50 protein-coding genes and 1 pseudogene (1 of these 51 cut by a window edge) are annotated in these 55495 nt (G+C 65.2%); 21 read left to right on the top strand and 30 right to left on the bottom strand.

Annotation, left to right across the window (positions count from 1 at the left end; all coding sequences use genetic code 11):
- Nucleotides 1–584: the 5' portion of a methylenetetrahydrofolate reductase [NAD(P)H] gene (metF, locus tag MNBBLIKP_RS01995; RefSeq protein WP_088306943.1), read on the bottom strand. 334 nt of this gene lie to the left of the window's left edge; 584 of the gene's 918 nt are visible here — the first part of the coding sequence; its start codon is at nt 582–584; its stop codon lies beyond the left edge, outside the window.
- Entirely contained in the window at nt 581–1567 is a 987-nt protein-coding gene (locus MNBBLIKP_RS01990; protein WP_088306941.1) for an ArsR/SmtB family transcription factor, read from the bottom strand. Before MNBBLIKP_RS01990 ends, metF begins: the two co-directional genes overlap by 4 nt.
- 151 nt (nt 1568–1718) lie before the next feature.
- Here MNBBLIKP_RS01990 and MNBBLIKP_RS01985 point away from each other — a divergent pair, with 151 nt between their 5' ends.
- Nucleotides 1719–1946: a hypothetical protein gene (locus MNBBLIKP_RS01985; RefSeq protein WP_088306939.1), complete on the top strand. Its 228-nt coding sequence runs from the start codon at nt 1719–1721 to the stop codon at nt 1944–1946.
- Nucleotides 1947–2018: 72 nt separating this feature from the next.
- Nucleotides 2019–2243 carry a hypothetical protein gene (locus MNBBLIKP_RS01980; protein WP_254912887.1) on the top strand — a complete coding sequence of 75 codons (225 nt, stop codon included), beginning with the start codon at nt 2019–2021 and terminating at the stop codon, nt 2241–2243.
- Between the two features lie 122 nt (nt 2244–2365).
- Here MNBBLIKP_RS01980 and arfB read toward each other — a convergent pair whose 3' ends face one another.
- From arfB to pabB, 4 genes are read right to left on the bottom strand one after another with little or no spacing between them, the layout of a single operon-like run.
- Entirely contained in the window at nt 2366–2773 is a 408-nt protein-coding gene (arfB, locus tag MNBBLIKP_RS01975) for an alternative ribosome rescue aminoacyl-tRNA hydrolase ArfB (protein WP_088306937.1), read from the bottom strand.
- Nucleotides 2766–3422: an RluA family pseudouridine synthase gene (locus MNBBLIKP_RS01970; protein WP_088306935.1), complete on the bottom strand. Its 657-nt coding sequence runs from the start codon at nt 3420–3422 to the stop codon at nt 2766–2768. Before MNBBLIKP_RS01970 ends, arfB begins: the two co-directional genes overlap by 8 nt.
- 59 nt (nt 3423–3481) lie before the next feature.
- On the bottom strand, nt 3482–4645 hold the full coding sequence (locus MNBBLIKP_RS01965; RefSeq protein ID WP_254912886.1) for a pyridoxal phosphate-dependent aminotransferase: 1164 nt from the start codon (nt 4643–4645) through the stop codon (nt 3482–3484).
- Entirely contained in the window at nt 4642–6432 is a 1791-nt protein-coding gene (gene pabB, locus MNBBLIKP_RS01960) for an aminodeoxychorismate synthase component I (protein ID WP_088306933.1), read from the bottom strand. Before pabB ends, MNBBLIKP_RS01965 begins: the two co-directional genes overlap by 4 nt.
- 101 nt (nt 6433–6533) lie before the next feature.
- Here pabB and MNBBLIKP_RS01955 point away from each other — a divergent pair, with 101 nt between their 5' ends.
- Together MNBBLIKP_RS01955 and MNBBLIKP_RS01950 are read left to right on the top strand one after the other, a co-directional pair.
- Entirely contained in the window at nt 6534–8108 is a 1575-nt protein-coding gene (locus MNBBLIKP_RS01955) for a helicase HerA-like domain-containing protein (protein WP_088306931.1), read from the top strand.
- An 81-nt stretch (nt 8109–8189) separates the two neighbouring features.
- Nucleotides 8190–10883: a M1 family metallopeptidase gene (locus tag MNBBLIKP_RS01950; RefSeq protein WP_088306929.1), complete on the top strand. Its 2694-nt coding sequence runs from the start codon at nt 8190–8192 to the stop codon at nt 10881–10883.
- 290 nt (nt 10884–11173) lie between these two features.
- On the opposite strand, the gene MNBBLIKP_RS01945 is transcribed toward MNBBLIKP_RS01950, so the two are convergent.
- The 5 genes from MNBBLIKP_RS01945 to MNBBLIKP_RS01925 form a co-directional block, all read right to left on the bottom strand.
- A complete protein-coding gene (locus tag MNBBLIKP_RS01945; RefSeq protein ID WP_088306927.1) occupies nt 11174–12631 on the bottom strand; it encodes a sensor histidine kinase in 1458 nt (485 codons plus the stop codon).
- Entirely contained in the window at nt 12631–13362 is a 732-nt protein-coding gene (locus MNBBLIKP_RS01940; RefSeq protein WP_088306925.1) for a response regulator, read from the bottom strand. Before MNBBLIKP_RS01940 ends, MNBBLIKP_RS01945 begins: the two co-directional genes overlap by 1 nt.
- Before the next feature lie 26 nt (nt 13363–13388).
- Entirely contained in the window at nt 13389–14012 is a 624-nt protein-coding gene (locus MNBBLIKP_RS01935; RefSeq protein WP_254912885.1) for an EF-hand domain-containing protein, read from the bottom strand.
- A 219-nt stretch (nt 14013–14231) separates the two neighbouring features.
- On the bottom strand, nt 14232–14600 hold the full coding sequence (locus MNBBLIKP_RS01930; RefSeq protein ID WP_088306923.1) for a VOC family protein: 369 nt from the start codon (nt 14598–14600) through the stop codon (nt 14232–14234).
- A gap of 52 nt (nt 14601–14652) precedes the next feature.
- Nucleotides 14653–16488, bottom strand: coding sequence for an aminopeptidase P family protein (locus MNBBLIKP_RS01925; RefSeq protein WP_088306921.1), 1836 nt, complete (start codon nt 16486–16488; stop codon nt 14653–14655).
- Between the two features lie 52 nt (nt 16489–16540).
- Here MNBBLIKP_RS01925 and MNBBLIKP_RS01920 point away from each other — a divergent pair, with 52 nt between their 5' ends.
- On the top strand, nt 16541–18595 hold the full coding sequence (locus MNBBLIKP_RS01920) for a S9 family peptidase (protein WP_088306919.1): 2055 nt from the start codon (nt 16541–16543) through the stop codon (nt 18593–18595).
- Here MNBBLIKP_RS01920 and MNBBLIKP_RS01915 read toward each other — a convergent pair.
- A complete protein-coding gene (locus MNBBLIKP_RS01915) occupies nt 18564–19226 on the bottom strand; it encodes a hypothetical protein (RefSeq protein ID WP_088306917.1) in 663 nt (220 codons plus the stop codon). The genes MNBBLIKP_RS01920 and MNBBLIKP_RS01915 overlap by 32 nt on opposite strands.
- 93 nt (nt 19227–19319) lie before the next feature.
- Between MNBBLIKP_RS01915 and MNBBLIKP_RS01910 the strand changes: the two genes are divergently transcribed.
- Nucleotides 19320–19739, top strand: a complete 420-nt coding sequence (locus MNBBLIKP_RS01910; RefSeq protein ID WP_088306915.1) for an acyl-CoA thioesterase — start codon at nt 19320–19322, stop codon at nt 19737–19739.
- Entirely contained in the window at nt 19736–20200 is a 465-nt protein-coding gene (locus tag MNBBLIKP_RS01905; RefSeq protein ID WP_088306913.1) for an SAM-dependent methyltransferase, read from the top strand. Before MNBBLIKP_RS01910 ends, MNBBLIKP_RS01905 begins: the two co-directional genes overlap by 4 nt.
- 241 nt (nt 20201–20441) lie before the next feature.
- On the opposite strand, the gene MNBBLIKP_RS01900 is transcribed toward MNBBLIKP_RS01905, so the two are convergent.
- Nucleotides 20442–22955 (bottom strand): TonB-dependent receptor, encoded by a 2514-nt coding sequence (locus MNBBLIKP_RS01900; protein WP_088306971.1) that lies wholly within the window; start codon nt 22953–22955, stop codon nt 20442–20444.
- A 112-nt stretch (nt 22956–23067) separates the two neighbouring features.
- Nucleotides 23068–24675: a tetratricopeptide repeat-containing sulfotransferase family protein gene (locus tag MNBBLIKP_RS01895; protein ID WP_254912884.1), complete on the bottom strand. Its 1608-nt coding sequence runs from the start codon at nt 24673–24675 to the stop codon at nt 23068–23070.
- A gap of 77 nt (nt 24676–24752) precedes the next feature.
- Between MNBBLIKP_RS01895 and MNBBLIKP_RS01890 the strand changes: the two genes are divergently transcribed.
- On the top strand, nt 24753–26039 hold the full coding sequence (locus MNBBLIKP_RS01890; RefSeq protein ID WP_088306909.1) for an amino acid permease: 1287 nt from the start codon (nt 24753–24755) through the stop codon (nt 26037–26039).
- Here MNBBLIKP_RS01890 and MNBBLIKP_RS01885 read toward each other — a convergent pair.
- Both MNBBLIKP_RS01885 and MNBBLIKP_RS01880 read right to left on the bottom strand, forming a co-directional pair.
- The gene (locus MNBBLIKP_RS01885) at nt 26014–27612 is read right to left on the bottom strand and encodes a phytoene desaturase family protein (RefSeq protein WP_088306907.1); all 1599 of its coding nucleotides are present in this window, start codon (nt 27610–27612) and stop codon (nt 26014–26016) included. The two genes, MNBBLIKP_RS01890 and MNBBLIKP_RS01885, sit on opposite strands and share 26 nt — an antisense overlap.
- 65 nt (nt 27613–27677) lie before the next feature.
- Nucleotides 27678–28859 (bottom strand): aromatic ring-hydroxylating oxygenase subunit alpha, encoded by a 1182-nt coding sequence (locus MNBBLIKP_RS01880; protein ID WP_088306905.1) that lies wholly within the window; start codon nt 28857–28859, stop codon nt 27678–27680.
- Nucleotides 28860–28909: 50 nt separating this feature from the next.
- On the opposite strand from MNBBLIKP_RS01880, the gene MNBBLIKP_RS01875 reads away from it, so the two are divergent.
- Complete coding sequence (locus MNBBLIKP_RS01875) at nt 28910–29545, top strand: TetR family transcriptional regulator C-terminal domain-containing protein (protein ID WP_088306903.1); 636 nt, start codon at nt 28910–28912, stop codon at nt 29543–29545.
- Here MNBBLIKP_RS01875 and MNBBLIKP_RS01870 read toward each other — a convergent pair.
- Entirely contained in the window at nt 29526–30932 is a 1407-nt protein-coding gene (locus MNBBLIKP_RS01870; protein ID WP_088306901.1) for a M20/M25/M40 family metallo-hydrolase, read from the bottom strand. The genes MNBBLIKP_RS01875 and MNBBLIKP_RS01870 overlap by 20 nt on opposite strands.
- Nucleotides 30933–31080: 148 nt before the next feature.
- Between MNBBLIKP_RS01870 and MNBBLIKP_RS01865 the strand changes: the two genes are divergently transcribed.
- The 5 genes from MNBBLIKP_RS01865 to MNBBLIKP_RS01845 all read left to right on the top strand — a co-directional run bounded on the left by MNBBLIKP_RS01865 (nt 31081) and on the right by MNBBLIKP_RS01845 (nt 36417).
- Complete coding sequence (locus MNBBLIKP_RS01865; protein ID WP_176399615.1) at nt 31081–33453, top strand: putative bifunctional diguanylate cyclase/phosphodiesterase; 2373 nt, start codon at nt 31081–31083, stop codon at nt 33451–33453.
- 104 nt (nt 33454–33557) lie between these two features.
- The gene (locus MNBBLIKP_RS01860; protein WP_088306897.1) at nt 33558–34235 is read left to right on the top strand and encodes a L,D-transpeptidase family protein; all 678 of its coding nucleotides are present in this window, start codon (nt 33558–33560) and stop codon (nt 34233–34235) included.
- An 85-nt stretch (nt 34236–34320) separates the two neighbouring features.
- Nucleotides 34321–35364 carry an NAD(P)-dependent alcohol dehydrogenase gene (locus MNBBLIKP_RS01855; RefSeq protein ID WP_088306895.1) on the top strand — a complete coding sequence of 348 codons (1044 nt, stop codon included), beginning with the start codon at nt 34321–34323 and terminating at the stop codon, nt 35362–35364.
- Nucleotides 35365–35375: 11 nt separating this feature from the next.
- The gene (locus MNBBLIKP_RS01850) at nt 35376–36026 is read left to right on the top strand and encodes a 2-hydroxychromene-2-carboxylate isomerase (RefSeq protein ID WP_088306893.1); all 651 of its coding nucleotides are present in this window, start codon (nt 35376–35378) and stop codon (nt 36024–36026) included.
- Between the two features lie 31 nt (nt 36027–36057).
- Nucleotides 36058–36417, top strand: a complete 360-nt coding sequence (locus tag MNBBLIKP_RS01845) for a hypothetical protein (RefSeq protein ID WP_088306891.1) — start codon at nt 36058–36060, stop codon at nt 36415–36417.
- Nucleotide 36418: 1 nt separating this feature from the next.
- Here MNBBLIKP_RS01845 and tilS read toward each other — a convergent pair whose 3' ends face one another.
- From tilS to MNBBLIKP_RS01820, 5 genes are all read right to left on the bottom strand, one after another.
- On the bottom strand, nt 36419–37405 hold the full coding sequence (tilS, locus tag MNBBLIKP_RS01840; protein WP_088306889.1) for a tRNA lysidine(34) synthetase TilS: 987 nt from the start codon (nt 37403–37405) through the stop codon (nt 36419–36421).
- Entirely contained in the window at nt 37374–38354 is a 981-nt protein-coding gene (locus tag MNBBLIKP_RS01835) for a tetratricopeptide repeat protein (RefSeq protein WP_369678904.1), read from the bottom strand. The genes tilS and MNBBLIKP_RS01835 overlap by 32 nt, the downstream gene beginning before the upstream one ends.
- A 135-nt stretch (nt 38355–38489) precedes the next feature.
- Nucleotides 38490–39449, bottom strand: a complete 960-nt coding sequence (locus MNBBLIKP_RS01830; protein ID WP_088306887.1) for a helix-turn-helix domain-containing protein — start codon at nt 39447–39449, stop codon at nt 38490–38492.
- Nucleotides 39450–39599: 150 nt separating this feature from the next.
- Complete coding sequence (ptsP, locus tag MNBBLIKP_RS01825) at nt 39600–41879, bottom strand: phosphoenolpyruvate--protein phosphotransferase (protein ID WP_088306885.1); 2280 nt, start codon at nt 41877–41879, stop codon at nt 39600–39602.
- 118 nt (nt 41880–41997) lie between these two features.
- A complete protein-coding gene (locus tag MNBBLIKP_RS01820) occupies nt 41998–42153 on the bottom strand; it encodes a YdcH family protein (RefSeq protein WP_088306883.1) in 156 nt (51 codons plus the stop codon).
- A 217-nt stretch (nt 42154–42370) separates the two neighbouring features.
- On the opposite strand from MNBBLIKP_RS01820, the gene MNBBLIKP_RS01815 reads away from it, so the two are divergent.
- Nucleotides 42371–42568, top strand: coding sequence for a YdcH family protein (locus MNBBLIKP_RS01815; protein ID WP_088306881.1), 198 nt, complete (start codon nt 42371–42373; stop codon nt 42566–42568).
- A gap of 251 nt (nt 42569–42819) precedes the next feature.
- Nucleotides 42820–43281, top strand: a complete 462-nt coding sequence (locus MNBBLIKP_RS01810) for a DUF1465 family protein (protein ID WP_088306879.1) — start codon at nt 42820–42822, stop codon at nt 43279–43281.
- An 81-nt stretch (nt 43282–43362) separates the two neighbouring features.
- On the opposite strand, the gene MNBBLIKP_RS01805 is transcribed toward MNBBLIKP_RS01810, so the two are convergent.
- Entirely contained in the window at nt 43363–43803 is a 441-nt protein-coding gene (locus MNBBLIKP_RS01805; RefSeq protein ID WP_088306877.1) for a hypothetical protein, read from the bottom strand.
- Between the two features lie 160 nt (nt 43804–43963).
- On the opposite strand from MNBBLIKP_RS01805, the gene glpX reads away from it, so the two are divergent.
- Complete coding sequence (glpX, locus tag MNBBLIKP_RS01800; RefSeq protein WP_088306875.1) at nt 43964–44965, top strand: class II fructose-bisphosphatase; 1002 nt, start codon at nt 43964–43966, stop codon at nt 44963–44965.
- Nucleotides 44966–44971: 6 nt separating this feature from the next.
- On the opposite strand, the gene MNBBLIKP_RS01795 is transcribed toward glpX, so the two are convergent.
- The gene (locus MNBBLIKP_RS01795; protein WP_088306873.1) at nt 44972–45748 is read right to left on the bottom strand and encodes a hypothetical protein; all 777 of its coding nucleotides are present in this window, start codon (nt 45746–45748) and stop codon (nt 44972–44974) included.
- A 137-nt stretch (nt 45749–45885) separates the two neighbouring features.
- On the opposite strand from MNBBLIKP_RS01795, the gene MNBBLIKP_RS01790 reads away from it, so the two are divergent.
- The 3 genes from MNBBLIKP_RS01790 to MNBBLIKP_RS01780 all read left to right on the top strand — a co-directional run bounded on the left by MNBBLIKP_RS01790 (nt 45886) and on the right by MNBBLIKP_RS01780 (nt 50197).
- Nucleotides 45886–46821 carry a ribose-phosphate pyrophosphokinase gene (locus tag MNBBLIKP_RS01790; protein ID WP_088306871.1) on the top strand — a complete coding sequence of 312 codons (936 nt, stop codon included), beginning with the start codon at nt 45886–45888 and terminating at the stop codon, nt 46819–46821.
- Nucleotides 46821–47603 (top strand): histidinol-phosphatase, encoded by a 783-nt coding sequence (gene hisN / locus MNBBLIKP_RS01785; protein ID WP_088306869.1) that lies wholly within the window; start codon nt 46821–46823, stop codon nt 47601–47603. The genes MNBBLIKP_RS01790 and hisN overlap by 1 nt, the downstream gene beginning before the upstream one ends.
- Nucleotides 47604–47812: 209 nt before the next feature.
- Nucleotides 47813–50197 (top strand): TonB-dependent receptor, encoded by a 2385-nt coding sequence (locus MNBBLIKP_RS01780; protein WP_088306867.1) that lies wholly within the window; start codon nt 47813–47815, stop codon nt 50195–50197.
- A gap of 210 nt (nt 50198–50407) precedes the next feature.
- Here the strand turns inward: MNBBLIKP_RS01780 and MNBBLIKP_RS01775 are convergent, their stop codons facing one another.
- The 6 genes from MNBBLIKP_RS01775 to MNBBLIKP_RS01750 form a co-directional block, all read right to left on the bottom strand.
- The gene (locus MNBBLIKP_RS01775; RefSeq protein WP_088306967.1) at nt 50408–51997 is read right to left on the bottom strand and encodes a GMC family oxidoreductase; all 1590 of its coding nucleotides are present in this window, start codon (nt 51995–51997) and stop codon (nt 50408–50410) included.
- Nucleotides 51998–52070: 73 nt separating this feature from the next.
- Complete coding sequence (locus MNBBLIKP_RS01770) at nt 52071–52472, bottom strand: energy transducer TonB (RefSeq protein ID WP_176399614.1); 402 nt, start codon at nt 52470–52472, stop codon at nt 52071–52073.
- Complete coding sequence (locus MNBBLIKP_RS01765) at nt 52469–53371, bottom strand: sterol desaturase family protein (protein ID WP_088306863.1); 903 nt, start codon at nt 53369–53371, stop codon at nt 52469–52471. Before MNBBLIKP_RS01765 ends, MNBBLIKP_RS01770 begins: the two co-directional genes overlap by 4 nt.
- 4 nt (nt 53372–53375) lie before the next feature.
- Nucleotides 53376–53789: a hypothetical protein gene (locus tag MNBBLIKP_RS01760; RefSeq protein WP_088306861.1), complete on the bottom strand. Its 414-nt coding sequence runs from the start codon at nt 53787–53789 to the stop codon at nt 53376–53378.
- A gap of 11 nt (nt 53790–53800) precedes the next feature.
- Entirely contained in the window at nt 53801–54229 is a 429-nt protein-coding gene (locus MNBBLIKP_RS01755; RefSeq protein WP_088306965.1) for a TIGR01244 family sulfur transferase, read from the bottom strand.
- Nucleotides 54230–54234: 5 nt separating this feature from the next.
- On the bottom strand, nt 54235–55029 hold the full coding sequence (locus MNBBLIKP_RS01750) for a TerC family protein (protein ID WP_088306859.1): 795 nt from the start codon (nt 55027–55029) through the stop codon (nt 54235–54237).
- 207 nt (nt 55030–55236) lie between these two features.
- Here MNBBLIKP_RS01750 and MNBBLIKP_RS01745 point away from each other — a divergent pair.
- Nucleotides 55237–55495, top strand: a pseudogene (locus MNBBLIKP_RS01745) (hypothetical protein); the annotation flags it as partial.

The raw sequence follows: 55495 nt of genomic DNA, 5'->3' as shown, positions 1-55495 counted from the left end.
GTCGAATAGAAGAACTGCGTGATCGCCCGGCTCGCCCCGGCATCAAGCTTGCGCTTGAGGTTGTCGAGGTCGGCCGATGCACTGACCGCTTCGGGATGCACTTCGGGATAGGCGGCGACGGAAATGTCGAAGGCATGGCGCGCTTTCAGTCCGGCGACCAGATCGGCGGCGCTGGCATAGCCTTGCGGGTGCGGTTCGAACCGTCCGCCGATCCCTTCGGGCGGATCGCCGCGCAATGCGACGATGTGGCGAATGCCCGCTTCCCAATAGCGGTCGGCAACTTCGGAAATTTCGTCCTTGCTTGCCGCAACGCAGGTCAGGTGCGCGGCGGCGGTCAGGCCGGTTTCCTGGACGATCCGGGCAACCGTGGCGTGGGTCCGCTCACGGGTGGAGCCGCCCGCGCCATAGGTGACCGAAACGAAGCTGGGGCTGAGCGGGGCAAGTTCCACCACGGCGTCCCACAACTGCGCTTCCATCGCCTCGGTCCTGGGCGGGAAGAATTCGAAGCTGACCCGGAAATCGCCCGGAATGGTGACGAACAGCGGCCGGTCTTCAACCCCGCGCAGGGTGCTGGCGGGGCTCATGCCAGGGCGGCCTGACGGGCGTTTGAATTGTGCGGCATGGCGCTGCGCGTGCCGATCCAGATCTTCACCGTCAGCGGCTTGCCCGGCAGCGCCAGCGGCGGCGCGGCGGCGAACCCGGCATCGCTCAGCAGGGCGAGCATCTGCTCGTCCGAAAAGCCCAGACGGGCGTGGGCGTGCTGGCTGCGCAGCTCCTCGCGGTCGTGCGCGGCGAAGTCGATCACCGCGACGCGCCCGCCGGGGCGGGTCACCCGTGCGGCTTCGGCCAGCACCAGTTCGGGGGCCTGGGCATAGTGCAGCACCTGATGGAACAGCAGCGTATCGAACTGCCCGGTGCCAAATGGCAGCGCGGTGAAATCGCCCTGAACCAGCTCCAGCTGCTCGGGCGCCAGCCCTTGCAGCCGGGCGCGGGCAAGGCGGAGCATTTCCGGGCTCTTGTCAAACCCGGTAACGTGCCGCGCCTGCGGGGCAAACAACTGCGCGATACGGCCCGTGCCTGTGCCGACATCCAGCAGCGCGCCCAGATCGTCGGCCAAAGCCTGGCCCAGCGCGGCTTCAACCAGTTCGTCGGACAGGTGCAGGCTGCGCAGTGTGTCCCATTCCGCGGCGTGGCGGGCGAAATAGGCCTGTGCGCTGGCTTCGCGCGCTGATCGGATCGCGGCGAGATGGCGGCGGTCCTCTCCGCAGCGCGCGGCAAAGCTGGCGTCATCGCGCTCCGCCACCGACAGCAGCGTCGCGGCGGCGGCGCCCAGCGGCGGGGCGCGGTGTTCCCCCACCGCGCTGCGCAGGAATACCCAGCTGCCTTCCTTGCGGCGTTCGGCCAGCCCCGCATCGCACAGGATCCGCACGTGGCGCGAAACGCGCGGCTGGCTTTGCCCCAGCACTTGCGCCAGTTCGCCCACCGCCAGCTCCATATGCGCCAGCAGCCGCATTATCCTCAACCGGGTCGGATCGGCCAGGGCGCGCAAGGTGGTGTCGATCTTCATTGCAGTGCGATATAAAGAAATCTTTATATGATGCAAGCGCGGCGCGACAGACTGTGGGCAAGGCGCGCCAAAGTGGTTGGAAATTGCGCGGAAAAGCACTAGATTCGCGTTCAAGTCGCTATCTGTTCCCACCATGCCAAGGGGCCTTCGCATGAACAAGCTTGCCATTGCCGCGCTTTCCGCCACACTCGTCCTCTCGCTGTCCGCCTGCGGCAAGTCTGACAGCGCCAAGGAAGAAGCTGCGGCCCAGAACGTTGAAATGCCTGCGGAAGAAGCCGTGACCGACGTTAACGCCGCACCCGTGGCCGATGCTTCGGCCGGGGCTGACGCCGCCGCCGCGCCCAGCGATGCGGCTCCGGCAGGCGAAGCCAAACAGTAAGTTTTCACCAGTCACCGAGGGCGGGCGGCGCAGGGGGCAACCCCCGCGCCGCCCGTTTCCGTTTTGCCTGCGATGCGCTATACCGGCGCGATGCGGTACCTGATCCTCCCCCTCGCCCTCATCGCGCTGGCCGCCTGTTCCAAACAGGACAATGCCCCCGGTCCCGGCGGGGTCAGCGTGGGCGAAGCCAAGGCGCTCGATGAAGCGGCCGAGATGGTCGAGGGCCAGCGCCTCCCGGCGGATCAGACCGGGGCGGCACCGGCGGTGACTGCGGCACCTTCAGAGAAGAAGCAGTAAATCCTCTCCCTTTGGGAGAGGTGGCCCGCCGCAGGCGGGTCGGAGAGGGCATGGGCGGTGCAAGACCCCCCTCCGTCTCGCTGCGCGAGCCACCTCCCCCAAGGGGGGGAGGATTGGCCAGATCAATCCAGCTGCACTTTGCCGCGCCCGGCTTTCACTGCGCCGCGCAGCTTCTTGCCCGCCAGCCGTTGCTGCTTGCCAACCCGGTTGAGGCGGCTCTTGGCCCGGGGCTGAGGCAGGTTGTGGGCTTCGGTCAGCAGCTCGGTCAGCCGTTCGCGGGCGTCCTGGCGGTTGGCGTCCTGGGTGCGGAACCGCCGAGCGGTCAGCACGATCTCGCCGCTGGCGGTCAGCTTGCTGCCCGCGATCGCCTTCAGCCGCTGAAACACCGGCACCGGCAGCCGCAGGGCATAGATGTTGACGCGCAGCTGCACCGCGGTCGCCACTTTGTTGACATTCTGCCCGCCGGGTCCGGCCGAAGTGATGAAGCTTTCGGAAACCAGCGCCTGGGCGCGGGCGATCACCTCATCCATCGCTGAACCCCAGCGCGATGAAATCGGCGGGCATCGGCGCCATGGCGGCAATCGGAGCCTTGCCTTCGCGCGGCACGGTCAGCCCGGCGGCGTGGAGCATGGTCCGGCTGGCCCCCCGATCATCGCCATAGACCGGATCGCCCAGCAGGGCGTGGCCCAGCGCATGGGCCGCATGCACGCGGATCTGGTGGGTGCGCCCGGTTTCGGGGCGGAATTCGATCAGGGTCAATCCGTTCAGCCGCTGCAACACCCGCCAATGGGTGATCGATGGCTTGCCCTTTTTCGCGGCGATCATCCGCCACCCGGCCTCGGCGCTGCTGATCTTGGTCAGCGCAAGGTCGATCGTCCCTTCATCGCCCGGCGGATCGCCCGCCAGCACGCCGAGATAGCGCTTTTCCACCTGCCGCGCCTCGAACGCGGCGGAAAAGCGCCTCAAGGCCTTGGGATTGCGCGCCAGCAACAGGCAGCCCGAAGTATCGGTATCGATCCGGTGGACCGGCACAGGCGGGCGCTGGAACCCCAGCTTGAGCGCCTCCAGATGGTCCTCCAGGCTCCGCCCCCCGGCGCGCGGACGCTCGATCGGCAGGCCGCCGGGCTTGTCGATCACCAGCGCTTCGCCGTCTTCGAACAGGATGGGGATGTCATTCACAGCAATTTCCAATCCCGGCCCCCATACCCGCTTGGCCCGGGCTTGTCGAAGGCATGGGTTCAAGCCAGCGCCGCTGCAATCCGCCGCAGCGCTTCGGCCAGCTTGGCATCGTCGGCGGCAAAGCTGATCCGGAACCCCGCCGCGCCGCCGAACGCCGATGCCGCGACCACCGCGACGCCGTGTTCCAGCAAGTGCAGGCACAGCGCTTCATCATCGCCGAACCGGTCCATCAGCGGCGCGGCATCGACCATGCAATAGAATGCGCCATCGGGCACCGGGCAGGACAGGCCGGGTACTGCATTGATCGCGGCGACCACGCTGTCGCGCCGCACGCGAAAGCGTTCGCGCCAGTCCTCCAGAAAGTCCTGCGGGCCTGAGAAAGCGGCAACGGCGGCGGCCTGGCTGATCGATGCGGCATTGCCCGAACTGTGCGATTGCAGCCGCCCCATTGCGGAAATGAGCCACTGCGGCCCCGCTGCTACCCCGATCCGGAAGCCCGTCATCGCGTGGCTTTTCGATACACCCGAAACGGTCAGGATCCGGTCGGCCAGATCGGGGCATTCCACTGCCAGCGTGGCGTGCGCGCCGGGGGTATAGCGCAGCGGGGCATAGATATCGTCGGACAGCACCATGACCTGCGGTTGTCGGCGCAGCACTTCGCCCAGCGCGCGCAGTTCGGCGGCCGGATAGGTCGCCCCGGTGGGATTGCCCGGAGAGTTGAGCAGCAGCCAGCGGCAGTGCGGGGTGATCGCGGCGTCCAGTTGCTCCGGGGTGATGCGAAAGCCGCTTGTCGCGGTGGTCGGCAGATCGACCACTTCGGCCCCGGCAAACCGCACGATCTCGGGATAGGATACCCACCACGGGCTGGGCACCAGCACAGCATCGCCCGGGTTCAGCGTAGCCAGCAGCGCGTGGAAGATCGCCTGCTTGCCGCCCGCGCTGACAATCACCTGGCCGGGCGGCACAGCAATCCCAAGGTCGCGGGAAAAATGCAGCGCGGCCGCTTCGCGCAGCGCCAGAGTGCCGGGGACCTGCGTGTATCGGGTCTCGCCCGCATCAAGCGCGGCCTTGGCGGCTTCGATTACATGGGCAGGCGTGGCAAAGTCCGGTTCGCCCACGGAAAGCGAGATGATGTCACGCCCGGCGGCGCGCAGTTCGATTGCGCGGTCGGTCATCGCCGTGGTGCGCGACGGCGCGATGCGTTGCAGTGCGGCGGAAATCATGCCGGCAGATAGGCCGGGATCAGTCCGCGCAGGGCATTGCCGATCAGGAAGCCGTCGCCCAGATCGCGCAAGGTCAGCTCGGCCTCCACCGCGCGTCCGCTGTCCAGCAAGGAACGGCGCAGCACGCCCGGCAGCAAGCCCAGCCGCGCGGGCGGGGTCAGCAGCTTGCCCTCGCGCTCGACAAACAGGTTGGTAAAGCAGCCTTCGGTCAGCAGGCCATCATCGCGCAGGAACAGCACTTCGCTGGCTCCGGCGGCCTGGGCGGCTTTCAGCCCGGCGTCATAAAAGCCGCGGTCGGTGCTCTTGTGGCGCAGCCGCCAGTCACCGCTGTCGACCGGCAGGCGCATGACCGCGCAAGGGGCGGGATCGGGCAGGGCGGCGGGCAGCTCGGCCACTTCCAGCGAATAGGCCCCGCTGCGCGCGGCAAGCAGGCGGACCTTGCTCGGCCGGTCGATTTCAAAACACAGCGCCTGGATCGCGTTGCGCACCGCGTGGCGATCAAACGCAAAGCCCAGCTCCGCCGCGCTGGCCTTGATCCGTTCGAGGTGGAGTTCAAGCAGCGCGATTCCCGCCTCGGGCGTGAACCGCATCGTTTCGATCAGATCGCAAGCCGCCGCGTTAAGCCGCACGAACCCCCCTTTGACCAGGCCTTCCCGCCATTCATCCAGTGCTTCGCTGTCCGCGACGATGGCCGAACCCACGCCCAGCACCGCCTTGCCGCGTCCACCCTCGCCGGGCGTCAGCCGCAAGGTGCGGATTGCCACATTGAAGGCCGCATCGCCAGAGGGATCGATCCGCCCGATCGCCCCGCAATAGGGCCCGCGCGCATCGCGTTCTACCGCCTGGATCAGTTCCATCGCGCGGATCTTGGGCGCGCCGGTGATCGAACCGCAGGGAAACAGCGCCCGCAACATGTCAATCGCGCCTTTGCCCGGTTGCAGCCGTGCGCGCACCGTGGTGACCATCTGGTGGACCGTGGGATAGCTTTCAACCGCGAAGGGCCGGTCCACCTTGACGCTGCCCGCCTCGGCCACGCGGCTGAGGTCGTTGCGCATCAGGTCAACGATCATCAGGTTTTCGGCGCGGTCCTTGACCGATGCCGACAGCTCGTCCTTCAGCCGCGCGTCTTCCGCCGCATCGCGGCCGCGCGGGCGCGTGCCTTTCATCGGCTTGACCATCGCGGTCCCGCCCTTTTCGGCGAAGAACAGTTCGGGCGACAGGCTCAGCAGCCAGTGCGACCCGTCGAACAGCACCCCGCCATAGCCCGCCCCCGCCGCCGGGCGCAGCGCGGCATAGAGCGCCAGCGGATCGCCGCGATAGGACCCGGCCAGCGGAAAAGTCAGGTTGGCCTGATAGATGTCGCCCGCCGCGATCGCTTCCTGCAAGGCGGCAAAGGCGGCGGCGTAGTGCCCGGGGGACACTTGCGGTTCGACCGGGCCGATCTGCGCCAGCCCCGCCCCGCCTTCGCGCGCCAGCCAGGCGGGCACATCGGCGCTGTCGATCGTTTCGTGCCCGGCAAAAGCGGCGAACCACAGCAGCGGCCCGGCGGCGCCGGTGCGGGCATCGGCCATCGGGGCCAGCCGGGGTTCCAGCGCCAGTCCCGCTTCATAGGCCATATAGCCCGCTAGCTCGCGGCCTTCGGCGCGCAGCGCGTCCAGCCGGGCCAGCGCCGGGGCGACCTCTTCAGCGCGGCGCGCGACCACCACTTCGAGCGGGCCGCGATAGAGCCGCGCGGCGCTTGCCCCATGGGGGCGGGCATCGTCCAGCAGGATGAAGGGCGTGGTCATGCTGGCGGCTTCTAGCCGCGTTGCGCGCGCCTTGCAAAAAGCTGCTCGCACAGCGGGCTTTCCCGCACTATTCAAGCCGCCAGAGTCGCTTGGAGTATTACATGGAAGAGATCTACATCGGCCTTGGCGCCAACGGTGAGCGTCAGGTGCTGAAGCTGAGCCGCGCCAACCGCCACGGGCTGGTGGCAGGGGCAACCGGCACCGGCAAGACCGTGACCCTGCAGACCATGGCCGAACAGTTTTCGCAGGCCGGCGTCCCGGTGTTCCTGGCGGACGTGAAGGGCGATCTTTCGGGCATCTCGATGTCGGGCAGCCATGAATTCAAGCATGCCGACGTGATCGAGGGCCGGGCGAAGGAACTGGGGATCGATCCGTTCGAATATCACGATAACCCGGCGGTGTTCTGGGACCTCTACGGCGAACAGGGCCACCCGATCCGCACGACCATCTCGGAAATGGGCCCTTTGCTGCTCAGCCGCCTGATGGGGCTCAACGAAACCCAGGAAGGGGTGCTGCAGATCGCCTTCAAATGGGCCGATGACCAGGGCCTGCTGCTGCTCGACATGGATGACCTGCAACAGGTGCTGATGACCTGCGCCGAACAGGCGAGCGAACTGGCGACCACCTATGGCAACATTTCCAAGGCCAGCGTCGGCACGATCCAGCGCCAGCTGCTCGCTTTCGAAAGCCAGGGCGCGGACCGGTTCTTTGGTGAACCTGCGTTCGAAATCAACGATTTCCTGCGCTGCGATGAAAACGGCAAGGGCATGATCAACGTGCTCGCCGCCGACAAATTGATGCAGAGCCCCAAGCTTTACGCCACCTTCCTGCTGTGGCTGCTGTCCGAACTGTTCGAAGCGCTGCCCGAAGTGGGCGATCCCGAAAAGCCCAACCTGGTGTTCTTCTTTGACGAAGCCCACCTGCTGTTCGACGAAGCACCGGCCGCGCTGTTTGACAAAGTCGAACAGGTTGTGCGCCTGATCCGGTCCAAGGGCGTGGGCGTGTTCTTTGTCACCCAGAACCCGATCGACATCCCCGAAAAGATCGCCGGGCAGCTTGGCAACCGGGTCCAGCACGCGCTGCGCGCCTTTACCCCGCGTGACCAGAAGGCGATTCGCGCTGCGGCGGAAACCTTCCGGATCAACAAGGATCTCGATGTCGAAACCGTCATCACCGAACTCAAGGTAGGGGAAGCGCTGGTTTCGACGCTGGACGATGAAGGCGCGCCCACCGTGGTCCAGCGCACCAAAGTGGCTCCGCCGCGCAGCCGGCTGGGCCCGGTCACGCCAAAGGAGCGCGCGATCATCCAGTCGATCAGCCCCTATGACGGCAAATATGATGAAGCGGTGAACCGCGAAAGCGCCGCCGAAGTGCTCAGCCAGAAGACCCAGGACGCCGTGCAGGCCGCGCAAGTGGTGGACGAACAGGGCGAAGAAGCCCAGCGCGCCCAGCCGCGCGCAACCCCCAGCATGTGGGAAAAGGCCGGCAAGGCCGCGTTCGGGGCCGCTGCGGCTTCGGCCGGCACGATGATCGCCCGCAAGATGAGCGGGCGCAAGACGGGCGGCTCGCCGGTCGCTTCGGCGGCCAGCGCGGCGGCGGGTGCGATCGGCACGGCGCTGGGCGGCCAGCTGCTCGGCCGGTTCGCGCGCGGGTTGCTGGGCGGATTGTTGCGCTAGCGGACCATTCATCGGACAGCGTGGGTCCTTGGTCGAGCGGGGAGGTTGCATTTGCTCCCCGGCTCCGGCCATGCTTGCGGCATGATCAAGCCCTTGCTGCTCGCCGCTTCGGCGCTGGCGTTTGTCGCCAGCCCAGCCCTCGCCCAGAACGCTGCTGCCCAGAACGCCGCTGCCCAGACCGCGCCCACCAACAGCGCGCCTGCGCCAGCCGTGGCCGTGCCCACGGGCCAGCTGACCCAGGCCGCGCGGCCCACGGCCTACCGGCTTGACCTGACGGTCGATCCCGCCGCCGAACGCTTTTCCGGCCATGTCGAAATCGATGCCGTGCTCAAGGCCGCTGGCAGCACACTTGATCTGCACGCGCGCGATCTGGTCATGCGCCGGATCACGGCGACCGCCGGGGGCAAGACTGTTGCCGCCACCTGGCAGGATATGGACCCCAGCGGGGTTGGCCGCCTGACCTTTGTCGAACCGGTTCCGGCGGGGCCGGTCACGCTGGCTTTCGATTACGATGCCCGGTTCAATTCCGGCCCGGCGGGCATGTTCCGGGTCAAAGTGGGGGATGATTGGTACAGCTGGACCCAGTTCCAGTCGATCGATGCCCGCGCCGCTTTCCCGGGGTTTGATGAACCCGGGTTCAAGGTGCCCTTCACTGTCACCCTGCGCACCCCGCCAGGACAAGTGGCGGTCAGCAATGCCCCGCAAGTGTCGAGCAGCATCGAAAACGGGCTCGAAGTCCACCGCTTTGCCCCCACCCTGCCGCTGCCCAGCTATCTCATCGCGATGATGGTTGGGCCGTTTGCCGTGGCCGAAGGCGCGGTTCCGCCCAGCCCGCAGCGCGCCGCGCCGCTGCCCTTGCGGATCGTTTCGACCCGCCAGAACAAGGACAAGCTGGCTTTCGCGCTGGAAGGGTCAAAGGGGATCGTTACCCTGCTGGAGAAGTATTTCGACCAGCCGTTCCCCTATCCCAAGCTTGATCAGATCACCACGCCGATCCTGCCCGGCGCGATGGAGAATGCCGGGGCAGACCTTTATGCCGATCCGATCCTGGTGATGGATGAACAGGCCACCACCGGACAAAAGCGCAATTTTGGCATGATCGTGGCGCACGAACTGGCGCACCAGTGGTTCGGCGATCTCGTCACCCCGGCCTGGTGGGATGACATCTGGCTCAATGAAAGTTTCGCCAACTGGATGGGCTACCGGATCGGGGACGAATGGCGGCCCGATCTCAACATCCGGGCCGGGGCCCTGGCCGAAGGCTTCAACGCAATGAACACCGATGCCCTGGTGGCGGGCCGCGCGATCCATACCCCGATCCCCACCAATGCCCAGATCGACGAAGCCTTTGACACGATCACTTATGGCAAGGGCGGCCACGTGGTGGCGATGATCGCGGGTTACATGGGCGATACCAAGTTCCGCGACGGGGTGCGCCGCTATATGGCCGCGCACAAATACGGCAACGCCACCAGCCAGGATTTCTTCGCCGCCATGGCCGATGCCGCGGGCGATCCACGGATCGTCCCGGCGATGCAAAGCTTTACCGATCAGCAGGGCGTGCCGCTGGTAACTTTCAGCGGCGGCAAGGACGGGCGCTATCGGGTTGCGCAAAGCCGCTATGCCCGGCTGGGCACCACCCCGCCCGAAACGCGCTGGGGCGTGCCGCTATGCCTGCGGCGGATCGGCGCGGCGCAGCAATGTCAGCTGCTGACCGAGCCGGGCGGCGAAGTGACGCTGCCGGGACAGGGTGCGGTGATCCCGAATGTCGGGGGCACCGGATACTACCGGTTCGAATTGCCGGCAAAGGATTGGGATGCGCTGATCAAGGTTGCCGGATCGCTCCCCGGGGGCGAGGCGCTGGCGCTTGGCGATTCGCTGCTCGCCAGCTTCCGTGCCGGGCGTGCCAGCGGATCGCAACTGGTGGCCGCGGCGCGCAGCCTGTCCGCCAGCAAGGACAGTTACGCCAGCGAAGCCGGGATCGATTCGCTTGAAACCCTCTACAATTCTGGCGTTATGGATGATGAGGCCAAGGCACGGTATCGCCGCTTCATTGGCAAGCTTTATGCTCCCCGGCTGAAGCGGCTGGGGTTTGATCCGCGCACCGGGGCCTATGCCGGGCAGGATCCCGAAGTCAGCCAGCAACGCGAACAGATCGTCCGCCGATTGGCCCGGACCGGGCGCGATGCGGGGGTGCGCCAGCAACTGATCGCGGCAACGCGGGCCTATCTGGGCGGCGATGCCAAAGCGCTCGATCCGGCCTGGTTCGATATGGCGCTGTCGGCCTGGATCGACCAGGGCGGACTGGTTGCGGCCAAGGATCTGGCCGAACGCGCACTGGCCTCGCAGGATCCGCTGTTCCGCCCGCAGGCGCTGGAAGCCGTGGGCAGCAGCGGTGCGCTCGGTATCGCCAAATGGGTGCTCGACGAATTCAAGGATGACCGTCTGCGCAAAAGCGAGCGGCTTGGCCTGGTCCGCAGCGTGATCATGGCCGGCGGGACCCGTGACATGGGGTTTGACTGGCTCAAGGCCAATTATGACCAGCTGAGCCGGGGCGGCGGCGGGATCTTCTTTTCCGCGCGGCTGCCGGGCATGGTCGGCGGATTTTGCTCGGTCGCCCGGGCGGACGAGGTTGCCGCATTCCTGCGCCCGCAACTGCAGGGCAAAACCGGCGCGCTTGACCTGGAACGCACGATCGAACGGATCCGCTCCTGCGGCGTGCTGAAGGAGGCCCGCAGCGCCGACATTTCGGCGGCGATGAAAAAGCTGGGCTGAGCGGTCTGCATCCTCCCCCCTGTGGGGGAGGTGGCAGGTGCGCAGCACCGGACGGAGGGGGCAGGGTCTGTGACCTAGGGTCAGGACCTATTAACCGCGCCTTCGAGGCGGCAGAATGGCGAACAGATCGGACGCAAATTCCCGCCGGGAAGGCTGGTTGCCTTTCCAAGGGGATTTGTGTCCGAGATGGAAGCCATTCTGCCGTCCCGCAGGGATTTGGCCAGAATGGCTCNCCTAGCTCTGAGCCATTCTGACTCAAACCTCGAAGGCGCGGTTAATAGGTCCTGACCCTAGACCGGCAACGCGATTGTGGCGGTCAGGCCAGCTACGCTGCTGTCCGGATTGAGCCGGTTGACCAGCACCAGCTTGCCGCCATGCTGTTCGGCAATCGCGCGGGCCAGGGTCAGGCCAAGTCCGGCCCCGCCGGTCAGGCTGTTGCGCGAAGGTTCGCCGCGGGTGAAGGGTTCCAGCATACGCGGCAGATCGGCCTCGGGAATGCCGGGGCCGTCATCCTCGACCCGGATCAGCGCCTGCCCGCCTTCGCGCAGCAGGCTGACCCGCGCCACTGTGCCATAGCGCAGGGCATTGCCGATCAGGTTGCGCAGCGCGCGCCGCAGCCAGGTGGCGCGCAGCGGCATGACCAGCCGCTCGCCGGGGGCCAGAGTTACCGGTTCGCCCATGTCCTCGTATTCCTCGGCCACTTGCGCGACCAGCGCGGACAGGTCCGCAATCTCGCGCGGGTCGGTGGGGCGGCCAACCCGGGCGAGGCTGAGGATGTCATCAAGGCTGCGGGTGATGTCCTCGATCGTACCGGCCATCTTGGCCCGCTCGGTTTCGTCTTCGACGCTTTCGATCCGCACCCTGAGCGCGGCGAGCGGGGTTTTGAGATCGTGCCCGATCGCGCCCAGCATCACGTCTTTTTCATCCAGCAAAGTGGCGATCCGGCCTTCCATGGCGTTTTGCGCCAGGATCAGGTGGCGGATGTCATCCGGGCCTTCGGGTTCCAGCTGGCCATCAGCCTGGCGGGTTTCGGCAAAGCGTTCGAGCCGCCGGGTCAGGGCCTTGAGCGGGCGGGTGATCCGCCCGACGATAAAGGCGATCACTCCAACCAGCAGGCCATACAGCAGCAAGGTCTGGCCCAGGATAGTGGCAATCAGCGCGCGTTCGACCCGGGGCACTGGCACGCGCACCACCATCCAGTTGCCCGTCGGTTGCAGCTGGATTCCGGCTATCAGCAAGTGATCGGGCGGCGGCGGGCCGCGGTGGCCGATCACTGCGGCGCGGGCGGCCATGCGGCGGGCCATGCGCGGGTCTGCTTCCAGCGCGCGGTGGGTGACGATCACATCGCCCACCGCGATCCCCTGGTTGATCATGATTTCGCGCAGTTCCGCCTCGGCATCCGCGGAGCGGCGTTCGCCCGCGCGCAGCGGGGTCTGCGCGGACAGTTCGATCCGCAAATGGCGCGCGGCGCGGAGCAGTTCGGGGGGATGCGGGCCGGAGCCCAGCCGGGGGCCATGGTCATCCCCGTCGCGGCCCGCCCGCTCGCTTTCGCGGTTTGCGCCGACCAGCCGGATCGCAGCAGTGTGAACCAGGGTCGCTTCGCGCCGGTCAGACTGGGCGCGCCACAGCAGCGCGGTGCTGATCGCCTGGGCTGCCAACAGCGCAAGTGCCACGGCCAGCAGCAGCTGCCCCTGCAGGCTGCGGGGGGCGAGGCGGGATGACAGTGCACGCAGGGACGGGCGCGCCATCACTCCGCAGCCCGCACCTTGCGGACATCGGCGGCGAGCATATAGCCGCCGCCCCAGACGGTCTGGATCAGGGCAGGATTGCGGCTGTCGACCTCGATCTTGCGGCGCAGGCGGCTGATCTGGTTATCGACCGCACGGTCAAACAGATGCGCCTCGCGGCCCTGGACCATGTCGAGCAGGCGGTCCCGGTCCAGCACCTGGCGTGGGTGTTCCAGAAAGGCCATCAGCAGCCGGAATTCGACCGAAGAGATCGAAACCATCACCCCTTCGGCATCGGTCAGCCGCCGCTTCAGCGGATCGAGTTGCCAGCCGTCGAATTCGAACACTTCGTCCTCGACCGGCGCAACCGGACCTTTAGCCGCGCGGCGCAGGACCGAGCGGATTCGGGCGACCAGCTCGCGCGGTTCGAACGGTTTCACCACATAGTCGTCTGCGCCGATTTCCAGCCCGACGATCCGGTCGGTCGCTTCGCCCCGTGCGGTCAGCAGGATGGTGGGGATCGCCTGGCTTTCGGACAAGTGGCGGCACAGCGACAGCCCGTCCTCGCCCGGCATCATCACGTCAAGCAGGACCAGATCGGGACGGGCATCGCGCAGCAGACTGCGGGCCTCGGCGGCGCTGGCGGCCTGGGTTACGGCAAACCCCTGGCGCGACAGATAGTCGGCCAGGGGTTCACGCAATTGCTGTTCGTCATCGACAAGCAGCAGGCTGACCGGGGTTGCCGTGTTCATCGCGGACGGGGCCAGCGCAGTACCATTCAGTTGCCCGGCGGGGGCGGCGGAGGCGGCATGTCAGCGCCGCCATGCATGCCATGGCCGCCGTGCATGCCCTTCATCTTGCCCATCATGCCGCGCATCTTTTCATGGGCAGCCTTGCGTTCTTCCGGGGTCAGCTTGCCATCGTGGTTGGCGTCGGCCGTATCGAAATGCTTGGCATGAGCAGCCAGGAATTCATCCTTGCTGACGGCCTTGTCCTTGTTCGTATCGGCCATGTGCAGCATCATCATGCCGCCGCCGTGGCCCATGCCTTTGCGTCCTTCACCGCGCCGGCCGTGTTCGCCGCGTCCACCGCGCTCACCCGGCTGATGCGCGGCATTGAATTCATCGCGCGAGATCGAGCCGCTCTTGTCGGCATCCAGCTTGGCGAAATGTTCCTCCATCCGCTGCGCGCGGTGCGCTTCGCGGTCAGCGGAATCGAGCTTGCCATCGCGGTTGGCGTCCATCTTGTCGAACATCTGCACGGCCATGGTCTGAGCTTCGGCCTTGGTCACGGTCTTGCCGGCCATCGGATCCATTTTGCCCATGTCGTGGCTTTGCGCCAGCGCCACGGTGCCGGCCAGAGCCAGCGCGGCGGCCGAAAGGCCAAGGGTCAGTTTCTTCATCGGTGAAATCCCATCCACTAAAAGGGTGAAGCCGCGAACCCCGGGGTGAGGGGGAGGGGGGAACCAAAGGGCCCACGACTTCCTGTTCACCGTTCTAGGGGCGGCATGTCACCCAATTATGCCGCATACCGGTCAATTTGTCGCCATTTGTCGCAGCCGTGGCAAGCCGTTCATCCGGGGTTTAGCGGGGGCGGCGGGTCTGCCGCCCCGGCTAGGGGATCACCCCATCACGAAAGCGTTGAGCTTGTTGCCGTCAGGATCGCGGAAGTATCCGGCGTAAAACCCGTCACCGCGCGGCCCCGGCGCGCCTTCGTCAGAACCGCCGTTGTCCATGGCAATCTGGTAGAGCCGGTCAACCTGTTCCTTGTCGCGCGCTTCCAGTGCGACCATCACCCCGTTGCCGACAGTCGCGGCCTGCCCGTCATAAGGCTTGGTCGCCGCAACGCCCGCGCCGCCGCCGGGAGTGCCCCAGGCAATGAATGTCTCAAATTCCATCATCCGCCCGGTGCCCATTTCAGCCGCCAGTGCATCATAGAACTTCGCTGCGCGGGGCAGGTCATTGGTGCCCACGGTTACATATCCGATCATTTCGCGTTCTCCCTTCGATTCGCTGTGAGAACAATACAGGAACAAATTCGTCCTACAAGGGGGTACACGCCGCCTTCAGCCAGTCCAGCGCCGCGCCGTCCAGCTGCGGGGCCAGCATGGCCTCAACCTTGGCGTGATAGGCGTTCCACCACTCCACCTCGCCCCGGGTGAGCAGGCTGCAATCGACCAGCGCGGCGTCGATCGGGGCGAAAGTCAGGGTTTCGAAGCCGAAGTATTCACCCTCCATGCCTGCGATCTCGCGCGGTTCCACCAGCACCAGATTTTCGATGCGAATGCCGAAGCGGCCAGCCTTGTAGTAACCCGGCTCGTTCGAAAGGATCATGCCCGGCAGCAGTTCCTGCCCGGTCCCGGCCTGACCCCCGGCGGCCTTTGCGATCCGCTGCGGACCTTCGTGGACTGACAGGAAACTGCCTACCCCGTGGCCGGTGCCGTGGGCATAGTCGACTCCGGCCTGCCACAGCGCATAGCGCGCGCAGGTATCAAGCTGTGCGCCGACCGTACCCCTGGGGAACACGATCTGGTCCAGCATGATGTGCCCCTTGAGCACACGGGTGAAGCGATCCTTGTGTTCCGCCGTTGGTTCACCCAATCCATCTGGCGTCCCGATCCAGACGGTGCGGGTGATGTCGGTCGTGCCGTCGGCATATTGTCCGCCAGAATCGACCAGATAGACCGAGCCCGGATCAATTCTGATGTTGGACTGTTCATCCACTTTGTAGTGCGGGCTGGCGGCGTGCGGTCCAGCGGCGCTGATCGTGTCGAACGAAGTGTCGCGCAGCAGGCCGGTTTCCTCACGGAAGGCCTGGAGCTGCGCCGCCGCACCCAGTTCGTCCACTCCGCCTTTGGGGGCTTCGATCGACAGCCAGTGCAGGAACCGCGCGATTGCCGCGCCGTCGCGGGCCTGCGCGGCGCGGTGGCCGGCCTGTTCGACCGGGTTCTTCTGCGCTTTCGCCAGCACGGTCGGGTCGGTCAGCGCCACCACTTTGGCCCCGGCCCCTTCGAGCGCGGCAAACACCGCCTCAACCGCGCGTTCGGGATCGACTGCGACCTGTTTGCCGCCCAGCGCCTGCAATTGCGGAACAAAGGCCTCGCGCGGGCGCACGGTTACGGCATTGCCCAGATGCGCGCGCAGCTCGGGCGTAACCTTTTCCTCGGCGATGAACAGTTCGGCGGTGCCATCGGCATGGGCCAGCACAAAGCTTAGCGCCACTGGCGTGCGGCTGACGTCCGAGCCGCGCAGGTTGAGCAGCCAGGCCACCCCATCGAGCGCCGAAATCACCGCCGCGTCGAGGCCTTTCGCTGCCAGCCATTCGGCCACTTCGCTGCGCTTGGCTTCGCTCGATTGCCCGGCCAGCTCGCTCGGATGGACCAGCGCTGGGGCGGGTGAGGGCGCAGGCTGATCGGCCCAGATGGCGTCGATCGGATTGCCCTGCACCGGCACCAGCTCTGCCCCCTTGGCCGCCAGCGCCGCGCGGGTGGCATCGACCCACGGTTTGCCGTGCAGCCACGGATCGAACCCGATCTTCGCGCCCGCCGGGGCTTTGTCTGCCAGCCAGGCGGTGACCGGGGTGGCCGGAACCGACTGATATTCGAACAATCGCCCATCAACCTGTTCGCGCACCTGCAGGGTATAGCGCCCGTCCACGAACATCGCGGCCCCCGGACCTTCAGCAGGAACGTCGGTCAGCACGGCGGCGGTTCCGGCTGAACCGCCAAACCCCGTCAGCCAGGCCAGCCGCTGGGCATAGTCACCCACGTATTCGCTCATGTGTTCGTCCGAAATCGGCACTACGAACCCGCCCAGTCCGCGGGCCTTCAGTTCCTTGCGCAGCGCATCGAGCCGCGCTTCGTGTGTGTTCATCAGCATATCAGATCGAGTCCTGCTTGCGGGGACAATGGCTGCACCATAGAGCGGGTGCATGACCCTGACCACACCCCCCGTCGCCAAGAAAGTACCGCACGTCGAAACGCACCACGGCATCGCTGTAAGTGATGACTACGCCTGGCTGCGCGATCCGCTTTACCCAGAGGTCAAGGACGCCGAAGTGCTGGCGCATCTCGAAGCCGAAAACGCCTGGTTCAAACAGCGCATGGCCCCGCAGCAGGGCACGATCGACACGCTGTTCACCGAAATGCGCGCGCGGATCAAGGAAGCGGACAAGTCGGTCCCGCAGAAGGATGGCAATTACCTCTACTGGATCGAATTCGAACAAGGCGCGGAATACAAGAAGTGGTGGCGCCGCCCCGTGGCTGGCGGCGCGGATCAGCTGATTCTTGACGAAGTCGCGCTGGCAGAAGGCCACGAATACTTCCGGCTTGGCGCGATTTCGGTTTCCAGCGATGGACGGCTGCTCGCCTGGGCAGTCGATGACAACGGTTCGGAACGCTTCACTGCCCGGATCAAGGATCTGGCCACCGGTGAAGAGCTGCCCGATGTGATCCCCGGCACGCTGTCCGGGCTGGTCTGGGTCGCGGGTGACAAAGGGCTGGTCTACAGCCTTGCCAACGAACAGTGGCGCACGGACAATGCGCGGCTGCACTGGCTGGGCCAGCCGGTGGAGAGCGATGTCGAGCTCTATCACGAAGACGACGAAGGGTTCCGCGTCGGCTCGTCGCTGTCAGCCAACGAACAGTGGCTGATCATCGGCACGTCGGACCATGAAACCAGCGAAGTGCGGCTGGTACCCGCCGCCGATCCGCTGGCCTCGCCATTGCTGGTCAAAGCGCGCCAGACCGGGGTCGAATACGATCTCGACCTGAATGGCGAGACTTTGTTCATCCACACCAACGACACGCATGAGAATTTCCGCCTCGCCACCGCGCCGCTCAGCGCGCCGGGCGAATGGACCACGCTGATCGAAGGCAGCGATGCGTTCTATCTGACCGGATTTGATCTGTTCCGCGATTTCTACGTGATCGAAGGCCGCCGCGCCGGGCTCGATCAGATCGAGCTGCGCTATTACGATGATCCCGCGCGGATTGAACCGATCGTCTTTCCCGAAGCGAGCTATTCGGCCGGACTGGGGGACAATCCCGAATGGGCGGTTACCACGCTGCGGCTGTCCTATGAAAGCATGGTCAGCCCGGCCTCGGTGCTCGACTATGATCTCGCCAGCCGCACCATGACCACGCTGAAGGTGCAGGAAATTCCATCCGGCTACGATGCCGCGCTCTATGCGACCGAGCGGCTGGAGATTACCGCGCGCGATGGCACTACCGTGCCGGTATCGGTGGTCTATCGCCGCGACCGCACGGGTGCGGGTCCGCTCTATCTCTATGGCTACGGCGCTTATGGCATTGCGATCGAACCGGGTTTTTCGACCACCCGGCTCAGCCTGCTCGACCGGGGGTTTGCCTATGCCATCGCCCATATCCGCGGCGGGGACGATCTGGGGCGGGCCTGGTACAAGGCCGGCAAGCTCGAACGGCGCACCAACACTTTCACCGATTTCGTCGACGTTGCGCATGGCTTGATCGATCGCGGGCTGACCCGCGCCGGGCAGATCGCGATTGCGGGCGGATCGGCCGGGGGCGAGCTGATGGGCGCGGTGTGCAATTCCGATTCCGAACTGTGGGGCGCGGTTGCGGCGCATGTCCCGTTTGTCGATGTGCTGGCAACGATGCTCGATGCCTCGCTGCCGCTGACGCCGGGGGAATGGCCCGAATGGGGCAACCCGATCGAGGATCAGGCCGCGTTTGAGCTGATCCGCAGCTACTCACCCTATGATCAGGTCCGCGCGCAGGCCTATCCGCCGATCCTGGTCACCGCCGGGCTCAACGATCCGCGCGTGACCTATTGGGAACCGGCGAAATGGGTGGCGAAACTGCGCGAGCTCAAAACCGATGGCAATGAGCTGCTGCTCAAGACCAACATGGGCGCGGGCCACGGCGGCAAATCGGGCCGGTTTGAAAGCCTCAAGGAAACGGCGGAAGAATTCGCCTTTATCCTGTGGCAGCTGGGGGTTCGGCCATAGCGGTAAGCGCAGGCGGCAGCGAGACGCGGTATTGCAATGCTTCGCGCACCAGCAGCAGGACTATGTCTTCCAGTTCGGGGGTAAGCATGGCCAGCTTCTCGTAAAGCTCCGGCACTGAACGGATCAGGCCGTAACCGGCCTCCTGCCCGAACTTCGGAATGCGCGGGGGCAGCGGTTTTACGTCAAGATCGGGGGTGACCTGCCAGACCATGCCCAGGATCCGGCTGTTGAACACGGTCTGCAGCCGCATCGCATCGCTGGCCAGCAGTTCGGCCGGCAGCAGCGAGAGATAGCGCGCCGCAGCCACCGCCGCGCCGCGTTCGCGCCGCTGGATCGACAGTTCCAGCCAGTTGAGCGCACGGCGCAGGTCTTCGCGCGTGGCCTGCCCGGCATGGGCAATCAGATAGTCATAGCCTTTGGTGGTCAGTTGCCATTCCGCCGGGTTCTGCGAAACCGCGCCCCAGAAGTAATCGACCGCATCGGCCAGCGTTTCCAGCTTGCCATCATCGTATTTGAAGATGCCGTTGCCGTTGACGATCAGGGCCTTGGCACCTGGCCGTTGCTGGCTGAAATTGACCCCAGGCTTGAACCCGCGCTTGCCGGTGCCTTCGTCGCCGATTTTCCTGTCCATGGCTCACCTGTATCTTGCGAACCGTGCGGTTGTAGCATCGTGCTCCTAACAGAGCATTGCGATCCCGTTGTAAACCCGGCATTCCCTGCGGCGATGTCCAACCGCCATGCCATGACCTTCACCGCCCAGCCGCAGCACATTGACGAGCTGGGGCATGTCAACAATGCGGTCTGGGTTGACTGGATCCAGCAACTGGCCACGGCGCACTGGTCCACGGTGGCCGCGCCTGAACACCAGGCCGCGTTCATCTGGGTCGTGACCCGGCACGAGATCGACTATCGTGGCAATGTGGGTCTGGGCGATGCGGTTATGGGGACCACCTGGATCCCCAAGGCTCCCACCGGTGCCCGGTTTGACCGGCGGGTCGACTTCACCGATGCGGCGGGCAAATTGCTGGTCAGTTCCAACACCACCTGGGCCATGATCGACCGTGCCAGCGGCCGCCTCGCCCGCGTACGTGACGATGTAACCGCGCCGTTCCGACCATTCGGCGATGAGGAGAGTGCTGCATGAGCGAGATTTTCCTGCGCCCGGTCGGCTGGGTGCGCGGTGGGCGCGTGGCGGCAGAAGATGACGCCTGGGACGCAGAGCGCGCCGCGATCGAACTCGACACTGGCTGGCTGGGCGCGGAAGCCTTGCAGGGGCTGGACGCGTTCAGCCACGCCGAAGTGCTGTTCCAGTTTGACCGCCTGCCCGAAAGCGAAGTGGTGCTGACCGCGCGGCACCCGCGCGGCAATCAGGACTGGCCCAAGGTCGGCGTCTTTGCCCAGCGCGGGCGCAACCGGCCGAACCGATTGGGAATCTCGGTCTGCCGGATCACGGGCGTTGAAGGCACGCGGTTGCTGGTAGCGGGGCTGGATGCGATCGACGGCACCCCGGTGCTGGATATCAAGCCGGTCATGGCCGAATTCCTGCCGCGTGGAGAACTGCGCCAGCCAGACTGGTCGCGCGAATTGATGGCCGATTACTGGTAGGGACCGCGTTTATGATGACCTGTCCGCTCTCTCCCGTTGGCCTGCGGCCGCCTTCGGCCCCAGGGGAGAGATACGCAGGCTTGCTCGCTTGCCGAAGTTGAGAGGGGGCCGGAGCGCGCTCCCCTCTCTGGGCCCTCTCCCCTCAAGGGGAGAGGGTTATCCGTTCCCCCCATAACAGCAAACGGCCCGGCCCTCTGGTGAGGACCGGGCCGCTTGTCGCTAGCCTAAGTCAGAGCCAGGTTTAGAACTTGGCTCCGGCGCGCAAACCGATGGTGCGCGGGTTGATCGGCACGATATAGCCGCGCTGGCCGCACGAGCCGCACTGTTGGAAGCGCGAGACCTGACCGCGTTCATCGAACAGGTTCTGCACGAACAGTTCCACGTTGAACTTGTCCAGCTCTGCCCCCAGCGCCAGGTTGACGGTGGCATAGGCCGCCAGATCACCCAGCTGCGCCGCCGGGCTGATCACGTTGCCGCTGAAGGTTTCGAACACCGCGGTGCGGATGTCCGAGCTGGCCTTGCTCTGGTAAGCGACGTTGATCTGGCCATAGGGCTTGGTGCTGCCCATTTCGCCGGTGTAGCGCATGGTGCCCGACAGCTTCCACTGCGGGGTGATCGGCAGGCGGGTGCCCTTGGCTGCCGAAACCATGTTGCCAGCCCCGGCGCAGGCATAGGTCGGGTCATCGATGATGCACAGGTTCTTGAGCGTCTTGGCATCGGTATAGGACCCGGCCATGTTCAGCGACAGACCGCCACCGTTATAGGCCAGATCCATTTCCACGCCGCGGATCCGGGCATCGGGGCCGTTGTGGATTTCGGTGAAGCTGTTGGCGCCCAGATACGAGAACTGGAACTTCTTCCAGTTCTGCTGGTAGATCGCGCCGTTCAGCCGCAGACCCGGAGCCAGCGTGGTCTTCCACCCGAATTCATAGTTGATCAGGTAGTCCGGTTCATAGGGGGCCACGTCCGCGCGGCGGTTGATCCCGCCGGGGCGGAAACCCTTGGACACGGTGGCATAGACCATCGCGGTGCTGCTGGGCTTCCAGTTGGCGTTGAAGCGCCAGGTTACCCCGTCACCCTTGGCAACAACCGGATCGATCTTGCCGCCGTTCCATACACCCAGGTTGGTGCAGGGGCTGCCCGCCACCGAAGCCGGAGCCAGTACCGCAGCCGCAGTCCCCGCCACCGGGCGCAGACGCGAACCGCTGGTGGTGAAGCAGCCCGCCACACCCGTGCGCGAGCTGCCTGCCGCGTTGTACGGAGTGGTGGCGAACAGGCCCGCCGGATCGCGGCCAAAGCCGAAGAAGCCGATCAGGTTGTTGTCATACTTGAACGCGCGGATCCCGCCGGTCAGCGTGACCGTGGGGGCCAGATCGTAGCTGACTTCGCCGAACGCCGCATAGTCCTTGTCAACGCGGTGCTGCTGGGTCAGCCACAGGGTGCCGGGGAAACCGTTGACCGACAGCTTCGGAGAAAGGTTCGCCACCTGGTAATCCTGGTGGATGTCGTTCGACTGGCGCTGATAGAACAGCCCCGCGACGACCCGCAGCGGCTGATCCGAAGGCGAGGCGATGCGCAGTTCCTGGCTCAGCTTCTTGAAGTGATCACTGCCGACCACCTTCTGGGTCGGGTTGATCGTGTTACCTGCCGAATCCCCAAAGTAGAAATAGCCCGCAAGCCCGCCGACCGAGCTGTAGAGCGAATCGTAAGCTTCGGAATAGTCGGTGTAATCGCTTGAGCTGGCGGTCTTGCGATCAAGATAGGCACCGGCATAGGTCAGGTCCCAGTTGCCGATCTTGCCTTCGATGGTCAGCGCCGCCTGGACGAATTTGTCGGTGCGGAATTCGGGGAAGAAGTGCTGAACCTTGAGATCGCCCAGGCTGTCATCATAGCCGTAGGAACCGTTGCTCTTGGTGTTCTGGTACATGACCGCCGGCGTCGCGGTCCAACTGTCGTTCAGATCGACCTTCAGCGCGGCGCGGCCGCCATAGCTTTCGGTGTCGTTGTAGTTCTTTTCGACGAAAGCGGTGTTGTTCATGCAGATCCCGCCCGGCTGGGGCAGGAAACAGCGGCTGCCGGCGACATTGTCGATATAGCCGCCGTCGCGCTGGTAAAAGCCCGAGACGCGCAGCGCGGCGCTGCCCGCCAGCGGGGCATTGATCATGCCTTCGATCTTGCCGCCGATGTCGCCATTGCGCACCGTGTTCACTTCGCCATCGACGCGGCCTTCGAACCCGGCGGTGCTGGGCTTGTTGGTGATGATGCGGATCGTGCCGGCTTCGGACGATGCACCATAGAGCGTGCCTTGCGGGCCAGACAGGCTTTCGATCCGGGCGATGTCATAGATATGGACATCCAGGTTGCCGCCGATCGTGGTGACCGGCTGTTCATCGAGATAGACGCCGACCGAAGGCAGCGAGCCCGAGTGGTTGCCGTCCCCGCCCGAAGCGACACCGCGCATATAGATCACGCTGTTGCCGGGCGTGCCCGAGCTCTGGAACGAGACCGAGGGGAGCTGCTGGGCATAGCCCTTGAAGTCCGAGATGTTGAGCTGATCGAGCTTGGCCGTGCCCAGCGCCTGGATCGAGATCGGAACCTTCTGCAGGCTTTCCGAACGCTTTTGCGCGGTGACGACGATTTCGGTGGCGTCAGTTTCCGCATCGGCTGCGGCGTCCTGGGCCAAAGCCGGGGCCGCGGTGAGGGCGGTGGTGGCGAACAGCGCGGCGAAAGCCGTGCGACGTGTGGCGAGGCGCATCAATATCCCATCCTTGAATGCTGCGAATGCGAGACCCTGATTCGTGGTCACGCCGCAGTCAAGCAAGGCTCGTTAACATTCCTGTCAATCTGCTGGATGCGTTGCAGATTTATCACGCCTCTGGCGCCTCGGGATAGGCGGGCAGAACCGGGCCCAAAGCCGCTTCAAGCGGGCCAAGGAAGGGGGCAAAGTGTTTCCAGGCCTCGGTTCCGTCGCGAAAGATCGGCTGGCGCACCTGTTCACTGCTGGCAGTGCGCACGGCCCGTTCGGTTTCGTGGAACGCCAGACAAGCCGGTTCGAACGGCACGCCGATATAGTCCAGCAGGCGGCGCACTTCGGTTTCGGTATCATCGACCATGCGTTCATAGATCACGCGGTGGACCTTGCCCGGCTGAACCCGGTCCAGATGCGCCATCAGCCGGACATAGTCGGCATAGTACCGCCCCATGTCGGCCAGATCATAGCTGAACGCCTGCCCCTTGGCGAAGTGCTGCTTGAAGTTGGAAAAGCAGCAGCCGAGCGGGTGGCGGCGGGCGTCGACCAGTTTCGCATTGGGCAGGATTAGCCGGATGAACACCGCATGGACCCAGTTGTTCGGCAGTTTGTCGATAAACAGCGGCCGCCCGGTCTTGCGCTGGATCCGGGTGCGTTTCAGGAACTCCTCACCCCGGTTCAGCAGTTGTTCTGCCGTCAGTCCCGGCAGGCTCAGCGGATAGTCCTCCTCGCGCCGGGCCAGCGCGGGAATGTCGGGCAGCTCGCTGGTGCCCTCGATCTGGCTGTGGCTGGACAGGATCTGTTCGACCAGTGTCGATCCGGCGCGCGGCATGCCCAGCACGAACACCGGGTCGTTCGCCTGACAGCCCTGGCCGGCATGGGCGGCAAAGAATTCCGGCGTGGCGATTTCAATCAGGCGGTCGACAAAGCGGGTGGTTTCATCCGCGTCCCAGGGTTCCGATTTGCGGCGCAAGGTGTTGCCGGAGGCATAGTGGGCAAAGGCCGCAGCGTGATCGCCGCGATCCTCCATCGCCTTGCCCAGCGCGAAATCGATCTGCACCCGGCTGTCCTCGGGCAGCTTGGGATCGGCCAGTTGCTGGCGCATCACTGCAACTTCGTCGTCGGTAAAGCGGAAGGTCTTGAGGTTGGCCAGGCTCCACCAGGCCTCTCCCAGGCTGGGCAGCTGCTCGATCGCACGGCGATAGGCGGCCACGCCATCGGCCTGCCGCCCTACCGTTTTCAGGACATGGCCCAGACTGGTCCAGATCCGTGGCTGTTCGGGTACGCGGGCCAGCACCCGCTCATAGGTCGCGATAGCCTGGTCGAACTCGCCAACCCGGCCCAGCGCGGCGGCCATCAGATTGCCGTGGGCCGGATTGCCGGGTTCCTGTTCGATTAGCAGTTCCAGTTCATCCAGCGCTTCGGCCGGGCGGTTCTGGCGGTAGAGCACCAGGGCCAGATTGGCCCGCGCGGCGGTGAATTGCGGGGCCAGTTCCAGCGCGCGGCGCAGCAAGTTTTCCGCATCTTTGAGCCGCCCCAGCCGGCCCGCCAGTTCGGCGAACATCCGGATCGCCTCAACATCTTCGGGCAGTTCCTTGAGATGCGCCCGAAGCAGCGGTTCGGCGCGCGGCAGATCGTTCTCGTTCATTGCCATGGCGGCTTCGATCAGCCGGGGATGGCGGTTGTTCAGCAGATCCTGCCACGAACGGGAAGCGGGTTGGGACATGCCAGCCATGAAACATGGTGACGCGCCGCGATCAAGCGCTACGTTCGCTCCTGAAGTGATCGGCGGGGGATGACGCAATGACAGCTGCGCGAACGAAAGGCCTGGGGTTCTGGGCGCTGTTGGCGCTGGTCGTCGGCAACATGATCGGTTCGGGGATCTATCTGCTGCCCGCCAGTCTGGCCCCGCTGGGGTGGAACCAGATGATCGGCTGGCTGATTTCGATCACCGGGGCCATGGCGCTGGGCTATGTTTTCGCGCGGCTGGGGGCGAAGATTCCGCTGTCAGGCGGGCCCTATGCCTATGCCAATGCTGCCTTCGGCCCGCTGCCGGGTTTCATGACGGCCTGGTCGTACTGGGTGATGAGCTGGGTCGGCAACGGGGCGATTGCCGTCGCCGTGGTCAGCGCGCTCGACCACATCTTTCCCCGGATCGGGCAGACGGCTGGCTTGCCCGCTGTCTTGGCGGTGGCCTGCGTATGGCTCGTCACCTGGGTCAACATCCGCGGGGTGCGCGCCGCTGGGCGGCTGCAGGAAGTGACCGTGGTGCTGAAACTGCTGCCGCTGGTGCTGCTGATCGGGCTGGCGCTGTGGCTGTGGCTGAGCGGTGCGCCGCGCGCGCCCGATCCGGGGATCGCAATTACCGGCAACAGCGTGGCCAATGCCGTCGCCCTGACGTTCTGGGGCTTTCTCGGGCTCGAAGCGGGGACCGTGCCCGCTGACAAGGTAGAAGACGCCGCGCGCAATGTACCGCGGGCCACGCTGATCGGGGTGTTGCTGACGGGCGCGATCTATCTGCTGATTTCGGGCGCGTTCGCACTCTATGTTCCGGTCAGCGCTGCGACAGGTTCACCCGCGCCGATTGCCGACTTTCTGGGGCTGCATTTCGGACCCGCGCTGGCCAACATGGTTGCGCTCTGCGCTGCGATCAGCGCTTTCGGGACGCTTAACGGCTGGGTGCTGGTCCAGGCCGAAATGCCCTGGGCGATGGCGCGCGGCGGGGTGTTTCCGGCCTGGTTCGGGGTTGAAGGCCCGCACGGCACCCCGGTGCGCTCGCATCTGGTGTCGAGCAGCCTGCTGACCCTGGTGACCTTGCTCAATTACCAGAAAGGCACGGCCGAACTGTTTGCGTTCATCGCCTCGGTCAGCCTTGCCGCCGGGCTGCTGACCTATCTGATGAGCGCGCTGGCGGCGCTGCGGTTGCAACCGGGAGACCGCCTGCTGGCGCTTGCCGCCGTGATCGCCTGTGGCTTTACCGTTTGGGCCGAATACGGGCTTGGGCTGGAAGCGATCGCCTGGGGGACCTTGCTGATCGGGGCCGGACTGCCGGTGTACTGGGCGGTCAGGAGCGCAAGATCTTCCGGATGAACGGCCGATCAGCCAGGATCGCATGGGCCGCGTTGTGGCCGGGTGCGCCAGTCACCCCGCCGCCGGGATGGGTGCCTGCGCCGCACATGTAGAGCCCCTTGATCGGCCCGCGATAGTCGCCATGCCCCAGCACAGGGCGCGCTGCCCACAGCTGATCGATCCCCATCGTGCCGTGCATGATGTCCCCGCCAATCAGCCCGAATTTGCGTTCCAGATCCCACGGTGAATGAATCTGGGTGGCAATCACGCTGGCTTTGAAATTGGGGGCATGGTCATTGACCGTATCGATGATCAGGTCCGCCACCTTGTCGCGGTTGGCATCCCAATCGACCGTGGGATCGAACTGCTGGCAGAACAGGCTGGCGACGTGCTGGCCCGCAGGGGCCAGACTGTCATCCACGGTGCTGGGGATCTTGATTTCGACGATCGGCTTTTTCGACCAGCCGTGCTGCTGGGCATCGATGAAGGCCTGATCCATGTAATCCATACCCGGCGCGATGATGATCCCGGCGGTGTGGTGTTCCGCCTGGGCCGAGCCCGGCAGCACGCTGAAGGAAGGCAGTTCCGACAGCGCGACATTCATCCGGAAAGTGCCTGAGCAGGTTTTGAATCCCTTGATCCGGCGCTTGAAATCATCGTCCAGGTCGCTCTGGTCAACCAACTGGCGATAGAGCAGCGCCGGGCCGGCGTTGGAGGCGACAATGCTCGCGGCGATCTCCTCGCCGCTTTCCAGCTTCACGCCCTTCACCTTGCCGCCATCGACCAGCACTTGCGCCACCGGGGCTTCCAGGCTGATCTCCACCCCCGCGAGTTCGCAGGCCTTGGCCATCGCCTGGGTGATTGCGCCCATGCCGCCGACCGAGTGCCCCCAGGCCCCCAGCTTGCCGTTCACTTCGCCGAACACGTGGTGCAGCAGGACATAGGCCGAACCGGGGGTCGATACCCCGGCATAGTTCCCCACCACCGCGTCAAACGCGAAAGCACTTTGCACATAGTCATGCTCAAACCAGCCATCGAGGAACTGGCGTGCCGACTTGGTGAAGATGTCGAGCAGGTCGCGCTGAACCGACATATCAAGCTTGGCCATCGGCCAGCCCTGCTTGGCCGCAGCCATCAGCGCGGGCAGCCCGCCGCCCAGGTTGGGCGGGATCTGTAAGGAAAGATCGCGCAGCACATTGGCAACCTTTTCCAGCGCCGCATCATAGGCCGGATAGGCCGCCGCATCCTTCTTGGAAAAGCGCGCGAACTCCGCTTCGGTTCGGCCCGGCCCGCCGCCCAGCTTCACATAGTCGTTCTCGAACGGGAAGAAGTTGGAGATCGTGCGTTCGATCACGCGGTAGCCATGATCGTGCAGCTTCATGTCCGCGATCACTTTGGGCCGCAGCAGGCTGACGGTGTAGCTGGCGGTGGAGTTGCGGAAGCCGGGGTGGAATTCTTCGGTCACCGCTGCGCCGCCGACAATGTGCCGCCGTTCCAGAACGCGCACCCGCATTCCGGCCTTGGCCAGATAGAAGGCACAGGTCAGGCCATTGTGGCCACCGCCGATGATCAGCGCGTCATAAGTCTTGGTCATGCGAAACTCCCCGAAATTCTCCACCTTGCGTCCGGATCAAGCGAAGGTGGCCTGATTGGCTTGTTCTATTTGCGGCTCCACCCGGCAGTGGGCGCGAAGGGCTGCCTTGCCTCCGGGATCAACGCGCGGATCTTGCGGGCAAAGCTGCGCAGGCAAACCTCGCTGGTAGCGATCGGCCCGGTGCCATAGCTCTTGCTGGCCATGCCTTGCTGCACGCGGCTGATCAGCCAGGTATCCTCGGCATTGACATTGCGGTTGATCCGCCAGTTGGCATAGCGCACCGCCTTCATTTCGCGCCGGTTGTCGGGCAGGCAATAGGCCACTTCGCGCAGCAGGCAGGTGGTGGGGCTGATCGGCAGCCACTGCATGAAATCGATCTGGTCGGCGTAGATGTCGAACGCCATGTTCGGCCACAGCTTGTAATAAAGCCAGCGCCCGTGCGCCGCTTCGGGCAGGTGCTCGACCCGCGGCAGGTAGGCGCCGTAAACCTTTTCCCAGAAGTTCTGCTTCTCGTTTTTGACCACGTCGCCATAGAGCCGGTCGGCCCAGCCATGCGCCTCGATCCGATAGGTCTTGCCGACCAGGCGGCTGAGCCCGTCATGGGCCACCGGAATGTGCAGGTTGTCCGAATAATTATCGCCGACGTTCTTCCAGTTCACGTCGCGCGGGCGGTGCCGGACCGGGCCCATGCTGCGCATGTCTTCGAACCGGTATTGTGCCACTTCGGCTTCGAACGGGGCCATCATTTCGGCGACCCCGGGGAACCCGGCATCTTCCAGCCGGACAAAGATGAAACCGTGCCAGATTTCCAGCGCGACCGGGGCCAGGCCGTTCTCCTCAAGCTTCAGCGTGGGGTATTCGCCTTTCATCGGTACGCCGGTCAGCCGCCCGTCGGTTTCATAGACCCAGGCGTGATAGGGGCAGACCAGCTTTTTGGTGCAGCCCGAAGGCCCTTCGACCAGCCGCATCGCGCGGTGGCGGCAGACATTGGTGAAGGCCCGCACTTCGCCATCTTCGCCGCGGATCACGATCACGCTTTCGCCCAGGTAGTCGAGCGTCTGGTACTGGCCCGGCTCGGCCACTTCGCTGACATGGCAGACGATCTGCCAGCTCGGGCGAAAGATCCGCTCGATCTCCAGCGTCAGGAATTCCTCGTCGGTATAGATCCAGCCCGGCAGCGAAAAGTCGGCGTCGGGATCGACGTCGTGGCTTTCGATTTCGGCAAAGGCGTGGTCGAGCTTGGTCATATCGGGCGAATCCGGATTGCTTGTTGGACGTTCGTACAACAAGTGCTAGAATGCCGCAAGTGAGCACCAAGCCCGCCCTTACCCGCGCCGAACGCGCCTATACGCGGGCCGAGCCCGATGCGCGCCGCCACAGCCTGATCCTGGCCTGCGCGCGGGTGCTGGCCCGCGAAGGAGTGGGCGGCACCAGCGTGCGGGCGATTGCGCTGGAGGCCGGGGTCTCGCCCGGACTGGTCGGGCATTACTTCGCGGGGATCGATGCGCTGGTCGCGGCGACCTATGCCGAGGTCGAAAGCCGGGTCAGCGAAGCACTGGATGCTGCATTGGCGCAGGCCGGGTCCGATCCGCATGCGCGGCTGGAGGCCTTCGTGACGGCCAGCTTTCGCGCGCCGATCGCCGATCCGGAGCTGCTCGCCACCTGGATCGCCTTCTGGAGCCTGGTCCGCGCCCGCCCGGGCATTGCCCGCCAGCACGACGAACAGTACGCCGCCTTCCGCTTGCGGCTGGAACAGCTGCTGGCCGATTGCGGAGTGCCTGCCGCCCGGCTGCGCCGCGCCGCGATCGGCGTGACTGCCCTGGTCGACGGGCTGTGGCTCGAACTGTGCCTGTCCCCGCAGGCATTCGGCGCGCAGGAAGCCGCCGAAATAGCCCGCGGGGCGTTGGCCGGGATTACTTCGACAGGTCGGTAAACAGGCTCAGGAAATAGACCACCCCCGGCTTCACGTTGCTGAGCGCGACGCGTTCGTTAAGGCCGTGGGCGTAATCGTCCGAATCCTTGCTGAAAGTCGGGCTGGCACCATAGCTGGGTACGCCCAGTGCGCGGTACCACATCGAATCCGATGCGCCTGATGCCTGGCTGGGGAAGATCGGCAGGCCGGGATGGATCTTGCGCATCGCTTTTTCCGCCGCCGCGATGAAATCCGCGCGCATCGGCGAGGCGGGGGAGGAGATCGAATCTTCACCGCTGATCGCGGTTACCTTCAGCCCCGGCATGGCTGCGACCTGTTCCAGCACCTTGCGGATGTCCTCGCGGCTGTGCTCGGGGAAGACGCGGCAATTGATGTTCGCGGTGGCGCGCTGTGGCAGGGCGTTCTGGGCATGGCCGCCGGTGATCAGGGTTGGCACGCAGGTGGTTCCAACTTTGCCCACGGTGGCCGGATTGGCGCGCAGCACGGCCAGCGCGGCCGCATCCTTGGGGTTGGCGGCGAAAGCGCGCATCGCGGCGGCCAGGGCAGGATCGCTTTCAAACTGCGCGGCCTGTTCGAAATAGGCCTTGGTCAGCGGGTTCTGCTCAGCCGGGAAGCGATAGGCGCCGATCCGCGCGACCGCTTCGGCCAGCTGGGCAATCGCGTTTTCGGGGCGCGGCGCGCTGGAATGGCCGCCGGGATTGGTCATTTCCAGCTGGTAATCGTCATAGGTTTTTTCGGCGCCCTGCCAGGTCCAGTACAGCGCCTTGCCGCTGGCATCGTCCAGCGTCCCGCCGCCGCCATCGATATTGATCACCAGTTCGGATTTCTTGAGCCGTTCGGCAATGATCCGCCCGGTCTTCATCGTGGTTTCCTCGTCGCCCGAGAATTGCAGGACGATGGTGCGCTTGGGCTTGTAACCTTGGCGGCGCAGCTCGATCAGGCTGGCGGTGGCCAGCGCTGCGTCGAACTTCATGTCGCTCGCTCCGCGGCCGAACAGATAGCCGTTTTCCTCCACCGGGGTGAACGGATCGCGCTCCCAGTCAGCCGGTTTCGCCTCGACCACGTCGATATGGCCCGAAATTACCAGCGGCTTGAGCTTGGGGTCGCTGCCCGGCCAGGTGGCGATCAGATAGGCAGTATCGTCAACCGGCACGATTTCTACCTCGTCGGCCTTCCATCCGCCTGCGACCAGCGCCTGCTTGACCAGCAGCTGCGCCTTGTCGGTCTGGTTGCCGGGGCCCGCGACCGAACGGATCGCGATCAGCTGTTTGGCCAGGTCGAGTGTCTGGGCCTCTGCCTGGGGATAGGCTTTCGCGTCTTTGGCCAGGCTGGGCTGGGCCGTGGCGGCAAGCACGGCGGCAAGGCTGATCAGGTGGGGCAGGCGCATCGACGAATCTCCTTTGGGCACCGGCTTAGTGAGCCGCCGGAGCAAAGAGAAGGGTGCAGTGGTGAAAATTGCGCCGCACTAGGACCGTGTTAACTCCGTTGCGGCTATGGGATCAGGGTTGCAACAGGCAGGATCGAAGATCAGGGCCATGATCAGCCAGCAGGCGCCGCGCGGCGCCGTACCGGCACATTTGCAGGACTGGGTCGATCGGCGGCTCGTCAACACGCATGTCCGCATTGTGCGGATGATGGTGCTGGGGACCTTGCTGAATGCCTGCGCCATGCTGCTGGTCCTGTTTGGCGAGGTCGCCACGGCGCAGCTCACCTTGTTCGCGGCTTCGACTGCATTGGCGGGATTTCACCGGTTGTGGATCGCCGATCCCACTGGCCCGCATCGGGATCGAGTGCACCGCCAACGCCGGGATTTTCGCTGGAACGCATGGTGGATGGGGCTCAACCTGGGTGTGCCGCTGGCGCTGTGGCTGCCGCATGTGCCGCCCGGCGCGCAATTGCTGCTGGCGGTCTGCGGGATCGCGCAGCTTGCTTCGGCGGCCTATACCATGCGCACCCTCCCGCTTTCCGCCACGGCCTGGATCGCGCTGCAGACGCTGGGACTGGCGGTCGGCCTGGCCTGGATCGGCAGCGCGCCAACCACCATCGCGGTGCTCGTTCTGATCGCTGCGGCGGGCATGCTGATCCGCATGGCATTTATTTCGCACCACCTGTTTATTGCCCGCCTGCTGGCCGATCGGGAGCTGGCGACGAGCAACTGGACCGTCCAGGTCCTGCTCAATGAATATGAACAGACCGGATCGGACTGGCTCTATGAGCTTGACCGCGAGGGGCGCCTGATCAACGTCACCGCGCGGTTTGCCGATCGTGCGGGCCGTGCGATCGACGCGCTGGAAGGGCAGCCCTTTGCAGCACTGTTTGGCGCGGATGCGATCCGCGACACGCTGACCGGCGCGCTGACAAGCCGGCGTCCGCTGCATGGCGCGATCCTGGCGCTGGCCAACCCTGGCGGCACGGTCCAGCGTTGGTGGTCGGTCAGCGGCCGACCCAGCCAGGCCGCCGGGGGCGGACGGGTTGCCTGGCGCGGGCTGATTTCGGACGTGACCGATCATCGCATGGCCGAACGCCGCGCCCAGCAAATGGCGCATTTCGATGCCCTGACCGGCTTGCCCAACCGCACCTTGTTTGACCGTACCCTGGGCGAACTGGTGGAAGAACGCGGCCCGGACGAGGCGGTGGCCTTGCTCCATCTCGACATCGATCATTTCAAGGCGGTCAACGACGAATTCGGCCACCCTGCCGGGGATGCCTATCTCAGGATGTTCGCCAATCGCCTGACCGCCGCACTTGAAGCGAGCGGGCTGGGCGGGGCCCGGCGCATGGTTGCGCGGCTTGGGGGCGATGAATTCGCTATCGCGCTGGTCGGCAACGATGCCTGCGATCACGCCGCGCGGCTGGCCGGGGTGCTGGTCGAAACCATGGCCCAGCCCTATGCGCTGGATGATCTGGACATTGCCGGGGGAGTCAGTGCGGGCCTCGCGCTGGCACCGCTCCACGCGGACGACAAGCAACAGCTGTTCTCTTACGCCGACATGGCCCTGACCCGCGCCAAACGCGATGGCCGGGGCACCTGGGAAATGTTCGAACCCGGCATGGACGAGGCATTGCACGAACGCCACGCTTTGGCCCGCGACTTGCGCCATGCGGTTAGCCGGGGCGAGCTGCGCTTGTTCCTGCAGCCGTTGATTGACGTGCCGAGCGAGGCCAAGACCGGCTATGAAGCACTGCTGCGCTGGCAGCATCCGGAACGCGGCCTGGTCCCGCCCGACCAGTTCATCCCGATTGCCGAGGAAACCGGACTGATCGTGCCGGTCGGCGAATGGGTGATCCGCACCGCCTTTGAAGAAGCTGCACGCTGGCCGGGGGGCGAGACGATCTCGATCAACCTCTCGCCGCTCCAACTGTCCAGTCCCAACCTGATGCCGCTGATCGTCCATGCACTGGCTGAAACCGGCATCGACCCGGCCCGGGTGGAATTCGAGATCACCGAGGGCGTGCTGCTCAACAATTCGGAAGCCAATATCGCGCTGCTGGGCAAGCTGCACGATCTGGGCGTGAAGATCGCGCTGGACGATTTCGGCACCGGCTATGCCTCATTGAACTATCTGCTGACCTTTCCGTTCGACAAGATCAAGATCGACCGCCGCTTCGTCAACGAACTGGAAACGCGCGAGGAATCGCGGGCGATCGTGGCAGCGGTGATCGCGCTGGCCAACCAGCTGGGCATGTGCACGCTGGCCGAAGGGGTGGAACAGCCCGAACAGCTTGCCCAGCTACGCCGCGATGGTTGCCGGATGGTGCAGGGCTGGCTGTTCGGCAAGGCCCAGCCGAGCGAGCATTATCACCCGCGCGCCGCATTGCCGCCCGCGGCCCCGGCAGCACGTCTGCCGCGTGCCCGGCGCACGGCCCCGCTGCCGCCGCGCGCCGCGCGCCGATCATCCGGGCGTTAACCTTTCCGCGTTAGCTAGTCCCGGCACGGAACGGTGCCGGATTGCCGCTGGATTTGCCCGGCAGGCATGGCAGGTTGTCCGTCCGGATTGGTGTCGCGAGGAATATGATGGGCCTGAAACTCAACGCTGGAACGGGGATTGTCGCCGGTTTCGTGCTGCTGGTCGGCGCGGCCGGAGCATGGCTGGCCCATTCAACCCAGCCCGAGGCGAGCACTTTGCCGCCCGATCTGGGCGCGCCGGCGGATTTCGCCCAGCCGCAAGGCACCGCGCCCCAGGTGGCACAGGCCCCCGCCCCTGCTGCTCCCGCGGCCCCGGTTGACGAACGGTTTGTAATCAAGCGGGTCCTGCCGATCACCGGGCCGATCAAATATGGCGAATGGCACTGGGATGCTGCCGGGGTGCCGCAAGGCCCGCTGGTGGTGACGGTGGACCTCGATGCCCGCGTCCTTTCGGTGTTCCAGGGCGGCTATGAAATCGGCGCGACCGCCGTGCTGCTCGGCACCACCGAAAAGCCGACTCCGCTGGGAGTCTTCCCGGTCAAGTGGAAGGCCAGGGACCACCATTCGCGCACTTATGACAATGCCCCGATGCCCTTCACCATGAACCTGACCGATGATGGCGTGGCGATCCATGGGACCAAAGTGGAAAAAGGCTATGCCAGCCACGGCTGTGTTGGCGTGCCGAACGATTTTGCCAGGAAACTGTTCCAGATCGCCGAGGTTGGGACCAAGGTTTACATCACCAAGGGCAAGATGGTCGGCAAGGGTGATTCGCTGATCTGATCTGCCGGCCTGCTGCACGAAGCAGGATTTGACACTCCCCCCGATCGCGCGGTTAATGGTGCGGTTAAATCGGGAGAGTCAGACCATGTCCGCCACCAAGGCCTGGGGTGCCACGGCCCCTACCGCGATCCTCGAACCGTTCGAGATCGACCGCCGCGCACTGCGCGACGAGGACGTAGCCATCGCGATCGCCTATTGCGGGGTGTGCCATTCAGACCTTCATGCCGCGCGCAATGATTGGGGCCGGACCAATTATCCGTTTGTGCCAGGGCATGAGATTGTCGGCACGGTCAGCGCGGTCGGCGCCGGGGTTACCAAATTCAAGGCGGGAGACAAAGTCGCGGTCGGCACGCTGGTCGATAGCTGCCGCCACTGCGACGCCTGCGAGGAAGGCGAGGAGAACTATTGCCGCAATGGCTCGACCGGCACCTACAACGGCAAGGACCGGATCGATGGCAGCCCGACCTATGGCGGCTATAGTGCGGCCATAGTGGTGGCTGAACCGTTTGTGCTGCGCCTGCCCGACAGTCTCGACATGGCGGCCGCCGCGCCGCTGCTCTGCGCCGGGATCACGACCTACAGCCCCTTGAAGAACTGGAACGTCGGCCCCGGCACGCGGGTCGGGGTGATCGGCCTTGGCGGCCTTGGCCACATGGGGGTAAAATTTGCCAAGGCGCTCGGCGCGGAAGTGACCATGATCACCACCAGCCCGGCCAAGGGCGACGATGCGAAAAAGCTCGGCGCGGACCACGTGCTGGTATCGACCGACAAGGCGGCGATGAAGGCCGCGACCCGCAGCTTTGATTTCCTGCTCGATACCGTGCCGGTCCAGCACGATGTCACGCCTTACCTGTTCCTGCTCGACAAGCAGGGCACGCTTTGCATCGTCGGGATGATCGAAATGATGCCCAGCTTCCATTCGGGCCTGCTGCTTGGCGGGCAGAAAGCGGTGGCCGGATCGGGCGTGGGCGGGATCGCGCAGACCCAGGAAATGCTCGACCTCTGCGGTGAGCAAGGCATAACTGCCGAGATTGAACTGATCCCGGTCAGCCAGATCAACCATGCCTTCGAACGGATGGAACGCGCTGATATCAAATACCGCTTCGTCATCGACATGGCGACGATCTGAAAGGCCCTGACATGACTCACACCGTGGACCTCTACTGGTCGTTCCGTTCGCCCTATTCTTACATCGTGGTGCCCAAGCTGCTTGAGCTGGAGCGGGACTTTGACGCGAAAGTCAATGTCCGCCCGGTGCTGCCGATCGCGGTGCGCCAGCCGGAATTTTTCGCCAATTCCGATCCCTTGTGGTTCACCTATCTGATGCGCGATTGCGTGCGCTCAGCCGAATTTGCCGGAATGCCGCTACGCTGGCCGCGCCCCGACCCGGTGGTGATGGACTTTGCCACCCGCACCTATCCCAAGGAGCAGCCCTATATCCACCGTCTGACCCGGCTCGGCCAGCTCGCGGCGGAACGCGGGTTTGGCCTGCGGCTGCTGCGCGCAGTCAGCCACACGATCTGGTCGGGCGAGGTCGATGGCTGGCACGAGGGCGACCACCTGGCCAAAGCCGTGGCAGAGGCCGGGGGCGACCTTGCCGAAATGGACGCGGCGCTGGCGGCTGAGGCTGACCGGCTCGACGCCGCAATCAAGGCCAATGAGGCCGACCAGCGGCTTGGCGGGCATTACGGCGTGCCGCTGATGGTCCATGATGGCGAACCGTTCTTCGGGCAGGACCGCTATGACCAGCTGGTCTGGCGGATGCGGCAAAAGGGGATGGCAGAACGTTAGAATATCCTTTGTCACAATAGGAGGAAGCTGAATGATCGGTGCTTTGCTGGCACTTGCCGCTAACACACTGGCCGCACCCGTCGATATCGGTCCCGAGCCGACGATGGATGAATTTATCGCAATCGTCGAACCAGCGCTGATCACCGAAATGCCCGCGTCCAAGGAGGTTACCTTTGTCTGGCCATATCGCCTTCTGCCCGGCGGGATTGGATATTATACTTGCGGGAAGGTCGGCACATTCAAAGGCCGGGTGCCGCGCGAAGAAATCTGGGTCAGTGCGGTCGTTGCGAAGAGCAAGACGGTAAACACGCAATGGTCGACCAAGAATGGGATGCTGGCCTGGATCTGCAAGCGCAGCGTCAAGAAGGGCGAACTGATTCCAAGGGGATAGACTAACCTCCCGGGCGTCGCCGCGGCGCGCGGGTAAAGTGCCAGCCGTCCGGCATGGCCCGTGCCACCAGACCGCCGATCGACATGGGTTGCCGCGCCAGCAGCGTATCGAACAGCCGGGCCACGGCGCTGCCGCGCGGGGGCTCGCCGTCGAGTTCGGTGACGATTCGCGCCAGCACCCGCATGGCCACCGCGCGCGGCGCCTTTGGGCGATAGGTCAGCCCCATCGCGCTGCGCTCGACGCATTCGCTCCATTCGCGCTGTGCGGCCCAGTCCAGCGCCTGATCGGCGTCGGCCAGATGCGCGGCGCTGGCAGCCAGCATTGGCACGTCGATCCAATCTGCCCCGGCCAATGCCTTGCGCAGCCGCACCCGGTCAAACCGGTCATCGTGGTTGGAGGGATCCCGCGCCGTCGCGATCCCCGCCGCATCCACCACCGCGCCAAGCTCCCCGCGGCGCCACCCGAGTAGCGGGCGCAGCAGCGGCAGTGCGGTGCCTGGCACTTGCCCGCGCGCGCGCACTCCGGCCAGCCCGGCCACGCCGCTGCCCCGGTTGAGCCGGGCCAGGAGGGTTTCGGCCTGATCGTCGGCATGGTGTGCGGTGGCGAGGGCTGCAAGTCCGCGCTCATCCATCCACCCCGCGAGGGCGGCATAGCGTGCGGCGCGGGCTTCGGCCTGGACATTTCCTGGCTCAACCTGAACTGGCAGCACCCGGTGCGGCACACCAAGCTTGGTGCAGATCGCCGCCACCATCGCGGCTTCCTCCGCCGCTTCGGCGCGCAGGCCATGATCTACGGTCGCGGCTTCGATCCGGTCCGGCAAGGCGGCATGGGCCAGCAGCAGCAGCGCCAAACTGTCCGGCCCGCCTGACACGGCGAGGCCCAATCTGCCATCACCCGCCCACAACGCGGCAAGGTCTGCCGCAAAGCGCGTGGTCAGTTCGGGATCGGCCGCACTATCAATTGCACTTGGTTCCGGCGCGGGTGGCATCGTACTGCGCTTTGAGCCGCCCGGCAGCTTCCGCCGGGTAGTCATCGGCGAACTGCGACAGTGCGACGCAGGCGCGGTTGCTGTCCTTGAGCTGGCGCATCGATTCGGCCAGGAACAGCAAGCTGTCCGGTGCGCGGTCACCCTTTTTCCCGGCCTGATAGTTCTGCAGGAACCAGCTTGCCGCCTCACGCGGGTTGCCTTCGTCCAGATAGGCGCGGCCCAGCAGGTTGCGGGCATAGCTGACGCGGGTATGCTTGGGATACTTCTGCAGGAACAGCTTCAGCTGCTGCTCTGCCTCGGGATAGAACTTTTTCTCCCACAGCCGGTAGCCATAGGAATATTCATCATCGCCCGCGTCGGCCGTGGCCGGTTTTTCAACCGCCTTTACCGCTGCCAGCCGCTGCGCTGATGGGGTTGCTGGTTTCGTCGTCGCGGCGGGTGTGGTTACCGCCGGTTTGGGGGCCAGCGCAGGGGGGGTAATCGCCGGGGTCGTAACAACGGGCTTGGGCACCGTGACCGCAGGACTGGCTGCGGGATTGGCCGCAGGGGGTGTGTCTGTCACAGCCGCCGCATTGCTGGCGGAAAGCGCCGCCACCCTGGCTTCAAGCTGGACGATCTTGTTGCCGCTGACTTCCTGCTGCGCCGTCAGCCGGGCCAGCTGTGCTTCCACCGCATCCATCCGCGCGAGCAGATCGGTGATCGGGGTAGAGGCCGGAGTGCCCGTGGTGGTGGTCGTGCCGGCGGCACCGGACTGGACCAGCGGGGCAAAGTATTTGCCGTCCCCGCCAGGGAACACTGCCCGCTGCAATGCCGCGATCTCTGCCTCAAGCTTGCGGATGCGGACTTCGGCGCTGTCGCTCGTGCTTTGGGCCAGGGCCGGGGTGGCGGGCGCAGCCAGGGCCAGAACCAGGGCTAACAGGGGCTTGGGGAGGATGGGCTTGTGCATCATATCTGTCCGTCTAGCTGGATCTGCCATGGGCCGTGCCGCAGCGCGGCCGAACCGGCGATTAACCACCGCATTCAGCCATGCCGCAGCCCGGCCGTGCTGTCGAGATGGGCAGAGCCGCTATCCGCAGGCTTTGCGTCAGGTTGCGGCGGGAGCCGGGGCCTGAACCTGGGCAGCGGGTACGGCTTCGATCGGGGCGGTCAGCGGGGCTGGTGCGGCCTCGGTCGTTGCCTCACGCCGGGGACGCGGCGCGGCGCGTGGGCGCTGGCGCTCGGCGGCAGGGGCCACTGCCGGTGCGGTAGCAAGAGGTGCGGGCGGAGCCGCGCCGCGCGCCAACAGCGCCGCCGCCGTAACCGGCACGTCTTTCATCGTGCGCTGGACGTCGGACAGCCGGGGCACGGCTTGACCGCCGATGGTGATCGCCAGCTGATCAGGCCGCGCGGTCCACAGTTTGACCTCGGGCAGGTTCGCGGGAACAGCATAGCTTTCGCCCAGCGCCAGTTCCTTTTGCAGCAACTGGTTGCCCGCGCCGTCATAGAATTTGACCCATACCCCCTGGCTTTGCGCGGTGAATACCACCGGGCCGTTGGCTGGCGGGGTGGCGGGGGCAATGGCCGGCGCTGCGGCTGCCGGGGTCGGGCTTTCTTCAGGCAGGATCGAGGGCAGGGATCCGCCTGGCGCATAATAGCTGCGCCACAGCGCGAAGCCGGCCAGCACCATGATCAGGGCCACCAGGGCGGCAAGCCAGGCAAAGCGCGCGCTGGGCACACGGGCCGGATCGCCGGGTTCAAAGGTCTGCGCCGGGCGGCGCTGCTGCTCAGGCTCGGCCACAGCAAGCTCTGCGCGGACTGCTGCGACGATTTCAGCCTCGTCCATGCCCAGCGCCTTGGCGTAAGTGCGCGAAAAGCCAACCGCATAGGCCCGGGCGGGGAGCGAGCCATAGTCGCCGCTTTCGATCGCGGCGAGATGGCGTTCGGGAATCCGGGTCTGGGCCGCAACCTGTTTCCGGGTCAGCCCCGCGGCCTCACGGGCCCGCACGAGCTTGTCTCCGGCACTGTCCAGCGGCAATTCCGCTTCCGCGACCACTTCTTCCGACATTACGACCCCAAATTCGTTGCCTTTGCGGCATCTGCGCGGTCCGCAGGAACCCCGTTTACTATCCAAAGTCAACGGGTTTCGGCGCGTTGCGGGCTGCCTGTCGGCAAGATGCCCGCGAAATGTGACAGGCTGGTGATTGCCAGGCCGCGGCTATTCGATCTCGATCCCGCGTTCCTCGGCCCAGCGGGTCAGCGCCTCGCGCAGGTTGGGCGGCGGGGCAGAGAGCCACTGGTTCATGGCGGCAGTGATTTCGGCAAGATCGATCTTGCGGACCAGTTCCTTGATCGGTCCGACCGAAGCCGGGGTGATCGACAGGCGGCGGATCCCGATGCCCAGCAAGGCCAGCGCTTCCAGCCGCCGGCCGCCCATCTCGCCGCAGACGGTCACGTCAACGCTGTGCCCGACCAGGCTCAGCTGCACCCGCTTGAGGAACCGCATGATCGAAGTCGACAGCCAGTCATAGCGTTCGGCCAGCTTGGTATGCGAGCGGTCGGCCGCGAACAGGAACTGGGTGAGATCGTTGGTCCCGATCGACAGGAACGAAAGCCTGGGCGCCAGCACGTCAAGCTGTTCGGCCAGCGCCGGCACTTCGAGCATGGCGCCATAGCGGATCGCTTCGGGCAGCAGTTTCTTTTGCCCTTTGAGGTACTTGCGCTGGCTTTCGAACACTTCGCGTGCAGCGTCGAATTCCCAGGGTTCGGAGACCATCGGGAACATCACGTTAAGCGTGCGCCCCGCCGCCGCTTCCAGCAGGGCGCGGGCCTGAACCTTGAGCAGCCCGTCGCGCTCCAGCGCCACGCGCAGTGCGCGCCAGCCCATCGCGGGGTTTTCCTCATGCTCGCCGTCGTTGTGGCGCAGATAGGGCAGCACTTTGTCCCCGCCGATGTCGACCGTGCGAAACACCACCGGCTTGTCGCCCGCGGCATCCAGCACGTCACGGTACAGCCGGGTCTGGCGTTCGCGCGCCGGGAGCGTCGCGGATACCAGGAACTGGAATTCGGTGCGGAACAGTCCGATCCCGTCGGCCCCGGTCAGCGACAGATTGGGCATGTCATCGCGCAGCCCGGCGTTCATCATCACCTTGATGCGGGTGCCGTCGCGGGTGAACGGTTCGACATCGCGCAGTGCGGCATAGGCGGCCTGGCGTTCCTTGCTTTTGGCAAAACGCGCTTCAAAGGCTTCGGCCATGGCGGGCAAGGGGCGCACGGTGACATTGCCCTGATCGCCATCAAGCAACAACTGGTCGCCATCGCGGACCGTTCCGCGCAGCGAGCGCACCCGCCCCAGCACCGGGATACCCATCGCCCGCGCCACGATTACCACGTGCGCGGTAAGCGATCCTTCCTCAAGCAGTACGCCTTTCAGGCGCCGCTTGTCATATTCCAGCAGTTCCGCCGGGCCCAGATTGCGCGCGATCAGGATCGTGTCGCTGCGCAGCCCCATGCTGGCGGCAGTGCCCATCTGGCCCGAAACGATCCGCAGCAGGCGGTTTGCCAGATCTTCCAGATCGTGCATCCGGTCTGCCAGCAAGGGATCGTCGATCTGGCGCATCCGCATCCGGGTGCGCTGCTGGACGCGCTCGATCGCGGCCTCGGCGGTCAGTCCGCTGTCGATCGCCTCGATGATCCGGCGGCTCCAGCCTTCGTCATAAGCGAACATGCGGTAGGTCTCGAGCACTTCCTCATGCTCACCGCCCACGCCGAATTCGGCCTGGCTGGCCATCCGGTCAATTTGTTCGCGCATCTTGTCAAACGCCAGATAGACGCGCTGCAATTCGGCATCGCGGTCTTCGGCCATGACGTGTTCGATGGTGATGCGCGGCTGGTGGTACACCGCGCTGCCCACGGCCAGCCCCTTGACCAGGCTGAGCCCGGTCAGCCGCTGCGGTCCGCTGAGTTGGGGCGAAAGGCCAGCCACCTCTTCCTCGTCGACCAGATCGGCATTGGCAATCAGTTCCGACAGCACCATGGCCACGGTCTGCAGCGCCTCGATCTCAACCTCTTCATAGCGGCGCGGATCGACGTGCTGGACGCACAGCACCCCGACCGAGCGCTCGCGCCGGACAATCGGCACCCCGGCGAAGGAATGGAACTTGTCCTCCCCGGTTTCCGGGCGATACGAAAAGTCCGGGTGCGCGGTCGCTTCGGCCAGGTTAAGCGTTTCGACGTTGCCGCCGATCGTCCCGACCAACCCTTCGCCGATCGCCATGCGGGTCACGTGCACTGCTTCCTGCGCCAGTCCTCTGGTCGCGAACAGTTCAAGCATGCCTTCGCGCAGCAGGTAGATCGAGCAGACTTCGCTATCCAGTCCCTCGCCAATGATCTCGACCACCTGGTTGAGTTTGGCCTGGGCATGGCTGCGCGATGCCATGACATCGTGCAGGCGGGTCAGGATCGTCCGGGCGGCGGAAACGGCGCTGGGTGCGGGCATGCAGGCAGCCTAGCCGAAACCACGCCGCTTGGGAACGTGTGTGGTCCGATGCGGATACGAATTTATCCCGGCGGTCGGCCGACCCCGCGCGGGACCGGCCAGTTTCGCTGCAACCGGGCTAAATGTGTTCGATTTCCTCCTTGATCCGCAGCTTTCGCTTCTTGAGCGATTGGATCATCGCAAGGTCAGGCAGGGGGCGGTTCATTTCTTCGCGGATCTGGCGGTCGATTCCGGCGTGACGCTGCTGCAATGCACTGACATGCGACTGTTCCATTGGACTGTCTCCTTGGTCATAACCCATCGGGCTGGCAGAACCACCAGACGGGCCGACTCGGAACCCGCCTGGGGGTCGCTGCGATTGTCATGCAAGCATATTAAGCCTATCTTGCGAAGCATGTTCGTATTCCCCTGCGACGGAATGATTCCGCCGTGCGATGGGTGGGATGCGAACAGGTATGAATCCGTAAGTTGCCAGCTTGCCGGGAGGCCGCGTGAACGAAGATGAAATGCGCAAGCGGCTGGAAGTGCTGCGGATCGAACATCGCGATCTTGATGCAGCCATCGATGCGCTGACCGCGGCGGGCAGCATCGACCAGTTGCAGATCGCGCGGCTGAAAAAGCGCAAGCTCAAGCTGAAAGACCAGATGGCGCTGATCGAGGATTACCTGATCCCGGATATCATTGCGTAATCAATCGGGTGCGCCAATCGCATCCGCGATTGGCTTGCAACACCGGCCCGCTCCCCCGGCCCAACCACCCATAGGGTACCATCAGCGGGTGGTTGGGCCGGGGGAGCGGGCCGGTGTTGCAAAGGGAAAGCCGGATGGCTTTCCCGCACCCAACAAGAAACGTCCCCGCGCGGGACAGTCCCAAAATGGTGTGCGAAACTGCCGCAAGGGCAGTTGGCAGACAGGGTCGGCTGTGACTATCGCGGAACCCTATGGGGAAACCTGCGAGCATCAATCCGCGGATCATCGAAGGTCTGTACTGCGAAGCGCTTGTCCTGTCGGACGAAGTGCGCGCGGCCTTTGCGCTGTCCGGACGGATCGATGATGCCGCCGCTGACGAGGACGAAGCGAAGATTGCCTTGTCGTGCGAAGCGCTGCGCACCACCACGCGGATGATGCATGCGGTGGCCTGGCTGCTCAACCACCGGGCTTTCTTCAAGGGTGAGCTCAGCGAATTCCAGCTCCGCCGTTATGGCAAACTCGCCGATTTCCCGGATAGCGATCCCGCGCGATTGGCCCTGTTGCCCGCCGCGACCCGTGAACTGGTCCAGGCGACCGAGCGGTTCCACGCCCGGCTCAAGCGGATCGACAACGGCTGGCGCGAGCGTGACGCCAACATGCCCAGCGCGATCGCTGCACTGCGCAACCGTCTGGGGCTGGCCGCTCGAACCTGAAGCCTGTTTCAGTAAGGTTGGAACCGTGCATCACCGGCCCGCTCCTCCGCCCGGCGACGCTTCGGCGGAAACGATCCGGATTCAGCGCGGAGCGAGCTCGCCCTTTGCAATCAGATCGGCATCGGATCCTTCGGGCGCCTGCGGCAGCTTGCTGACATCCAGTTCATAGATCGGCGGCGGAGCCCAGCCGCCGGTGATGCAGCCTGGCTGCCCCTTGCACGAACCCCGATCCAGCTGCGGCGCGCGCGGCACCCCGTCGTTGAGCACGAGCTGCGCCTCGCGCGAGTTGGGATCGCTTTCGGCGGTCGAGGGCACCCGCAGGTCCTCGCCGCGATCGACGCAGACCACGATCTCCTCACCGTCGCGGCGGCGGCAACGATCACGCGGGTCAGACACGCCATAGGTCTTGCGGGCCTGTTCGATCATTTCGCTTACCCGGCTGTCCACCGGTTCGGGTTCGGCATGGGCTGCGACCGCGCAAAGCACGGCAGCGCCGGTCAGGACTGCGGTCAGGATTCGCATGCGCCACCCATGGGGTTGAAGGGCGGACCAAGAGCGGCGCGGCGCTTAATCCCCCCTGAACCGCACCGGGCCGTCCAAGCCCATGGACAAGCGGCGCGCGCCTGTCTAAGCGGCCAAGCAACATGTTCTTACATACGTATTCAAAGGAAAGCAGCCCGCGATGAGCTCCGCAACCAGCAGCACCGTTTCGACCCCCGCCAGCGATGTCCTTGACCGCGTCCTTGTGCTCGAAATGGTGCGGGTCACCGAAGCGGCGGCGATTGCAGCGTCCAAGCTGATCGGACGGGGCGATGAAAAGGCGGCGGATCACGCTGCAGTCGAAGCGATGCGTGCTGCGTTTGACGAACTGGCAATCGACGGCACTGTCGTAATCGGTGAGGGTGAGCGGGACGAAGCGCCGATGCTCTACATCGGTGAAAAGGTCGGTGGCGCGATCGGCACCGGGCCCCGGATCGACATCGCGCTCGATCCGCTGGAAGGCACCACGATCACCGCCAAGGCCGGGCCGAACGCACTCGCCGTGCTGGCCTGCGCCGAACAGGGCAATCTGCTTAACGCGCCGGACGTCTATATGGACAAGCTGGCGGTCGGTCCCGGCTATCCCGAAGGGATCATCGATCTGGCCAAGAGCCCGACCGAAAACGTCAAGGCGGTGGCCGCGGCCAAAGGCGTAGAACCCAATGAAATCATTGTCTGCGTGCTGGATCGCCCGCGCCATGCCGATCTGATCGCCGAACTGCGCGGCCTGGGCTGCGGGGTGGTCCTGATCGGCGATGGCGACGTCGCCGGGGTGATCGCAGTGACCAACGAAGATACCAACATCGATCTCTACATGGGTTCGGGCGGGGCGCCGGAAGGCGTGCTGGCGGCCGCCGCGCTGCGCTGTGTCGGCGGGCAGTTCAACGGCCGTCTGCTGTTCCGCAACGAAGATGAAAAGGCCCGCGCCCGCAAGTGGGGGATCGAGGACCTGAACAAGATCTATCTGCGCGATGAACTGGCCAAGGGGGACTGCATCTTCGCCGCAACCGGGGTGACCGACGGATCGCTGCTCGACGGGGTCAAGCGCCGCAAGGACGGGACCATGACCACCCACACCGTGGTGATGCGCGCCAGCACCGGCACGGTCCGCTGGGTCCAGGCTGAACACCGCAAGGTGCGGTAAGGCAGTTCAGCCGGCGAACTTCGCCTGCGCTGCTTCCCAGCTCAGGATCGGTGCGGCGATCGAACCATCGCGTTCCTGCGCGACGGTCGGATCGACGTAGATCATGTTGTAATCGTTGGCCTTTAGCCCGTATTCCCACGATGCCGGAACAGCGACGATGCCGACATCAAGCGTCATCGCCCGCTCGGTTTCCGCGATCAGCCAGTGCTGGTTGTGATGCCGGTCGGACATGGTGATGGTTTCACCCTTGCGCAAAGTGCCATCGCGGGTCGGCCGCAGCAGGACGGCATTGTCGAGATCGCGCAGCCGGTCATGCGTGCGGGCATGAAACCGGCCATCGACCACCAGATGTGCGGACACCATGTTGTTGTGGACATGCGGGATCACTACGCCGCCCTTGCGCAGGCCAAACACGCGCACGAACCAGCGCTTCATTCCCGCCGCGCCGATAATATCGGCGGGTAAGAGCGGATCGGCGGTTTCAGCCAGGGGCGAATCATAGGCAAAGCCTGCGGTCAGCCGGTCAAGGTCAAGATAGGCGGCCAGTTCATTGACCGGTACGGTTGCATTGAGCCGTTCGATTGCGGCCTGCCAGCCCAGCACGTCGATCGTCCCGGCGCGAAGCTCGTCCTTGGCGGCAACCACGCCTTTGGCCCAGGCCTTGATCACGTCCGGTCGCTCGCGCGCCCACAGCTGCCGACCAGCCAGGGCTGCGACCAGCAAGGTTCCGCTGGCGATGCCCAGCAGGGCACGGCGATCCACCGCTGGTTTGCTTTGGTCCATCCGCGGATAGTACAGCCTGCCCGCCAACAGGCAATATCCCCAAAAATGCCATGCCCGCAGCCGCACTCTTGTTGCATTCATTCCGCGCTTGGATAAGGCCGCAGACGGGCTGAACAGCGTTTGCAAAGGGCACTGGCATGAAGATCGTCGCAGGCAACTCCAACCTGCCGCTGGCACGCGCGATTGCCGGCTATCTGGAAATGCCGCTGACCGATGCCAGCATCCGGCGCTTTGCGGATGAGGAAGTGTTCGTCGAAATCCATGAAAACGTCCGCGGTGAGGACGTGTTCGTGGTGCAATCCACCGGCTATCCCAGCAATGACAATCTGATGGAACTGCTGATCTGCATCGATGCGCTGCGCCGTGCATCGGCCAAGCGGATCACGGCGGTGATGCCCTATTTCGGCTATGCCCGGCAGGACCGCAAGCCGGGCCCGCGCACGCCGATTTCGGCCAAGCTGGTTGCCAACCTGATCACCACCGCCGGGGCGGACCGGGTGCTGGCCGTTGATCTTCACGCCGGGCAGATCCAGGGCTTTTTCGATATTCCCACCGACAACCTCTATGGCGCGCCGGTGATGGCGGCGGATATCCTCAGCCAGGGTGACAGCAGCAACGTGATGGTGGTTTCGCCGGACGTCGGCGGCGTCGTCCGTGCCCGCGCGCTGGCCAAGCGGCTGAGCAATGCTCCGCTGGCGATCGTTGACAAGCGGCGCGACAAGCCGGGCGTGTCCGAAGTGATGAACATCATCGGCGATGTGCGCGGCAAGGACTGCATCCTGATCGATGACATTATCGATTCGGGCGGCACGCTGTGCAACGCCGCGCAGGCCCTGATCGATGGCGGGGCGGCCTCGGTCCGCGCCTACCTCACCCATGGGGTACTCTCGGGCAAGGCGGTGGAGCGGGTCAACGCTTCGGTGCTTAAGGAACTGGTGATTACCGATTCGATCCAGCCGACCGCAGAAACGCTTGCATCGGATCGCATCCGCATCCTCTCGATCGCACCCTTGGTGGGCGAGGCGATCCACCGCATTGCCGAGGAAAGCTCGGTCTCGTCGCTGTTCGATTGATGGCCTACGAAGCTGAACTCGCGCTCGCCCACCGCCTCGCCGACGCGGCAGGGGCGGCGATCCGGCCATTGTTTCGCACCGGGCTCGGCAGCGAGCGCAAGGCGGACCGCTCCCCGGTGACCGAAGCGGACCGCGCCGCCGAGGAAGCGATGCGCGCGCTGATCAAGGCTGCGTTTCCGGACGATGCGATCCATGGCGAGGAATTCGGCGCGACTACCGGCTCGTCGGGGCGGACCTGGGTGCTCGATCCGATCGACGGCACTACCGCTTTCATGGCCGGCCGCCCGATCTTCGGTACCCTGATTGCGCTGGTCCAGCAGGGCTGGCCGGTGCTGGGGGTGATCGACCAGCCGATCCTCAAGGAACGCTGGGTCGGGGTGACCGGGCAGCCAACCACCTTCAACGGCCAACCGGTCCGCACCCGCCCCTGCCGCGATTTGGCCGATGCTGCGCTGGCCACCACCGGGCCGCATTACTTTGACCAGCACGACGGCGATCACTTCATGGCGTTGGCGGCGCGGACCGATCACAAGCGGATGGTGATGGGTGGGGATTGCTACAACTACGCCATGCTGGCTTCGGGCCATGTCGATGTGGTGTGCGAGGCGAACCTCAAGCTGCATGACTATGCGGCGCTGATCCCGGTGGTCGAAGGAGCGGGGGGGCTGATGGCGGACTGGAACGGTGAGCCGCTGCATGCCGCCAGTTCGGGGCATGTCCTGGCGCTGGGGGATCCGGCGCGGCTGGAGGATGTGGTTGAGGCATTGGCCTGTCATCACTGAGTTGGTTGATGAAGTGCATCCGCGCGAATCATAAGCAATACTGATGGTTTCCATCGAAACTAGTTTCAACTGTGACTTTCTCGTGACAGTCTGACGGCAAAAGCCCCCGCGCCGCGTGGCAGACTCTTGCGCTTTGCGGGGATCGGGATCAGCAGGCCCGCCAGCCCCGGCCGCCAATCAGGCGGCGGGCTTCGCTTTAGGGAGGAACCATGCGAACCCAACCGACCCACCGCCATGCCTATCGCCGCTATCTGCTGGCAGGCATCGCCGCCCTGGTTGTGACCAGCCCCGCGCTGGCCCAGGACGCCGCCGAGGAAAATACCGGCAACGAAATCGTCGTCACCGCCACCAAGCGTTCGGAAAGCCTGCAGAAGGTGCCGTTCTCGATCAACGCGCAGACCGCCAAGGACATCCAGCGTTCGGGTGCCGTCACGCTTGAAGACCTGTCGCGCAACGTCGCGGGCCTCAACGTCCAGAACCTCGGGCCGGGTCAGAGCCAGGTCTCGGTGCGCGGCGTTTCCGCCGGGCAGGTCGTGCGCGATCAGCCGGGCGTCAAGGAACAGGTCGGCGTCTATCTCGACGAATCGGTGATCTCGCTGTCGCTGTTCACTCCGGATCTTGACCTGTTCGATCTCAACCGCGTCGAAACCCTGCGCGGCCCGCAGGGCACGCTGTTCGGTTCGGGCTCGGTCGGCGGCACGATCCGCTACATCACCAACCAGCCCAAGCTGGGCAGCACCGAAGGTACGGTCGAAGCCGGGCTCAACCAGATCGACGGCGGCAGCCTCGGCGGTGAGCTCAAGGGCGCGGTCAACGTTCCGCTGGGCGAAAAGGCTGCCCTGCGCGCGGTCGGTTACTGGACCCATTACGCCGGTTTCATCGATGCAGTCGGCCCGGCAGCGGGCAAGAACGTCAACGATGGTGATCGTTACGGCGGCCGCCTCTCGCTGCTGCTTGAACCGTCGGAAGACCTGCGGATCACGCCGCGCGTGATCTACCAGAAGGTGGTCAGCAACGGCTTCAACCGTTCGGAAGTGTGGAACCTCTACGCTAACCCGCAGACCACCAGCGTTCCGGCCTATACGTTCGGCAAGAACGAACAGTATCTGAAGCTGCGCGAAAAGTTCAGCGATGAAACGGTGATCGCCGATCTCAAGCTCGAAGCCGACCTGTCGGACAGCGTCGCGCTGACCACCGTCTCGTCCTATTCGCACCGCGACATTCTGGTCAGCCGTGATGCCAGCGCGCTGACCGGCTCGGTCTCGGTCGATCTGGGCTTCCCGGCGGCCGGTGTGCAGCTCGCCTCGAACCTGCGTGACACCACCAAGCTCGACACCTTCAGCCAGGAACTGCGCCTCGCCTCAACCGGCGACGGGCCGTTCCAGTGGGTCGTCGGCGGGTTCTATTCGAACATCAAGCGCACCTATGATCAGCGCCTGCCCACCCCGGGTTATGACGCGTTCACCGATGCGCGGTTTGGCGCGGGCACTTCGGCGGCAGTGGCCAACGGCTTCCCGGCCAACTCGCCCTACAACGCGCACCTGCCCTACAGCATCAAGCAGTACGCGGTGTTCGGCGAAGCGACCTGGCAGCTGACCGAGCGGTTCAAGGCGACCGCCGGTGCGCGCTATTACGACTTCAATGAAGAACGCACGTTCAAGTCGGGCGGGCTGTTCTCGAACGGCGACAACCAGAGCGACAAGACCAAGTCGGACGGTGCCTCGCCGCGCCTGATCCTCAGCTATGAAATGGCGGATGGGGTGACGGTCAACGCGCAGGCGGTCAAGGGCTTCCGCCTGGGCGGGGTCAACGATCCGCTCAACGCCGGGCTCTGCACCGCGGCTGACCGCGCGCTGTTCGGCGGCTTCCAGTCCTACAAGGACGAGTCGCTGTGGGACTATGAAGTGGGTCTCAAGGCGCGGGGCAAGGGCTTTACCTTCAATGCGGCTGGTTTCTATAACAAGATCAGCAACCTGCAGGTCACGCTCGATGCCGGCAGCTGCTCGTCGCGGATCGTGTTCAACGTGGCCAAGGCGCATTCCGCCGGGGCCGAATTCGAACTGGGGCTGGCTCCGGCTGACGGGCTGAACTTCTCGCTGTCGGGCAGCGTGATGGATTCCAAATTCGACACGACCCTGCCGGGCGCGCTGACCGCCGCCACCGGGATCCGCGATGGCAACCGTCTGCCCAGCGTGCCGAAGTTCCAGATCACCGCATCGGGCAGCTATGAATTCCCGGTGTCGGATACGGCCAAGGGCTTCGTCAATGCATCGGTCCAGCACGTTGGCAACCGCTATACCCAGCCGGCCGATCAGGAAAACAATCCGCGCACTTTCGTGCACGGCCTGCCGTTCCTGGGCGCACCTGCCACGGCTGCAACCACGCTCAACCTGAACCTGCCCGGCTATGAACTGGTCAATTTCAGCGCCGGCGTGGAACTGGACGGCGGCCTGACCGTGACGGCCTATGTCAACAACCTGCTGAACGAGAACGCGCTGCTCTCGTTCGACCGCGAACGCGGCGGCCGCGCGCGCCTGGGCTACCAGGTCAGCCAGCCCCGCACTTTCGGGATGAGCGTCCGCAAGACGTTCTGATCGCGGGTTTCGTGATGCGAAAAGGGGCCGGGGCTGCAGATGCAGCTCCGGCCTTTTTTGTTGGGTGCGCTGATCGCCTCCGCGATCAGCTTGGCCTGGCCGGCCCGCTCCCCCGGCCCAACCACCCGTTTAAGGTACCCTGTGGGTGGTTGGGCCGGGGGAGCGGGCCGGCCAGGCCAGGGAAGGCCGGATGGCCTTCCCGCACCGCCGTCAGGCGGAGAGAGCCGCTTTCACGAATTCCGCCGCGCGCATGCCGATCATGATCGACGGGGCATTGGTATTGCCCGATACCAGCCGCGGCATGATCGAGGCGTCGGCCACCCACAGGCCGTCAACCGCGCGGGCTTTCAGCGTGGGATCGACCACACTGGCCGCATCACCGCCCATCCGGCAGGTGCCGACCGGGTGATAGATCGTATCGGCGCTGGCGCGGATTGCGGCATCGAGTTCGGCGTCGCTCATTCCGGCAATCGGGTTGCGGGCCGTGGGGCGATAGGCGGCCAGTGCCGGGGCCTCGCAGATCCGCTCCATCAGCCGCGCGGCCCCCCGCAGCAGCGCGATGTCGCGGTCGTCGCCCAGGAAGTTGGGATTGATCGCCGGGGCCTGTGCCGCATCCTTGCTGTGCAGTTTCACCCAGCCGCGGCTGTCCGGGCGCAGCACACAGGCGTGGACCGAAAAGCCGGGCGCGCGCACCACGTCGCGGCCATGGTTCTGCACGATCCCGGGGATGAAATGGTACTGGATGTCGGGTGCCGGGCTGGCCGGATCGATCGTCCAGAACCCGCCCGCTTCGGCAAATGGGGTGGTCATGGTGCCGCTGCGGTGGCGCACATATTCGACCAGCGATTTGGCCATGCGCCACATGCTGGGCAGGTTGCCGCCCATCAGGTCGGGCGAATTGGCTTCATAGGCCAGAATATAGTCGCAGTGATCCTGCAGGTCAGCGCCAACGGCCGGGCAATCGGCCACCACGGGCACGCCCATTTCAGCCAGATGTGCCGCCGGGCCGATCCCGGACAGCATCAGGATCTGCGGACTGCCGAATGCCCCGGCAGACAACACCACACCGCCGCGCGCACGCACCACTTCGCTGCGCCCGCCGCGCCGCACCTGCACCCCGGTGGCGCGGCCATTTTCGACCACGATCTTTTCCACCAGGCAGCCGGTGCGAATGTCCAGATTGGGCCGTCCCCGCGCCGGTTCGACAAACGCGCGCGCAGCAGACCAGCGTTCACCGCCGCGCTGGGTCACCTGATACAGGCCAAAGCCGTCCTGCTTTGCGCCGTTGAAATCGGGATTGACCGGCAGCTGCAGCTGGCTGGAAGCTTCGACAAAGGCGCGGCTGGCCGGGCTGGGCCAGTGCTGGTCGCTGACCGACAGCGGCCCGCCGCTGCCATGCCAGTCATCGCTGCCGCGCTCATTATCCTCGCAGGCCCTGAACCATGGCAGCACATCGGCGTGGCTCCAGCCGGTGCAGCCCAGCGCGGCCCAATTGTCATAGTCCCAGTGGTTGCCGCGGACATAGAGCATGGCATTGATCGCGCTGGAACCGCCCAGCCCCTTGCCGCGAGGTTGATAGCCGCGCCGCCCGCCCAGCCCGGCCATCGGCTCGGTCTCATAGGCCCAGTTGGCGCGTTTGGGCAGGGCCACCAGCATGCCGGGGGTCTTGATCCGGAAATCGTCGTTGCGCCCGCCCGCTTCGATCAGGCAGACGCTGCGCTTCGGGTCTTCGCTCAGCCGCCCGGCCACTGCGCTGCCCGCGCTGCCGCCGCCGATCACGACAATGTCGAATTCATCCATATCCTGCATCCCGCGCTTGTCTTTGGTGCAGGGTTAAGCCTGCGCTCAAGCCAGCGCAATCCCGGTTGGCGCGTCAATGCGCGGAGGTGTTGCCGGGCGCGGGAGTGTTGCTGGCCGTGTCCGGTGCTGGACCGGGCTGATCGTCCTTGGGGATGGTCCACTGCAGCCTGGCCCGATAGGTTGCCTTGATCGGCTCACCTTTGGCATTCAGTGCGGGTTTGAAGGGCGGGCGGCGCATGGCGCGCTGGCACGAAGCGGCATCAAGTTCGGGCCACCCGCTCGATTCAACGATGGTGCAGGCTTCGGGACGGCCCGCTTCATCAACCGCCAGCCGGATTGTCGCGGTCCCCTCATGCCCTTCGCGCAGGGCTTGCACCGGATAGTCGTCAGCCACTTGCGCAGGCTGGGCGGCGGCGGGTTGAACTGCCGCCGTTGCCAGTGCCGCCAGCGCCACAATGGTGCGCGGACCGGTCATGCCGGGATAGTCTCGTCGCCGTCTTGCCGCTCCTGCCATTTGGCGCGGATCATGTCAGACGTGTCGCGGCTGCCATCGTGGGTCCAGCCCGGTTCACGCAGCAGATAGCCCAGCTTTGCGCCCCATGGTGCGGCCCACAGATCCTTCGCGATGCCGATCCATTCGTGGAACGCGGCATGCAGCAGGTTGAACGTGCCCAACTGTTTGACGATGCCATAGCGGATCGTGATCGCGTCCCGCTCGGCCTCAAAACTTCCGAACAGTTTGTCCCAGACGATGAAGACCCCGGCGTAATTGCGATCAAGGTAGAGCGGATTGATCGCGTGGTGGACGCGGTGGTGGCTGGGGGTGTTCATCACGCCTTCGAACCAGGCCGGAAAGCGGCGGATCGCTTCGGTATGGATCCAGAACTGATAGACCAGGTTTACCGCGCCGCAGGTGGCGATCATCACCGGATCGAAGCCGATGAAGGCCGGCCAGATCCGGAACACGAATGACAGCGCGAAGAACCCGGTCCAGGTCTGCCTGAGGGCAGTGGACAGGTTGTAGTGCTGGCTGGAATGGTGGTTGACGTGGCTCGCCCAGAACCAGCGGACCCGGTGCCCGGTGCGGTGCGCCCAGTAATAGTTGAAATCATCCAGCACAAAGCACGCGGCCCAGGCCCACCAGGCCCAGCCGATCGTGGCGATGCGGTGCTGGAACAGCCACACCGCCGCCGCCGCGACCACGCCTGCGGTCAGCGCGCCAACCGCGGTGCTGCCCGTGCCCAGCGCGAGCGAGGTCAGCGTATCCTTCGGTTCATAGGCGCCGGGGGCCCGGCGGCGCGCCCAGAACATCTCGATCACGATCAGCAGGATGAAGAACGGGATCGCCAGTTCGACCGGGCCCAGCTTGTCCATTGGCTCAGGCCCCTCCCAGGCGGCGCAGGCTGGCGGCCCAGACCTGGGCTTCGCTGCCCAGATCCAGCGTGACCTGGCCAAATGTTTTCTCGCCGGTGCCGATCGTCAGGAAATTGCGGTCAAGCCGGGCAAAGGCGTGGCTGTCGAGCAGCCGTGCGGCGAATTGCGCGCCGTGGCGGCGCAGCAGCATGACCCGGCCCTGGCCATCGCGCAGCAATGCGCCGATCCCGGCCCGGTCCAGCGCCACCTCCTGTGCGGCAAATCCGGCGAGCGACAGCGCCGCCAGCTCGCGCGCTTCGTCCTCGCCTTGCAGGCGGACGTCGTCGCCCAGCCGCAGCTTGGCGGCAAGCAGGGCAACCAGCAGGATGGCCACTATCGATCCGGCCAGCTGGATCAGGGCAAAAGGAATGGCGGGCATGGCGCGCGGTGCTACTTGCCCGGGGCCAGCATGTCCATCAGCGCCGCGACGGGCGAGAGGTCATAGCCGGCCTGGCCTGCCAGCCGCGCCAGCTCGGCGGGGTTTTCGCCCCGGCTCGCCTCGGCCAGCGCCCACAGCAGGGTAGAGCGGGTGCCCGAACGGCAATAGGCCAGGATCGGCGCATCAGTGCTGGTCAGCGCCGCCGCCATGGCCGCGACCTGTTGCTGCGAGAAACCCGCGTGGGTCACGGGGATCGCGACATAGGCGATCCCTTTGTCCGCGCAGGCCGCGGCAATCGCTTCGCCCGGGGTCTGGTCATCGCTTTCGCCTTCGGGGCGGTTGTTGATGATCAGGCCGATCCCCTGGGCGGCGGCGGCCTCCACCTCGTCCAGGGTGATTTGCGGGCTGGCGTAGAGGCGCGGGGTGAGCTGGCGGAACACGGCGCTCACCCCTGCTGGGCGCGTTTGCGCGCGCGGCGGTTGCGCGACACGATGTTAAGCGTTTCCACCCCGGCCGAGAAAGCCATCGCGGCATAGATGTAGCCCTTGGGGATATGCACCCCGAACCCGTCGGCGATCAGCACCGCGCCGATCATCACCAGGAAGGCCAGCGCCAGCATCACCAGCGTCGGATTGTGTTCGATGAACTTGGCGAGCGGATCGGCGGCGATCATCATCAGGATCACGGTGATCACCACTGCAGCGATCATGATCGGCACTTCGTCGGTCATCCCCACTGCGGTCAGGATCGAATCGACCGAGAACACCAGGTCGAGCGCGATGATCTGCGCGATCGCCGAGGAGAACGCGATCTGGCCAATCCCCTTGTCATGATCAAGCAGTTCACCGCTGACCCCTTCGGGATCGATGTTGTGGTGGATTTCCTTGGTCGCCTTCCACAGCAGGAACAGCCCGCCCGCAATCAGGATCAGGTCGCGGCCGGAAAAGGCGGTTTCAAACCCCGGCTCGCCATGCGCGCCGGTCGGGCCGGTAATGCCCAGATCGAACAGCGGAGTCTGCAGCGTCACGATCCAGCCGATCAGCAGCAACAGCGCGATCCGCAGCCCCAGCGCCAGCCCCAGTCCCACGCGCCGCGCGATCTGTTGCTGGTGCGGGGGCAATTTGTTCGACAGGATGGCGATGAACACCAGGTTGTCGATCCCCAGGACCACTTCGAGCACGATCAGGGTGAGCAGGGCGGCCCAGGCGGCCGGATCGGATAGCAGACTGATGATTTCCATGGATGCCTCTGTGCCAAGCCCCGATCCCGCTGGCAAGGTGTGGTCGGCGCGCGGGATTTCAATCCGGAAAATTCGACTTTGTCACACTTTGGTGCTGGCAGAAATGTCACACTTATCCCTACGCCGGGCGAAATCGGCGCTTTTGCGTGAATCCGTTCGCCAATGTTCCCAATATCGGATAACAGGCACAGTGCAGCGGAGAGGGCCTTGGCGATTCTCACCCTGTTGCCTGGCGTGATTCGTCCGCGCACCAGGCAGTTTATTCTGGGGCGAAGCGAAGGTTTGTTCGGGTTTATGAGTTTTGACAGAGGGCGTCGTGGTCGGGGCCGCGACAAGCGGGACGGTTTCGGCGAGGAAGGTTTCGATCCCTTCTACAGCGGCGGCGGTGGCGGCGGTGACCGGTTTGGCGGCGGCGGCGATCGCGGTGGTTACAGCGGCGGCGGCCGCGACCACCGCCGCCGCCAAA

Origin of the sequence: Novosphingobium sp. B 225, from assembly GCF_002198665.1 — a bacterium.
Classification (GTDB): Bacteria; Pseudomonadota; Alphaproteobacteria; order Sphingomonadales; family Sphingomonadaceae; genus Novosphingobium.
The sequence above is the reverse complement of the archived record's forward strand: the minus strand, read 5'-3'. Positions and strand labels throughout refer to the sequence as shown.

Bases quoted from the DNA above. Each gene is read 5' to 3' on its own strand.
- MNBBLIKP_RS01990 (WP_088306941.1), bottom strand. From the start codon at position 1,567: ATGAAGATCGACACCACCTTGCGCGCCCTGGCCGATCCGACCCGGTTG.
- MNBBLIKP_RS01985 (WP_088306939.1), top strand. From the start codon at position 1,719: ATGAACAAGCTTGCCATTGCCGCGCTTTCCGCCACACTCGTCCTCTCG.
- MNBBLIKP_RS01980 (WP_254912887.1), top strand. From the start codon at position 2,019: ATGCGCTATACCGGCGCGATGCGGTACCTGATCCTCCCCCTCGCCCTC.
- arfB (WP_088306937.1), bottom strand. From the start codon at position 2,773: ATGGATGAGGTGATCGCCCGCGCCCAGGCGCTGGTTTCCGAAAGCTTC.
- MNBBLIKP_RS01965 (WP_254912886.1), bottom strand. From the start codon at position 4,645: ATGATTTCCGCCGCACTGCAACGCATCGCGCCGTCGCGCACCACGGCG.
- pabB (WP_088306933.1), bottom strand. From the start codon at position 6,432: ATGACCACGCCCTTCATCCTGCTGGACGATGCCCGCCCCCATGGGGCA.
- MNBBLIKP_RS01955 (WP_088306931.1), top strand. From the start codon at position 6,534: ATGGAAGAGATCTACATCGGCCTTGGCGCCAACGGTGAGCGTCAGGTG.
- MNBBLIKP_RS01950 (WP_088306929.1), top strand. From the start codon at position 8,190: ATGATCAAGCCCTTGCTGCTCGCCGCTTCGGCGCTGGCGTTTGTCGCC.
- MNBBLIKP_RS01945 (WP_088306927.1), bottom strand. From the start codon at position 12,631: ATGGCGCGCCCGTCCCTGCGTGCACTGTCATCCCGCCTCGCCCCCCGC.
- MNBBLIKP_RS01940 (WP_088306925.1), bottom strand. From the start codon at position 13,362: ATGAACACGGCAACCCCGGTCAGCCTGCTGCTTGTCGATGACGAACAG.
- MNBBLIKP_RS01935 (WP_254912885.1), bottom strand. From the start codon at position 14,012: ATGAAGAAACTGACCCTTGGCCTTTCGGCCGCCGCGCTGGCTCTGGCC.
- MNBBLIKP_RS01930 (WP_088306923.1), bottom strand. From the start codon at position 14,600: ATGATCGGATATGTAACCGTGGGCACCAATGACCTGCCCCGCGCAGCG.
- MNBBLIKP_RS01925 (WP_088306921.1), bottom strand. From the start codon at position 16,488: ATGCTGATGAACACACACGAAGCGCGGCTCGATGCGCTGCGCAAGGAA.
- MNBBLIKP_RS01920 (WP_088306919.1), top strand. From the start codon at position 16,541: ATGACCCTGACCACACCCCCCGTCGCCAAGAAAGTACCGCACGTCGAA.
- MNBBLIKP_RS01915 (WP_088306917.1), bottom strand. From the start codon at position 19,226: ATGGACAGGAAAATCGGCGACGAAGGCACCGGCAAGCGCGGGTTCAAG.
- MNBBLIKP_RS01910 (WP_088306915.1), top strand. From the start codon at position 19,320: ATGTCCAACCGCCATGCCATGACCTTCACCGCCCAGCCGCAGCACATT.
- MNBBLIKP_RS01905 (WP_088306913.1), top strand. From the start codon at position 19,736: ATGAGCGAGATTTTCCTGCGCCCGGTCGGCTGGGTGCGCGGTGGGCGC.
- MNBBLIKP_RS01900 (WP_088306971.1), bottom strand. From the start codon at position 22,955: ATGCGCCTCGCCACACGTCGCACGGCTTTCGCCGCGCTGTTCGCCACC.
- MNBBLIKP_RS01895 (WP_254912884.1), bottom strand. From the start codon at position 24,675: ATGTCCCAACCCGCTTCCCGTTCGTGGCAGGATCTGCTGAACAACCGC.
- MNBBLIKP_RS01890 (WP_088306909.1), top strand. From the start codon at position 24,753: ATGACAGCTGCGCGAACGAAAGGCCTGGGGTTCTGGGCGCTGTTGGCG.
- MNBBLIKP_RS01885 (WP_088306907.1), bottom strand. From the start codon at position 27,612: ATGACCAAGACTTATGACGCGCTGATCATCGGCGGTGGCCACAATGGC.
- MNBBLIKP_RS01880 (WP_088306905.1), bottom strand. From the start codon at position 28,859: ATGACCAAGCTCGACCACGCCTTTGCCGAAATCGAAAGCCACGACGTC.
- MNBBLIKP_RS01875 (WP_088306903.1), top strand. From the start codon at position 28,910: ATGCCGCAAGTGAGCACCAAGCCCGCCCTTACCCGCGCCGAACGCGCC.
- MNBBLIKP_RS01870 (WP_088306901.1), bottom strand. From the start codon at position 30,932: ATGCGCCTGCCCCACCTGATCAGCCTTGCCGCCGTGCTTGCCGCCACG.
- MNBBLIKP_RS01865 (WP_176399615.1), top strand. From the start codon at position 31,081: ATGATCAGCCAGCAGGCGCCGCGCGGCGCCGTACCGGCACATTTGCAG.
- MNBBLIKP_RS01860 (WP_088306897.1), top strand. From the start codon at position 33,558: ATGATGGGCCTGAAACTCAACGCTGGAACGGGGATTGTCGCCGGTTTC.
- MNBBLIKP_RS01855 (WP_088306895.1), top strand. From the start codon at position 34,321: ATGTCCGCCACCAAGGCCTGGGGTGCCACGGCCCCTACCGCGATCCTC.
- MNBBLIKP_RS01850 (WP_088306893.1), top strand. From the start codon at position 35,376: ATGACTCACACCGTGGACCTCTACTGGTCGTTCCGTTCGCCCTATTCT.
- MNBBLIKP_RS01845 (WP_088306891.1), top strand. From the start codon at position 36,058: ATGATCGGTGCTTTGCTGGCACTTGCCGCTAACACACTGGCCGCACCC.
- tilS (WP_088306889.1), bottom strand. From the start codon at position 37,405: ATGCCACCCGCGCCGGAACCAAGTGCAATTGATAGTGCGGCCGATCCC.
- MNBBLIKP_RS01835 (WP_369678904.1), bottom strand. From the start codon at position 38,354: ATGATGCACAAGCCCATCCTCCCCAAGCCCCTGTTAGCCCTGGTTCTG.
- MNBBLIKP_RS01830 (WP_088306887.1), bottom strand. From the start codon at position 39,449: ATGTCGGAAGAAGTGGTCGCGGAAGCGGAATTGCCGCTGGACAGTGCC.
- ptsP (WP_088306885.1), bottom strand. From the start codon at position 41,879: ATGCCCGCACCCAGCGCCGTTTCCGCCGCCCGGACGATCCTGACCCGC.
- MNBBLIKP_RS01820 (WP_088306883.1), bottom strand. From the start codon at position 42,153: ATGGAACAGTCGCATGTCAGTGCATTGCAGCAGCGTCACGCCGGAATC.
- MNBBLIKP_RS01810 (WP_088306879.1), top strand. From the start codon at position 42,820: ATGGGGAAACCTGCGAGCATCAATCCGCGGATCATCGAAGGTCTGTAC.
- MNBBLIKP_RS01805 (WP_088306877.1), bottom strand. From the start codon at position 43,803: ATGCGAATCCTGACCGCAGTCCTGACCGGCGCTGCCGTGCTTTGCGCG.
- glpX (WP_088306875.1), top strand. From the start codon at position 43,964: ATGAGCTCCGCAACCAGCAGCACCGTTTCGACCCCCGCCAGCGATGTC.
- MNBBLIKP_RS01795 (WP_088306873.1), bottom strand. From the start codon at position 45,748: ATGGACCAAAGCAAACCAGCGGTGGATCGCCGTGCCCTGCTGGGCATC.
- MNBBLIKP_RS01790 (WP_088306871.1), top strand. From the start codon at position 45,886: ATGAAGATCGTCGCAGGCAACTCCAACCTGCCGCTGGCACGCGCGATT.
- hisN (WP_088306869.1), top strand. From the start codon at position 46,821: ATGGCCTACGAAGCTGAACTCGCGCTCGCCCACCGCCTCGCCGACGCG.
- MNBBLIKP_RS01780 (WP_088306867.1), top strand. From the start codon at position 47,813: ATGCGAACCCAACCGACCCACCGCCATGCCTATCGCCGCTATCTGCTG.
- MNBBLIKP_RS01775 (WP_088306967.1), bottom strand. From the start codon at position 51,997: ATGGATGAATTCGACATTGTCGTGATCGGCGGCGGCAGCGCGGGCAGC.
- MNBBLIKP_RS01770 (WP_176399614.1), bottom strand. From the start codon at position 52,472: ATGACCGGTCCGCGCACCATTGTGGCGCTGGCGGCACTGGCAACGGCG.
- MNBBLIKP_RS01765 (WP_088306863.1), bottom strand. From the start codon at position 53,371: ATGGACAAGCTGGGCCCGGTCGAACTGGCGATCCCGTTCTTCATCCTG.
- MNBBLIKP_RS01760 (WP_088306861.1), bottom strand. From the start codon at position 53,789: ATGCCCGCCATTCCTTTTGCCCTGATCCAGCTGGCCGGATCGATAGTG.
- MNBBLIKP_RS01750 (WP_088306859.1), bottom strand. From the start codon at position 55,029: ATGGAAATCATCAGTCTGCTATCCGATCCGGCCGCCTGGGCCGCCCTG.